Raw genomic sequence first — 57671 nt, 5'->3', positions numbered from 1 at the left:
ATTTGTATGTAATGGATCATAATTCCGCATAATACATTCAACGGAGGCATAAAATGACTTCAAATCAATGGCGATGTAACTTTTGCGTTTCATGTTTTCCTCCTTATCGAACATATGTTTGTTTTTACAAATTATAATATAGCATATTCTTTTTCGAAAAACATCTATAAATAATATTTATTTAAGCGATTTGAATTTATGATTCATAAAATCCTTATTTTTAATAATTTTTTATTCACATGAAATTTTAAAATTCGATATGCTAATCATCGTGTTTAAAAACGCATACTAGAGAAATGAGAGGAGATCATAATGGATCATCAAATTGAAATCCAACACCCGTGGCTCGCTTTGATGGGCCCAATTATCGGGGCGTTCGTTGGAATGCTTTCCGAAACTTCACTAAACATTGCACTTCCGCAATTGTCGCAGAGCCTTAACATCGGCAACGCGACCCTTCAGTGGATCGTTACCGGTTATATGCTTGTAATCGGAATTATCCTTCCACTTTCAAGCCTCTTAACTAAATGGTTTACGACCCGGCAAATCATCACTACCGGCATCGGCGCATTATCGATTTTAATGATCGGTTTCCGCTTACAACATCACCATCTCAAACGCACGCCTTAAATTCACTTGAAATTTATGAATCAGCCGATGAGAGCACGATCATCAACACTCTTCAACAGATCGTCGGCGCAATCGCAACCGCAACCAGCCTACTTCAAATAGGGATCTCCGCTTCTCATGGTGCAAGCAGTGCAGTGGCCTTTACACACGGGGTTCACAATAGAATCATCTTTACGGTCGTGCTCGCTGTAATTGGATTATTAATTGCGTTGTCGATTAATAATAAGAATGAATTGCGGCATTAAAATTTGATTGAATATTTAGCACCGGTGAAAAGATCATCGGTGCTAATTTTAGTAAATTATTTTGGTATTTTTTCTAAATAACTTGACGGATGTGACATTTCGAATATTATTGTTTTGAACTTTGTGATAATTCATGTAGAACCATGAAGGAGGGATTGTCATGCACATGAAATTAGTTATGATATGTGCCCTTTTTATTTCTATGATTATATCAATATATGTAGTTTTCCATCCTCAACTTAAAGAATCAAAACTCTTCATTGACCGCCTACCGGCTCAATCAATATTAAATTTTTTAACAAATGAGTTTGCTATTTTCACAGCCCCATTATTATTTTTCATTATTATTTTTTTCCTATTTGTTAGAATTTTGGAAATACTACCGATTAAACTTAATCTTGAAAACCAGGCAAATGCAACTTTACTTGCTACTATATTTGCCGGAAGCATCACTCTAATATCAATAATAGTCACTGCACTACTTAAGTATTATTCAAAAAAACAAGATCGAATTGTCAAAATTCGTTCTGAAATGAATTGGAGAAATAAATTAATTAAGATCGAAACTAAACCCTCTTTAACTATTAATGACATCCTTGAATTAAATTCTTTTATCAATCCGTACCATAAAGAAAAAAACATCGATTACTTCATAAACAAAGTATGTACGCATGTTGTAAAAGATCATTTATTAAAGCGTTATCCCAATAATTCAAAGATTAAACGTGACCTGAAAGAATTCCAGAAAATAAAAAAGAAACTGATAAATATACCGAAATGCTGCCACTGGAAACAATAAAAAAGCATGATGAAACTATCTTTGATTTAAGAATAGACGACATAATACACGAAAAACTTGATTCTAATGAAAGTCAGGTGATTCGTGAATGTGCTCATGCTCTATTAAAAAATGACTGGGAACTCAACGTGAAATAGGTTTGAATTTTATGAACTTTTCCTTCTAGAAACATGTCCACATCGTTGATTGATTGTTAGAAGAATAAAATTTAATGAAATCCATTAGTCCGTTTAAAGTGGTTGATGAATTTTTTGTACATTTTAAACTAGCGAAAGTATTAAATGATTTATTATAAATTTAGATTTATTTAAAAATTTAAATAACTTCAATTTGATTGTTACTTCTCGCAACGAAAGTCTGGGAGCAGCGAAAGTTAGGAGATATATTTTCAAAAATTCGTAATGCCTTTGTAGGTAAAGTTACTGATTATTATGTCGATCGTGGTTTTATTTATTTGGAATCTAATAATATAAAAAATGGCGGGATTAACCTAAATACAAAAAAGTATATAAACAATGAGTTTTATTATCAGCAAAAAGAAAAGTGGTTACATACAAATGATATTGTAATGGTCCAATCAGGTGATGTGGGTCAAACTGCTGTAATTCCTTCTAATCTCAACAATACAGCCGCACATGCTTTAATAATGTTTCAAGAAATAGATTCAAATATTAACCCTTATTTTTTAAATTACCAATTTCAATCATATAGATGTATTAAACAAATTCAGATTATTTCAAAAGGTAATACTGTAAAACATGTATTAGCTTCCGATATGAAAGAATTTACAGTATTCTTAGCTTCGCTTAAAGAACAAATTAATGTTGCTGATTTTTTGAATAAATTGAATAGAATTATCGATTTATATGAACGAAAAGTTAAACTGCTTTTACAAATAAAAAAATACCTTTTGAATAACTTGTTCTCAGAAAAGGAATATCCCGATTTAAGATTTAAATATTCTAAAAAGGACAACTGGAAAAAGATTAGTTTAAGTAGTGTCTTAACTTATAAGAACGGAAAAGCACACGAGAAAGAAATTAATAACAAGGGAAATCTAGATTTGGTTATGATGAATTCGATAACAACCGAAGGAAGACTCATAACAAAAAAGAAAATTTTTTCACCACAAGATACTCTTAGCAAAAATGACATTGTAATTGTTTTATCAGATATTGCCAAAGGTGAACTTATTGGAAAATCTAGTGTAATTCCATGTGATGATCAGTATGTTTTAAATCAAAGAATTGGATGTCTCCGACCAACTTCAAATATTGATTCTTTTTTTGTAAGTAAATATATTAATCAAAAAAGTCAATATTTTAAATCTCATGCGGCAGGAACATCACAAATTAATCTATCAAAGTCAGATGTTTTAAATTGTACTATATATATTCCCAACATCGATGAACAGCATTACGTTTCTAATTTTATTATCAATATAGAAAAAAATATTAACTTTTATAAAGATAAAAAACAATGTTTTATTGAAATTAAAAACACACTTTTAAACAACATGTTCATCTAACAACTTAACCTCCTCATAATAAAAATTGGCTTTTGCCAAAAATTTATTATGGGAGGTTTTTCTTATGTCAAGAAGAACAAAATCACAATACTTACATGAATACTTTAAGTCATGGGTAAAACTTTATAAGGTCGGTGCGATTCGCGATGTAACCCTTCAAAAATATTGGGTAACATATCGTAAAATCAAAGGACTTGCACCTACTTTGATGATGAAGGACTTGAATCGTCAAACATATCAAAAACTACTTAATGACTATGCTGTTAATCATGAACGCCAGACAGTAATGGATTTTCATCATCAGGTTAAAGCTGCAATTTTAGATGCTTATGATGATGGAATTATCAAGCATGATCCTACTCGGCGCGCAATCATTAAGGGGAAAGATCCGAAGAAAAAGAAAACTAAATTTTTAAGTGAATTTGAACTGAAATTGCTAATCAAAGAGCTTGAGTTAGGAGATAAACCATCAATTGATTGGTTAGTCCTACTGATTGCAAAAACAGGTCTTCGGTTTGCAGAAGCCCTTGGCGTGACTCCAGATGACTTTGACTTTGAAGAACAAACTTTGTCAGTAACTAAGACTTGGAATTATAAAGATAAAAACGGTGGTTTTCAACCAACAAAAAATAAATCTTCAGTCCGAAAAATTCAATTGGACTGGAAATTATGTATGCAATTTAGTGGTTTGATTAGAAATCTGCCTGCGAATAAACCAATTTTTGTAACTAAAAGAATATACAATTCAACGGTCAATTTCTTTCTTGAAAAGAAATGCAAGCATGCAGGAGTTCCTGTAATCTCGGTTCATGGATTGCGGCACACGCATGCTTCGCTTCTTTTATATGCCGGAGTTTCAACTGCAAGTGTTGCTAAACGGTTGGGACATGCAGATATGACAACTACTCAAAGCACATACATTCATATAATTGAAGAGCTTGAGAATCAAGATAACGACAAAATCATGCGTCATTTAGCTGCATTGTAAAAAATAACACCTCGCCATTTTGACGAGGTGTTTGTTAGATGAACATAGTGTTTAGGAGAGTCTTTTTAATTTCAGTGAGATGTTGTTGTTTATTTTCGTATAAAGTAAGAAGTTTATTAATAAAGTTTATTAAATGACCTACTTTACATTGTTCTAAATTTTGACCAGGTATCCGATATTTTAAGTCTAATAAATCTGAAACTTTGATTGTTCTACCATCTCTGATACCATATGTTACTTTTACCAAAGAATTTATAAATTTTTTACTTCTAAAAAATTCTTTCCAAAAACTTACTTCTTGCTTATTGTCTTTAAATCTTAAAACGGTATACGCTGGAGAGGCTATGCCTTTAAGGCTAGATGCAGCAAGACCTCCTTGGAAAGATCGTAAATGGACAACAAATTGATTAGGTTCAACTAATTTATAATTGTTCAAAGTGTTTTCATTGAATTTTATATCTATTCCGGAATTGTTTCGATAGATCATTCCTTTTGTTTGTGTAGCGGTGAGAACTGGTAAATTTGAAAAGCCTTTTTTAGATACTGTTTCAAAAACACTATTTAACTTACGCTGCTCCCATGCATCAGTGAATCCTTTAAATCTCAGGTTAGGATATTCTTTTTCTGCAAATAGATTGTCTAAAAAATACTTTTTTACTTGTGAAAGTAGTTTAAGTTTTCGTTCATATAAAGTAAGAAGTTTATTAATAGAACTTATTAAATGACCTACTTTACATTGTTCTAAATTTTGAGCAGGTATCCGATAATTTAAGTCTAATAAATCTGAAACTTTGATTGTTCTACCATCTCTGATACCATATGTTACTTTTACCAAAGAATTTATAAATTTTTTACTTCTAAAAAATTCTTTCCAAAAACTTACTTCTTGCTTATTGTCTTTAAAGCTCAAAACGGTATACGCTGGAGAAGCTATGCCTCTAAGGCTAGATGCAGCAAGACCTCCTTGGAAAGATCGTAAATGGACAACAAATTGATTAGGTTCAACTAATTTATAATTGTTCAAAGTGTTTTCATTGAATTTTATATCTATTCCGGAATTATTTCGATAGATCATTCCCTTTGTTTGTGTAGCGGTGAGAACTGGTAAATTTGAAAAGCCTTTTTTAGATACTGTTTCAAAAATACTATTTAACTTACGCTGCTCCCAAATTTTTGTTACGAGAAGCAACAATCAAATTGAAATCATTTAAGCTTTTAAATAAATCTAAATTTATAATAAAGTATTTAATACTTTTGCTAATCTAGAATGTACGCAAAAATCCATCAGCCACTTTAAACTGACTAATGGATTTCATTAAATTCTACTCTTCTAATAACCAATCAACGATATGAATAATTGGAATGCCGTTTTGTTCACCCACATCCATTCGATTAGCAGTAATCAATGTCTTTTTGTAATTATCTGAAATATTCATCAAATTTTGAATTTCACGATCGCTATTATCTGGAATTTGTTGGGTAACTTGATAGTATTCGATCTCATTTCCTTTTTTCGCAACAAAATCGATTTCTTGGTTTCCATCTTTACCAACATCAACTTTATATCCGCGGCGAAGAAGTTCGAGGTAAACGACATTTTCAATTTGATGACCGATATTGTCCTTATAGTTCTTATTAAGCGTGGTATTTCTCAATCCTAAATCAATCGCATAGTATTTAGAATTTGAACGCAAATAATTCTTTCCCCGAATATCAAATCGCTTTGCCTCATGGAATAGATATGCATCAGTTAAATAATGCAGGTACCTAGAAATCGAAACGTTATTTGCCGATTTAAAACCTTCATTTTTCAAAACACCAGCAATTTTATTTGCTGAAATTTGATTTCCAACTTCACTTAAAAGATATTGTGAAAGCCGAATCAAAGTTTGATCATCACGAATTTTAGCACGCTCAGTAACGTCCTTTAAAAGAATTGAGCTGTATATACCGTCAATTACAGTTCCTTTGACTTCTGGATCAGGACTTAGAACTGCTGCAGGAAATCCGCCTTCATTGATGTAACGATAAAATTCAATATCGGGGTTATCTGTTGATTGCTTGAATAACAGATATTCCTTAAATGATAGTGGGTAAACAGGAATTTCCACCATTCTGCCTGTGAGAAGGGTTGCTAATTCGCCAGATAAAAGGGAAGCGTTTGATCCCGAAATGTATATATCAGCATCTAAGTCAACCCGGAAGCTGTTAACGGCATCTTGCCATTGGCTTACCCGTTGAACTTCATCAAAGAAGAGGTACATTTTCTTTCTCGAAACAGCACGTTGCATTACATAGTTATAAAACGGTTCTTTTTCAGTTAATTTTGAATATTTCATTGTTTCAAAATTGATATCAATTATTTGTTCAGGTGCAATGCCACTTTTTAAAAGATCATTCTTCAGCATTTGCAGTAAAAATGTTTTACCTGAACGCCGAACACCAGTGATAACTTTAATAAACTCAGTGTCACGGTATTTGCGAAGGCGATTTAAGTAAAGAGGTCGTTCAAACATAGTTTTATCTCCTTAATTATAAATACAGTTATAATTATATCGCATTTTGCATAGATTATAAACGTAATTATAATTATTTGAAAAATAAGATGATTTATAAATGTAATTATAAAAACATGTTTTGGAGCAAAAATTCTTTTAGTCTTTTTAATAAGGTAATAGTATTGGAATTTTGTTCAATATTATTTTTTAACTGCTTAATTAAATTTCCAATCTTATTTTGCTCTTGAATAAATGGAACCAGTACTTTCTTTTTTTGAACAACAGATATATAGTGTCTAGAATGTCCTTCTTGAACAAATCTTTGGTTATTTAATAATTGGTAAATAAAAAATAAATTTGAATTTTTACTTGTTAGAATTTTAATGGCAGATGATTTAATCATAAAAGGAAAGTCAACATATTTTGATTCAAGGGTGAAATCATCAAAAATAATCGCAGGAATATTTTGATAAACATTATTTTCATTTGTATAACCTAAAATGAAGGATTTATTAGCTGTAAGTACAGGCGTTCCTTGAGATATATAATCTGTCTTTTTAACAATATATTTTGTTGGTTGCTCATAATTTAGTAATTTTTCAAAAGATTTACTTTCCCAATTATTATTAAATCCGATGAATCTTAATTGAGGTTTTTGTCCATTTTTAGTAATTAAAAAATTTACAATTCCTTGTTTTAACTGGGTTAAGAGCTGTTTTTTCTTCTCATATAAAGTGATTACATGATTTATAACATCCATTATATTTGAAATTTTTATTTGTTCTTGCTCGGATGGAGTAAATAATTTGATTGTATAAAATGATTTTTTATTAATATTTAAAAGTCCATCTTGTCTTGCACCAGAAGTAATAAGTTTGGATAATTCTTTATCCAGCTTATGACCAAGAGAAAGATTCTCTATAAATCTTGGGTCGCCATAACTCATAGAAAAACTGTGATAAACCTTTGGAACAAGCGCTTTTTCGTATTTTCGTTGAACATATATTATACCGAATTTGGCATATTTTGAATTTCCATGATTATACGATAATTCATTTTTATATAATTCAATATAGTTTTTTAATTCTTTACCCGCAATAACACGATTAAATCTGTCTTTTTGATCCATCCAACCATTTTTAGCTGAGATTGTTAAAATTGGATTCTCGGAATCGCTTGTTCTTTTTACTTGCTGTGTCATTTCAGATAACTTTCGTTGCTCCCATGCATCAGTAAATCCCTTAAAACGAAGGATTGGCGCCTTTCTTTGCCCTTCTTTATCGGCTTTTGTCATTATTTAAACGCCTCCTTAATCGCCTCAATGATGTCTTTTGATTCATCAGTTACTTGCAATTCATCAACCATTGATAAGAATTCACTTTCAGTTTCTTTAATCTTTTTGTTAATATCTTGAAGCTCTTGAGATACTTTCTTAATATCAACGGGAGGTTCTTCCTCAAATGTATCTACATAGCGTGGAATGTTGAGGTTAAAGTCATTCTCCTTAATTTCGTCTAAATCGGCAACGTGTGAAAATTTATCAATATCCTTTCGCTCTTTATACGTTTCAATAATCTTGTCAATGTCTTCATCGCGCAAAGTATTTTGATTTTTACCCTTTTCAAAGTTTTTGCTTGCATCAATAAATAAAATATCTTTTCGTTCTCGTTGCTTTTTTAAAATCAAAATAACTGTTGGAATCGAAGTATTATAGAATAAATTAGCTGGCATCCCGATAACTGCATCTAATTGGTTCTTTTCAATTAAAGCTTGCCGAATCTTGCCTTCTTTTGCTCCACGGAAAAGCACCCCATGAGGTAAAATAATTGCCATTGTTCCATCTGATTTTAAGTGATAAAGTCCATGAAGCAAGAACGAATAATCTGCCTTTGTCTTCGGTGCCAATGCGCCATATGGTTTAAAACGTGGATCTTTAAGTTTATTCTCATTATTATCCCAGTGAGCTGAATATGGTGGATTTTCGACAACAGCATCAAACATTCGCGGATGATCAATTCCTTGAGAATCTGGTCCATCTGGCCAATCTAGTTCTAAACTATCCGCATTTTTTAAGGTCATATTTTGATATTCCACATCATGCATCATTAAATTCATTCGTGCAAGATTATACGTTGTTGTATTTAATTCCTGTCCAAAAAAATGAACTGTCTTATCGCATTTTTTAGCGACTTCACCATCAACCGTTAAAAGAAGTGATCCGGATCCCATTGCCGGGTCATAAACAGAGAAATCTGAATCATCATTCATATCAAGCGTCACTAATTTTGCAAGAACTTTCGATACTTGGTGCGGAGTATAAAATTCTCCTGCTTTTTTCCCTGAATTTCCCGCAAATTGAGCAATCAAGTATTCATAGACATCGCCTAAAATGTCATGTCCGTCTTCATCTTCATAAGTAAAATGATCAACTAACTCGACAATTTTAGTTAATGATTTAGCACGTGATGTTGTATCGTTTCCTAACCGACTGTTTCCTAAATTAACATCATCAAAAATTCCCCGAAAATCTCTTTCTGAATTTGGATTTAACTTTGCATTTTCATTGAAATGGTCAAACATGTTTTGAAAGTCTGATGGAATAATTGTACTTTCTGCCACTTTTTTCGTAATTGTTGCCCATGTATCTTCAGGAGCGATGGCGTATCCCAAAGTACTTGAAATATCTTCAATATAGTCCTTGATTTCGTCTTCAGGAACATTTAAGTAAGCATCATTTATTGATTCACCGTCTTCAATATCTAAAAGTTCTTGATCAGAAATATATTTTTCCTGATGTTCTGATAAATAACGATAAAACATGAATCCCAAGATATAGTTACGATATTCACTTGCATCCATATTTCCTCGTAATTCGTTTGCCATTGCCCAAATCTTATTCGTTACATTCCGAACCTGTTCTTCTCTAGAATTTGTCATTTATCTTACTCTCCCAAATTAATATTTCTTCTTGATTTCATCTGCAAATTCTGTAATTGCTTGACGTAAACTATTCCGATATTTAATTTTTGATTTTGCTCGAACTTCTTCATCTTCGGCATCCGTATTATATACCGCTGAGGCTTCCTTAATAATATCTTTCAACTCTCCAGCTGTATTCATATCGTCTGCCCCCTCAACGTGTTTTTCAATAACTTCGTTTAACAAATGAGAGTCCTTAATATCGATTAATCCCCATTTTTTCTTAAACCTTAAAATCTGTTCACGCTGGTCTTTATCAGCGTTATTTGAAATTAAATCCTTAACGTCATCTGGCGAGATCGGATAAATATTGATTATTATATTTCCTTCTCGTAGCGCTTCGCTAAAATCATTAATTTGATTTGCATATTTCCGATTCGGAATTTGACTAACGATTCGATCAATTTCTTCCCGCGTTTCACTCGCAGCATCATGGTTACCTTCATGTAATTGATTAGCATATTGAGCAATTAACTCTTGAAGATAGTCGTAATTAACTTCAACGTCTTTGATATGCTCCATTTCAAGCGAAATTTCAATTGGATCAATCTTGCGCTTATTCGCAATTGACTCTTTTAGATCATTGGCCAAAACCGTCGTTAACCGTTCTTCATCATCAATATTCATTCCAATTACATTAAGCATCTCTTCAGGATGATCTTCATCATATTGATCATCCTGCTTTGCTTGTGACATCAAGTTATTGTAATTCCGCAATAATGAAAGCATTTCACTTTCACGTTCTAAACTATCTGGAATCCCCGTAAAATCTTCTGTCAAATGCTTTAACGATTTCACTACTGGTTTTAGCTTTTCAAGCACTTTATCATATGGCAAGGCCACAACTCCTGCGTTATTTCCTTCTGAATCAGTGCCTTCGACTAACCCTTCTTGAACATTGGCGGAGTTTCGGTTAGCATAAACCTCCAACGCGTCATTCATTAATTTCTCTGAATGACGTGGCCACCGGAAATTCACAATTCTTCCGTAAGGTTTAGTTTGCATTTTATGAATTCGATTAGTCCGTGAGTATGCTTGAATCAAGTTTGCGCCTTTCAGTGTTCGATCAACGTACAAGGTATTTAATTCTGGGGCATTAAATCCGGTTAGAAGTTGGTCAACCACAATTACAAGGTCTAAATACTTACCGTCATCAGCAGTCTTATTAAGCCTTGAGACAACATCTGCTGTATATTCTTTAGTAGATTTCATATCAAAGGTCGTCCCAAAATCATGATTATAATCATCAATAACCTCATGAAGGCTATTATTAGTTTCTAATTGATTTTTACCGTTAGATGTATCTTGACTAAACGTTACCGCAATTTTTAATGGATTATCCATTTTTTCATTTTGCTTTTTAAATTCGTGATAATACATCATTGCCATTGGGGTTGATGCCTTACCACCACCGACATGAGTTGTAAATAATGCATTATACCGCCGTTTTGAAGAACGTTTGTCCCAGTTATCCAAAATATTTTTTACAACCAGTTGAACATGTTGCTCATTCATATCGAAAACGCTTGAAGAAACTGTATCATCCATTTCTTCAACCGGTAGCCGATCAATATGTTGTTCAATTTCTTCTTTTGTCCAGTTTTGATGCTTATTGGCAAAGTATTCTGGTAAATATTGTTCACGTAAAACTTTTTCTGATAACGTGGTTTCAAAATCAACTTTAAAGCCTAAAACATTCTTATCTTTGATTGCATCCCGAATTGTATAACGATGTAATGGTTCACCAAACACCTTGTATGTCGTGACCTTATCACTTTCTTTTGAGTCAATATCATCATCGAAAATTGGCGTTCCTGTATAACCAATCCAGCCTGAATTTGGAAACGCCTTTTTAATTCGTTGAATCATATCTCCTGCAGTTGAACGGTGAGCCTCATCAACAATAAATACAACATTTTTATCATACTTAAAGTTTTCTTTTCCTGAAACTAATCGATCCATCTTTTGAGTTGAAGTGACAATAATGCCACTCTTTTTTTCACGTAGTCTCCGAGAAAGAACACCAATATTAGCCGTGTCCATAATGACGCCATCCTTGCCGTCACTATCAGGATCATATGCATTGTACTCATCAACAGTTTGGTTAGTTAAGGCCACCCGGTCAACTAAGAAAATTACTTTATCAACTTTCGGCAATCGTTGAGCCAACCATGCTGTCTTAAAAGACGTAATTGTCTTTCCCGAACCAGTCGTATGCCATACATATCCTAATTCTTGTGGTCCCATTTGGAAGTCATGCATTCGAATTTTATCAATTACTCTTCGAGTTGCATATACTTGATAAGGACGCATAACTTTAATCATTTGATGGTTTTTAGTACCATCCAAAATCATATAATTTGTTGCCATTTGATGAGCCATTGGAATTGACAAAAATTGATTTGCAAAAACTTTCCAATCCAAAACTGGCCTATTATCTTCTTCCTGTTGCCACCGAAATGCAAAATCCGTATTAAAGAGATCACTTGTTGTATTTGCCATATAACGTACATCATGGGGCGTGATGGCAACTAGAATCTGAACAGTTGAAAAGATATCAGTATACTGCTGTTCAGCAATGTACTGATGCATTTGATTTAACGCTTCACGCGCATCATGTCCATCTGCTTTTTCTTCAATTTGAATAATGGGTAAACCGTTAATTAATAAAGTTGTATCGAACTGTCGATCTTGTTTCCCAGTTATTTTTGCAGGTCGTTTAATCTGATTAACAATTTGATAAACGGTATTTCCGGCGCCGATTTGATCTTGGTCAAACACCGTTAAATAAACATGGCGTCCATCATCTAGATTAACTTCTACTTGTGACACACCATTAAGTCCATATAAAAATTTTCCTGCATCATATGGTGTATCTAACTTATTGATTTCATTCTTTACTTGGCTAAACTCTGAGTCTGATAATGGTTCGGTTAAAACATCAGCATTGTTTATCTCCAAAATCTTTTTAAAATTTTCCCACAAACCATCAGTTGTGTTTATTTCTTTTTCATATTTCCACTGTTTTTCTCCGCCTAGATTTTGTAAGTAATCAATTAATAAATCTTCAAAATCCAACTCTTTTTTCTGTATCATATAAATCCTCTCCAGCTTTGTAATACTATAATATTTTATCAAATATTTTCGCTCTACTCGAGAATGAATAATTAATTTGATTATAAAAAAATGAGATGCAAAAGTTTATGGAATTTCTGCATCTCATTCTAGAATATTATCTAATTTCTATTCTTCACTATCTTCCTTGCCCTCGTCTGCAACTTCGATGTGCAAGTCTTCAAGCTGTTGCGGTGCAACTTCGCTTGGAGCGTGAGTCAACGGTTCGGTTGCCTTGGAGTTCTTCGGGAAGGCAATGACTTCACGAATGTTGTCCTTCTTAGCAAGCAACATTGCGAACCGGTCTAATCCTAAGGCAAGGCCGCCATGTGGTGGGAAACCGTAGTCCAAAGCATCCATGAACCAGCCGAATTGTTCTTCGGCGCGTTCCTTGGTGAATCCAAGGGCTTTGAACATGTCCTCTTGAACTTCGCGTTGGTGGATCCGGATTGAACCGCCACCAAGTTCGTAACCATTCAAGACAATGTCGTAGCTTTGAGCGTGGCACTTGTGCGGATCCGTCTTTAATAATTCAAGGTCTTCTTCATTTGGCATTGTGAATGGGTGGTGGGCAGCGATGTATTGTTGGAATTCTTCGCTGTATTCGAACAATGGCCAGTCAACGACCCAGATAAATGCGAATTCATCTTCATTGATCATCCCTTGTTCCTTAGCAATTTCCTTCCGCAAGTAGCCTAATGAATCAGCAACGACTTTGCGGGTTGAAGCAACGAAGAGCAATAAGTCGCCCGGTTTAGCTTCAGCAGCTTCAAGAATTTGGTCACGGCGATCCTTGAAGAATTTTGCAATTGGTCCTTGCAAGCCATCGTCAGTAACCTTCATCCAAGCTAATCCTTTAGCACCAAACCGCTTGATGTATTCTTGTTTAGCATCGATTTGTTTCCGTGAGTAAGCATCAGCGCCGCCAGGAACGGCAATTGCCTTAACTTGACCGCCATCTTCAAGGGTTGAATCAAAGACCTTGAAGCCGGCACCTTTAACGGCAGCTGACATATCTTTCAATTCCATGCCGAAACGAATATCTGGCTTGTCAGAACCGTAACGATCCATGGCTTCGTCCCATGTAATGTGCTTGATTGGGGTTTGAATATCAATGCCAAGCGTGTCCTTCATTACAGCTTTCAATAAGCCTTCCGTCATTTCCATGATTTCGTCTTGATCCATGAATGACGTTTCAATATCGATTTGGGTAAATTCTGGTTGCCGGTCGCCCCGTAAATCTTCGTCCCGGAAGCACCGTGCAATTTGGTAGTAACGGTCAAAGCCGGCGCCCATCAACAATTGCTTAAACAATTGCGGTGATTGCGGCAATGCATAAAAGTGTCCTGGGTAGACCCGTGAAGGAACTAAGTAATCCCGCGCCCCTTCAGGAGTTGACCGGGTTAAGTATGGGGTTTCAATGTTGATGAAGTGGTTTTCATCAAGGTAACGGTGAACCGTTTGGGTGATGCGGTTCCGGATCATTAATGCCTTTTGCATTTCTGGCCGGCGCAAATCAAGGTAACGGTACTTCAACCGCATATCGTCGGTTGCGTTGGTATTGTCAGTGATTTCAAATGGCGTTAATTTCGCCTTGTTTAAAATGTGGACGTCACTGACTTCCACTTCAACTTTTCCAGTCTTCATGTTCGGGTTGATGGCATTTTCATCCCGGGCAACAACTTTCCCGACAACTTCGATAACGTATTCGCTTCTCAATGAGTCGGCGATCTTCAATGCATCCGGGCCGAATTCTTGACTGAAGACTAATTGAACAATGCCTTCCCGGTCCCGTAAATCAATAAAGATCAAATTTCCCAGGTTCCGCCGTTTTTGAACCCAGCCTTTTAATACAACTTCTTGGCCTAAATATTTTTCATCAACTAAGCCTGCATATGTTGTTCTTCTCAAAATAAACTTCCTCCGCTACTTAATTACTTTTGCAAAATCGTTGATCACATCGTCAAGGGAAACGCTGATTTCATTTCCGGTTTCCATGTTCTTCACGTTTGCCTTGTTTTTTTGTAATTCACGTTCACCAATCGTGATCGTGTACTTCGCGTTCAAGCGACTTGCGGTCTTGAATTGACCCTTTGGTTTACGGTCAAGGTAATCCCGGTCAGCCGTGTATCCTTGATGCCGCAATGCTTGAACGATTTCTAATGACTTAACGTTTGTTTCGCCACCAATGCCAACAACGTAAGCATCTAATTCATCATCCAATGGTAATTTTTCTTGTTCAGCATCCAAAACAAGTAATAACCGTTCAACCCCGAGACCGAAGCCGATTCCAGGGGTTGCGGGACCGCCGAGTTGTTCAACTAACCCGTTGTAGCGACCACCGGCACAAACCGTTGTCCACTTGCCGCCAAAGGCCTTTGAATCACTCATGATTTCAAAAATCGTGTGGTTGTAGTAATCCAATCCCCGCACCATGTTGGCATCAACTTCGTATTCAATGCCGAGGTCTTCAAGCAATTGTTTAACCGTATCAAAGTGCTTTTGGGAATCTTCCGTCAAGAAATCAAGGATCGATGGTGCATTTTCAACGATCTTTTGGTCATTTTCATCCTTACTGTCAAGGACCCGCAATGGATTCTTGTGCAACCGTTCCTTTGAGTCTTCTGATAATTGGTTTTCAAATGGTTCAAGGTAGTCGATCAATGCTTGGCGGTAATTCTTCCGCGTTTCCAAATCACCTAAAGTATTGATAACCAGCTTCAAGCTGTGAACCCCAACTGAATTTAACAAGTCCATCGCCATCGCAATGACTTCCACATCAAGGGTCGGATTATCAACGCCGAACGCTTCAACCCCGATTTGGTGGAATTCACGTAACCGTCCTGATTGTGGCCGTTCATAGCGGAACATTGGTCCCATGTAGTAAACCTTATATGGCTTTTGATATTCTGGTCCGTATAACTTGTTTTCAACAAATGACCGCACAACGCCCGCTGTTCCTTCCGGTCGTAACGTGATATGCCGATCACCCTTATCATGGAAATCATACATTTCCTTCGTTACGATATCCGATGTTTCCCCTGAAGTCCGTGAAAAGACTTCAAAGTTTTCAAATGTTGGCGTCCGCATTTCGTGATAACGGTACTTCTTGAATAATTCACGTGCTTTGGCTTCAACATATTGCCATTTTGCAGATTCATCTGCCAAAATATCAGCTGTTCCCTTTGGTTTTTGATACTTCAAAAGACTCATTCCTTCCATTCAAATTCCGATCAAAAAGAAAACGCCCCTGTCATTACTGACAAGGGCGCACACTGTGCACGGTACCACCTTAACTTCTTACTTTAGAATAACGCTCATCACGGTACATCAGTACACCTCAAAAGTGTCTTCGTTAAATCGCACCTGTAAATTCACACCAACCATCTACTCTCTGAAACTGCGAACTCAACTACTGGTCTTTCTCACCGGTCTTTTTCGTTACTTAAAGTTTACAAAGGAAAATTAACAAAGTCAAGCGTGATTGTTACAAAACTCTTAAATTCCGCGGTTAGTTGCACTAAGTCAAAATATTTTGCTAATATGGTATTTGATAATATCTTTGGAGATTTGATTTATGAAAGAAAACAATCAGTTAAAAGTTGAGGATACGTTCGGCTTTCTTTGGATCCTTTTGCTTTGTGTTGCTGCCTTTTTAGGTTATCGGACTTTTACCTACATGCAGCAAATGCCAATTGAAACCGAAGATGCCGCGCTTTACCAGCAACCGAGTGTGTTTGCGCATAAAGACCGCGACTTGGCAAAGGGCAGCCGGGTCAAGGTACTAAAACATAAATACAACTGGGTCTACGTGAAAACCAATGAAGATCAGTATGGTTGGATGGGAACATGGATGATCAATTCAAAGTATCAAAATCCAGTTAATAACCTTTCTGAAGCCACGATCGTGATCGATGCCGGCCACGGCGGTGCGGATTCCGGCGCCCTGTCAACGAATGGCAAGAAAGAAGAAAAGACCTTCACCTTGCGTTACGCTAAACAACTTCAATCAAAATTGAAAAAAGCCGGGGCGCGCGTTTACATGACACGTGACAGTGACAAAACCGTCAGCTTAAGTAAACGCCCGGAATTGGCTGAAAAAGTGCATGCGGATGCGTTCATCAGTTTCCACTTTGACTCATCACCGCAAGACAACAGCGCTAGCGGATACACGACGTATTACTACCATAAGGATAATGGTTCATTCCGGTTAGCCAAAGACATCAACAGCCAACTGACTTCTCTTGGCTTAGATAATCGCGGCGTTGATTTCGGGAACTTCTTAGTTTTACGGGATAACACCCAACCAGCCGTCTTGCTTGAAAGCGGCTATATCAATTCTGACCGTGATTTAAGCTTTATCGATGACAGCAGTTATGAAAATAAAGTCACAAACGATGTCGTTAAGGGCTTGCAATTATACTTTGAAGGTAAAGATGAAAACGCGTTGATTGCGAATGATCCAAATTAAACAAAAGAGGATGTGACTAATCACATCCTCTTTTGTTATATCTGCATAATCAGGTTCCAAAACAAACGAGCTGCGTGGTGACGCGGAGCTAATGCGCAAACCTCCGAATCTATGCTGACGCGATTCGTTCGCTTTTCTACTTCCACCACGCTCGCTTTTACTGTTTTGTCACACCTTCCCTATTTAATCCAATTCAAAATATCATGCATATCTTGAATACGGTGTTCCGGTGATGCCGGTTCAATGATCAGATCATCCGGATCAAATAAGATCCCGCTCATCTTAGCGTTATGAGCCGCTGCAATATCAAGTACCCGGTCACCGACCATGACACAATTTTGCGGATCAAGGGCGTACTTTTCAACTAACGAGTTCAGTGAAGCTGGATTTGGTTTCCGCGGAAACTTCTTTTCAGCTGTGACCGCATCCGTGAAGTACTTCTTCAAATCAAACTTAGCTAACATTTCCAATGAGCTCTTGTTCCGATGAGTCATCAGGTAGTTGTGACCACCATTCGCAACCACCTTGGCCAATACTTCTTGAACCCCGTCAAACGGCTTCATCTTGTCTTCAAGTTTAGCTTCGATTGGATTATATTCTTCACGCAATGCTTCTGGTTCTTCTTCAAGGTTGTTTTGAGTCCGGTAGTATGCAAACGTCTTTCCTAACGAAGTTTGCCGCATATGCCGGTAAACTTCATCCTGATCAAGCTTGAGGCCTTTTTGTTCAAAGACATCCATAAAGGCTTCAACCATGCCCGGATACGTGTTATATAACGTCCCGTCAAAATCCCAGAAAAATTCTTGATACATTATCGTCACTCTTTCCGCTTATTTTTGGTTCGAATCGTAAATGATCGTTATCGGCCCGTCATTGACCAATGCCACGTCCATGTCGGCTCCAAACTGGCCAGTTTGAACTTCAATGCCGTATGACCGGAGTTTTTCATTGAAGTAGTGGTAATTCTCCTTGGCCAATTCTGGCTTTTGTGCTGCCCCAAAGCCTGGCCGGTTGCCGTTCTTGGTTGAGGCATACAAAGTAAATTGCGATACCGATAAAATTGCGCCTTGAACCTGTTTGATTGACAGGTTAATTTTACCATTTTCATCGGCAAACAACCTAGCATTTGCAACTTTGCGCGCAATGTAGTCGATATCTTCGATCGAATCATCGTGGGTAAAGCCGACTAACAGCATGTAGCCTTTGCCGACCTTTCCAATTACCTGGTCACCAACCGTGACGCTTGCGGACTTGACCCGTTGTAAAACTACTCTCATTTTATGATCTCCTTTAGTGAATTGGACGTTCAACCAGGTAAACGTCCGGTACCCGTTTGATGTTATCGATCAGGCGTTGCAGGTGCTCTTTGTTGCGAACGCCAACCACGATACTGATCACCATCATTTGATTATGGTCAACATTTCCGTTAACGGACTTCAACGTCTTCGTTGAATTATTGACCATTTGCAAAATGTCGCTTAATAATCCAGTTCGATTATAGCCTTGAATCTTCAATTCTGCATCATATAACTTATGTTCACTTGGCAAGCCGTTCCATGAAACATCGATCAGCCGACTACCATTTTCATTTTCAACCTGAACATTTGGACAGTCAACGCGGTGAATTGATACCCCGCGGCCCTTCGTAATGTATCCCACAATTTGATCACCTGGAATCGGGTTGCAGCACCGACTAAGCCGAACCATCATATTATCGATCCCGGCAATCAAAATGTGATCATTATTCTTCCCGCTTCGGGGAGCTTCCTTCGCCGGATTTTCAATTTGCTTATGATCTTCAAGCAGTTCTTTTTCCTGTTGTTTGCGTTGTTCGTTTGCCCGCTGTTGCCGAATGTCCTTTGTCAGCAAGTTCACGATTCCCAACGGTTGCAGGTTGCCAAAGCCGATTCCAGCATACAACTCATCCACTGATGGGAGTTGCTTTTTATCAAGCACCCGCTGAATATTCTTGGTAGTTAAAACTTCACGCGGATCAAAGCCCTCTTCAACTAGCGCATTGTGCAAAATTTCTTGTCCCTTTTCCCGATTTTGAATGTAATCGCGTTTCTTAAAGAACTTCCGAATCTTGTTGCGTGCGCGGTTAGTATGCACTAACTTCAACCAGTCATTGCTTGGCCCGGCGGAATTGGCCGACGTTAAAATGTCAACAATATCGCCGTTTTTAATTTGATAATCCAGCGGAACAATTTTGCCATTGACCTTGGCGCCGGTGGCATGATTTCCAATTTCCGTATGGATCGCATAGGCCATATCAAGCGGACCTGCGCCCTTCGGCAACTCGGTGACATCGCCCTTGGGAGTGAAGGCGTAAACGCGGTCGCTGAATAAATCACCCTTGACGCTTTCCATAAAGTCCTTTGCGTTGGCCGCTTCATCTTGCAGTTCGATGATTTCCTTAAACAAGTTCAGCTTGTCGCCCGTTGCAGTTTCCTTGACCGGACTCTTCTTGCCTTCCTTGTATGCCCAGTGTGCAGCAATCCCGTATTCCGCTACTCGGTGCATTTCTTCAGTTCGAATCTGAACTTCAAATGGTTTGCCCTGCGGACCAATAACCGTTGTGTGCAGTGATTGATACATGTTAGCTTTCGGCATTGCGATGTAATCCTTAAACCGTCCCGGCATTGGTTTCCACCGCGTATGAATTGCCCCTAAAACGGCATAGCAATCCTTGATTGACTTGACCACGACCCGCACCGCTAACAAGTCATAGATTTGACTGAATTGCTTGTGCTGATCACGCATTTTCCGGTAAATCGAATAAATGTGTTTCGGACGGCCATAGATCTCACAGTCAAGGTTCAAGTCCTTAATGGCATCCTTGATTTCTTCAATTGCCTCGTTGATATACTTGATCCGTTCCGTCCGCTTAGCATCCATCAAATGAACGATCCGGTAGTACTGTTGCGGGTTCAAATAACGCAACGAAATATCTTCAAGTTCCCATTTAATTGTACTGATTCCAAGCCGATCAGCCAACGGAGCATAAATCTCAAGCGTTTCATTCGCAATTCGCCGTTGCTTGTCCGGCCGTAAATGATTCAACGTCCGCATATTGTGCAAGCGATCGGCCAATTTAACGATGATTACCCGCAAATCCTTGGCCATTGCCAGTAACAGTTTCCGGTGGTTTTCCGCCAGCTGTTCTTGGTGCGATTTGTAACGAATCTTACTTAACTTGGTAACCCCGTCAACAATCACTTCAACGTCGTGGTTGAAAAGTTCGCCGATGTCTCCCAGCGTGACGTTCGTATCCTCAACAACGTCATGCAAAAAGCCGGCCGCAACCGTTTCGGGATCCATCTTCAAATCAGCCAGAATGCCCGCAACCTGAATCGGATGAATAATGTATGGTTCTCCCGATTGCCGGGTTTGTTCACGGTGGACGTAGGTCGCAAACTTGCAAGCCTTCTTTACCAGTTCAACGTGTTCTTCATTCATATATTGACTGCACATTTGAATCACATCGTCAGCAGTCCAAATCACTTCTTTATCCATTCATCTTCACCCGTTTCAATTTAAATCATAGTAAAAATGAGACTGTCGCCAGCCTCACCTGTATTATTTCTTCGTTATTCCGTACGCTAAAAGACTTGCTGCAAGGTAGATTACCGCAACAACCCGTAAGATTCCTATAAAGAAGCTTCCCGCCGTGATCATAAATAAAATTGGGAAGAACAATAATGGAATCCATGAATCGTCGTTCTTGCCGGCGTATAACCCGACAAGGACGGAAAAAATCATATCAAAGCCAAACATAACAAAGCCAATCTTCGTTACATCATTGGCCTTGCAGACATTAAAAATAATGGGAATGATCAATGCAAAAATTGCAGCCGCTACCAAATACCACAGCATGCGAATAATAAAGGTCTTTTTTTCGTCAGTCATATAAATCCTCTTCAATTCAAATCTTTGTTATTATTCTACTCCAACTCCGTAACAAAGGAAAGCGCCGCGAGCAAATAAAGCGGCGCGGTTTCTGCCCGTAAGATTCGTGGTCCCAGTCCAGCACATTGGTACCCCGCTGCTGTAAGCTGGTTAATTTCTTCGGGAGCAATCCCGCCTTCCGGGCCAAAGAATGCCACTAATGATGTTGGATCTTTTGCCCGGGCCTGCGTTGCAATCTGCGCTAAAACTGTTTTTTCGTCTTGCTTGGCCGATTCTTCATACGCCACGACCTTAAAGTCCGCAGCCGCATTCATTGCAATCACATCATCCAGTGAATCCGCCCACTCAACTTCCGGAACATGGTTGCGGTGCGACTGTTCTGCTGCATTTAACACAATGGTCTGCAGCCGCTTGATTTTCTTAGCTTGTTTTTGGTTCTTCCACCGGGCAACTGAATACCGGCTGTTCAAAAAGATAAACCGGGCTGCTCCAAGTTGCGTGCCCTTCTTAACGATTTCTTCGGCCTTATCGCCCTTTGAAACACCGCAAACGATCGTGACCCTAACCGGCATTTCAACTTCCCGGTCAATTGCTTTGATGATCGTAAATTGGCCTTCATGCTTCTCAACTTTCGTTAGCTGGCACTGGTAAACCTTTTCGTCGGCCGTCACTAATTCAAATTGATCATCGACCTTCATCCGCAAAACATCAACGGCATGATGAAAAATTTCTTGTGGTAAAAGTAACTTTTCATTTTTGAATTCAGTTGATTTTTGAACTGTAAAAAAGCGTTGCATCCTATTCTCCTTCGTTCGGCAAATGGGCAATGATCGAATACCAATCCTTTTGGTTTAAAATTTCATCGATCACAAAGCCATGGTCTGTTAATTCGTTCACGATCAAATCTTTCTTATCGTTGATGATTCCTGAAGTAATGAACTTTCCGCCAGGATTTAAACATTCCTTGGCTTGCGGGATCAGCGGCACAATGATTTCGGCCAAAATGTTCGCCACGATCAAATCAACCTTCTTACTGATTCCATCAAGCAAACTGTTCGTTCCGATATTGATGTCCTGTGCAACGGGGTTCAACGCAACGTTCTCCTTGGTTGCTTTGATTGCTTCGTCATCGATATCATATGCATCGATTTCACCGGCCCCAAGGTACTTTGCCGCAATACTCAAAACTCCTGAACCAGTTCCAACATCAATCATTGATTCATTTCCGCGAATTTCCTTTTCAAGGGCCAACAGCGCCAGGCTGGTTGTCGGGTGCGTTCCCGTTCCAAATGCGCGGCCCGGATCAAGCCGAATCACTTTTTCATCAGCATTTTCCGGTTGGTAGTCTTCCCAACTTGGAACGATCGTTAAATACCGCGTGATGCGCACTGGGTGATAATATTTTTTCCAAACGTCACGCCATGAATCATCATTGACATCACTTAACTTCACGGTTGCCTTTCCCGGATCAATGCCGAATTGACTTAATCCCTTGATCTGCATTTCCAATTCAGGAACCTTTTCCGCCACGTTGACGTTTGCCGGGAAATACGTGATGATCCGCACGTCATTCAAATCCTGGTCATCAATTTGAACACCGCCCGCTTCATTTTCCATTAAAATGTTCGTCACCGCGTCAATCGCTTCATTCGTTGTTTCAACTACAAGTTCTGTCCAATCCATGTTCAGCCTCCTAGAATTTCGGATAGTTTAATTGTTGGGTTTCATCTTGGCGGGCTGCCAGTTGCTTTTGAAATTCAACTTCGTCCCATTTAAGATTAAATGTCTGAATTGAATCATCACTTACAAAATCAAGTAAATCTGATTCACCATTATCAAGGGTGTCTTGCAAAACGTCTAAAAAGGCATCGGCTTGGCCCTTCGTCCAGCCTTTTTTGCCATTGAATCCCAAGGTTACTAGATAATCTTCCTGATTGAAATCAAACGGCTTGGTTTGATCATACAGCAAAATCGCATCATCAAACGTAATGATTGGTTCAACGGATTCCGTGTCATCTGAATCAATGATCTTATGTCCGCTTTGATTTTCAACGTAAAATTCCATTTCAAGTTCAAAGGCCCGTTCATGCTTGAGCCAATTCCAAGCCAATGTTCCATCAAAATCTAAATTTTGAACCCCATCGTCAAGGTAATCAATTAATGATTGCTTCTTCATTTTCGAATCCTTTCACTTTATATATTAGTAATATTTTAGCGTGATTTAATCGATGATGCAAAAAGAGGTTGTGACTTTTATCACAACCTCTCTTGTTATATCTGCATAATCGGGTTCCAAAACAAACGAGCTATGTGGAAGTTCGAAAACCTCCGAATCTATGCTGCGCGATTCGTTCGCTTTTCTGCTTCCACCACGCTCGTTTTTGACGTTTTGTCACACCTTGCTATTTTATTGGTTCCATGCATTCTTAAATTGGCTTTCACCTTGTTTGATAAGTGAGTTAAGATTGCCGTTCTTAGCGTGACTCAAGATGTTTTGCATGATCGTGTTCATTTGTTGATATGCAGCATTTGAGTTCTTAGTTACCGGAACGGTGTAAAGGTTCTTCGTTGCAGCTTCAACTTGGGCTGGAACCTTTGAATCCTTGTTGTTCTTGTATTCACTACTGTTAATTACATCTTGTGATACTGGGATGTAACCCGTTTGTTGTGCCCAGTATAATTGTGACTTCTTGCTTGTCAAGAACTTCATGTACATAAAGGCTGCTGTCCGTTGCTCCTTACTTGCGTTCTTGAACATGTAGATGTCAGTTCCTTGTTGCATGTTCCACTTGCCAGGACGAGGAGCAACTTCGTAATCGAACTTGCCGTTAACACCCTTCTTAACGAAGCTTTCACCAGCACTTGTTCCAATGAACATTGCGACCTTTTGGTTAGCGAAGTCGCCTGAAAGGTAACCTTGTGAACCAGCAGTCTTGAAGTAACCCCCCTTGATTCCGTCAGCGTAGTAGTCGATGACTTTCTTTGACTTAGCTGATGTCAAGTTGATCTTTGAAGTGAAGTCAACGCCTTCGTTCTTCATTCCTAAAACATAGTAGTTTGATAATGAGTCAAAGCCGGCACCGACAACTTTATGATTTGATTTTTCATAAATTGTCTTGGCAGCTGACTTCAATTGCGCCATGGTTGTTGGAACCTTAACGCCGTACTTATCAAGCATTGTCTTGTTGTAAACTAAAACTTCAACTGATTTGTTGAACGGAATTCCGTATTGAGTACCGTTGATTTGGGCACCCTTCATCAATGATGGTTTGATGCCACTCTTTGCAGCGCTTCCCCAGCCAATCTTTGAGTTATTGATGTATGGCTTTAAATCAACTAATAAATCATTCTTTGATGCATTGTACAACCAGCCTGGATATGCCTGAGTAATGGTTGGCAAATTTTTTGGTGATTGCAATGTTGATGTGATTTTTGATTGCAAATCTTTGTATTGGCCTTGGTTTTCAAGCTTAACCGTGATATTCGGGTTTTCCTTTTCGAATTCTTGGGTCAAGGTTTGCAAAGCCTTTTGTTGATTACCTGACATCCCATTCCAAAATGTAATGGTTGTCTTTTTTGTAACCTTTGTTGGGATACTGTCAGCACTTACAGTTGATGATAAACCACCTGCAACGGTTGCAAAAAGCGTTGCTGCAGTTGTTGCGGCAACTGCAAGTTTTTTGATGAACTTCATAAAAGCTCTCCTCCTTAAAATTTTTTGTTTAATGCAAAACAAGCGTTTGCCCATTTTGCGGTAAAACACGACTTCCAAACGGGTTTTTCAAATTTTCTGGATGAAAACTATGAATTGGGGTCAACAATTGCGGCTTAATCCCCGCAATAATTTCATCCAGTTCGGCTGCCGTTGCATGCCCCGAACATGCTAACCGAACAAATTCAACGTGATGGGCCGCTAACATATCAAGGAATTTTTGATATGCCGGGTCAAAATCCCCCAGCGGTTCCGCATCACTGTGAATGTACAACGTATTTGACTGCAGATTTTCAAAATGATCTTCAACCTGCCACAAATACGTATCCTTATCAGCCAAAAGAGTTTGGTAATCAACTTCCAAACTTGGATCAAGTTCTGGAAGCGGCTTGGCGGACGGTGCGTAATAATAATTGACTTTCCGTCCCGTAATCTGTTGAAGCAGCCATGCCCGGTCAGCGGTCAAAACGACTGTCCGCGGTTGTGCATCACAAATTGCTTCTAACCGGCTGATATTGCCCGGATAAGTATTAAAGGTCGTCGGACGTCCCTTTGCATTTTGAACAAGCTCAACCAACCTTTCAATTAGAAGCTGTTCACTCCATGGCTTGCGCGGCTTATCCAAATCTTGCGGGAAGCTGACCCCGACGCCTTCGCTAATCAGCAAATCGCATCCTGCAGCCGCCGTCATCATCGCCCGCGTCCATTCCGGATGATAACCATGGAGCCGTAAATCACCGGTATAAACGATAAATGCATCCGGTGTATGAATCAGGAATGCAACTGCCCCATCGGCATCATGATCAACGGGATAAAATTCAACCTCGATCGCGCCGATTTTCACCTTATGATGAACCGGCAATTCAGTCAATGGCCGCAAGTAATCTTTTGGATGACCAGCTGCCGGAAGCAGAAAATCACCATCCCGGTTTAACCGTTTCAATAACTTGATCGTTGCTGGAGTGCTGTAAACCGGAATACGCTGATCAACAAAATTTACCATCTTAGTATGATCTAAATGTAAATGCGAGATAAACGCCGCGCTGTGTTGAAACTTTTCCTTCCACTGCGGGGCTCCCGTCAAATGTTCATCATAAAAATCATCCAGTTCCGGAATCAAATGATTTTGAATCAGCGTTTGGTAGGATTCATCCGGTAAATCAAGTTCCGGTCGATATTCGGTTCCCAAGTCGAAAAAGATATGCGCATCGCCATATGCAATTTCGATATTCGTTCCGCCAATCGTATCAACACCTTTGTGGTAAGTTATGCGTGTTTGCTTATCCTTTAAGGCCATCACGTGTAACCCCCTGAATAATTTGCTTTCTAAAGATGAAGTAGATGATCAAAATCGGGATAACCGTTAGTGTGGCTGCTGCCAATTGCAACTGCGTTTGGGCCCCGCCATCAGAAGCGAAGTTGGCCAACCCGTTATTCAACAGCCGCATATTATCGTTATTCGTTACCAATAATGGCCAGAGGAATGAATTCCAGCCGGCGATGAATGAGAGTAATCCCACCGTTGTTAATGCCGGTTTTGACATTGGAACTAAAATCTTCCATACATATTGCCAGTTGTTTGCGCCGCTGATTTTTGCAGCTTGGTAAATGCTGCGCGGAATTCCTTGGAAGTAACTGTTCAAGTAGTAAATATAGAAGACACTCGTTGTAAATGGTAAGAACAATCCAACGTAGGTGTTCAACAAGCCCCACTTCGCAATCGTATTGTAGTTCGTGAAAATGATTGCTTCTGAAGGAACCATCAACAATGAAATCATCAAAATCTTAATGGCTTTTTTGCCTTTGAAATCTAAACTTGTTAATGCAAATGCAGCAAACAATGAAGTGATCAATACACAGACCGTATCGATCGATGATGTTAACAGTGTATTCCAGAAATACTTCAAAAACGGTGCTTGATGAAAGACTTGCACGTAGTTTTCAAAGTGAAAATGATGCGGAATGATCGTTGGTGGAATACTTGTTGTTTCTGCATATGACATCAATCCGCCAAGCACCATGTAAATAAACGGGAAAACCGTAATAATGCTTAGAAGAATGATAAAAATCCATGTAATTATACCGGTAACCTTTTTCATCTGCGACCCACCTTATTCAATAACTTATTTTGAAGGAATGATACAACTAAAATTACCAAGAACAATAAGACCGTTGCGGCCATCGCAACTCCTGGGGTTCCAACAACTTGGAACTTATTGAAGATGTAGTAAACGGCCGTCATTGCACTGCCTGCGATTCCCGGTTGCCCGTTAAACAGTGCGTAGATCGATGTATAAACCTTGAACGCATTGATTAAGTTTACGGTCAGTAAGAATGCTAAAGTTGGAACTAATTGCGGCAACGTGATCCGGAAAAACATTTCAGAATCACTTGCCCCGTACATCTTCGCAATCGTGTAGTGTTGCGGATCGATTCCCCGTAAAGCTGACATCAAAATAACAATGTTAAATGCTAAGCTGAGCCAAACCCCAAAGATAATCACGGTGATCATGTTCATGCTAGGGTTATCTAACCAGTTCGGGGTTCCTAAATGGAAGAACCGTAAAATGTAGTTCAATAAGCCGTACTGCCCGTTGAAAATGTAACGGAAGACGATCCCAATCGCAATCGTACTTGTGACGTATGGCATGAAGAATAATGCTTCAAAGAATTTTGAATGCTTGATCCGGTTAAATAAGTTCCATGCAATCGCAATTGAAATTACCATTCCAATCGGAACAACCGTAAAGGCATACAAAGCGGTATTTTGAAGTGCCTTCGCAAAATATGGATCTTGAATTACATATTTATAGTTGCTCAACCCTGTCCAGTGCATTGAAATTAATGAACCGGATTGAAAACTCATCACCAATGCCCGCAAAATCGGAAAAACACTAAAAAGGATAATTCCTAAAAGAGCTGGTCCAAGGAACCACCATGCGCTCCATTGATTTTTTCGCCGTTTATTTTTCATTTTTAATATACCCGCTCTCCGTCCTTGTTAAAGATAAATGCTTTCTTCATATCAAACCGTAAGTTAACTTCATCGCCCGCTCCGATTTGATCTTCGATATCAACTAATGACCGGTACTGCTTATCGCCAAAGTAGAACTTCAAGATCCGTTCACGACCGATCAATTCAATATCATCAACTTTAATTGTGAAATCTGCCATTTCAGCCGTTGACGGTTGCAAGTTTTCCGGCCGGATTCCAATTACATAATCCCCGGCGGTCAGCTTTTGTTTCAACTTACTGTCGGCTAAGCGTTCAGCTAACAGGTTGAAATGTTCATTATTAAATTGGTTGCCATCAAATTGAACATCAAATAGGTCAATTACCGGATTACCGATAAAGTTGGCAACGAATCGATTTGCTGGATCAAGGTAAAGGTTTTGTCCCTTATCTGCTTGTTGAACGACTCCATTGTTAAGTAAGATGATCCGATCACCGATTGAAAGAGCTTCTTCTTGGTCGTGAGTAACGAAAATCGTTGTGATTCCAACTTCCTTCACCAATGCCCGAATTTCTTCCCGAATTTGAAGCCGCAACCGCGCATCCAAGTTACTTAACGGTTCATCCATTAAGAGAACTTTCGGTTGTTGAACAAGAGCACGTGCAATTGCAACCCGTTGTTGCTGTCCACCGGATAACTGTCCCGGTTTCTTCTTCGCAATATCGGTAATATGGGTCAATTCCATATATTTCTGTGCAATTTCACGTGCTTCAGCTTTCGTTTTTTTATTTTTACCAACAGTTAATGGAAACATTACGTTTTCTTCAGCTGTCATATGCGGGAATAATGCATAATTTTGAAATACAAAACCAATGTCCCGGTTTTCAGGGGCAACATCAAGAACTGATTTTCCTTCAAACTTCACATCACCTGAAGTTGCATCAAGCAAACCAGAGATGATATTAAGCAACGTTGACTTACCACAACCACTCGGGCCTAATAAGCAAACTAATTCACCCTTTTCCACTGAAAAATTAACATTTTTCAATGCTTCATATCCGTTCTCGTATGTTTTATTGAGGTTTGAAACTTCAATCATTCTTTTATTTTCTCCTTTACGCGGATCCGCTAATATCCACAAAATATAATGATTATCAATCATTTAACTACAACAAATTGTATCAATTATTCCAGAATAATCAATATAAAATTCGCAAAAAATTCATCGTTTTAAGTGAATTTTAGAAGATATCGTTTCCAGAGGAATTATTCGTCTTTTCCTGAACAATTCGATTTCCATTTTAATAATTGGTCCGTCCCAAAAAAAGCAGAAAAAAGTTTCTCCAATCGCAGTTCACTTCTGCTAAAATAAAATCAAACATCAAAACTAAAGGAGAACTTTTCATGGCTAAGTACAAAATGATTTTAGACCTCGACACCGGCGTTGATGACGCCTTGGCACTCGCATATGCCCTCGCCACTCCCGAATGTGATTTAATTGGCGTCGTTGCTTCTTTTGGAAATATCGTTCCCGAAGAAGCGGCCCAAAACACCCTTAACTTATTAGAAATGCTTGGACATCCCGAAGTCCCAGTTTTCATTGGTGCAACCCATTCTTCACACACTGATCACTTTGAAGTAATGCCGATCAGTCAAACGATCCATGGCAAAAACGGAATTGGTGAAGTTGAAGTTCCAACTGCTAAGCGGAAAATTGAAAGTCAAAACGGAATTGATTTTTACATTGAAGCGGCGCACAAATATCAAGGTCAACTGTTGATCGTTCCAACTGGTCCGTTAACAAACCTTGCTGCTGCAATTGAAAAGGATCCTGAAATCATTGACTTGATCGGTCATGTAACGTTAATGGGCGGTGCATTGACCGTTCCTGGAAACGTCAATCCGGTAACCGAAGCCAACATCAATCAAGATCCACCAGCTGCTGATAAAGTTCTCCGCAGCAAGCTTCCATTGACAATGGTTGGTCTTGACGTGACCCTACGGACATTGCTTACAAAGAAAGAAACCCAAGAATGGCGTGAAATTGGGACAACATCAGCTACCAAATACGCTGACATCGTTGACTACTATATCAACGCCTATAAAATCACCAGTCCTCACCTTCACGGTTGCGGATTGCATGATCCGTTAGCAGTTGCGGCGGCGGTTGATCCAAGTCTTTTACAAACCATTTACTTAAACATGAAAGTTGATACCGAAGGCGCATATGCCGGGCGAACGATTGGTGATGAAACCCGGTTAAATGAACCGGCAACAACCACTCAAGTTGCCGTGAACGTCGATGTTCCACGGTTCTTGGAAATGTTTATGACCAAACTTTCCGCCTTCTTTAAAGAACATTAATCAAAAAATTACCGGCTTGACGAACTTGCAAGCCGGTTTTTATATGGTATTCTTAAATAGATGTTATTGAATAAGTGAAATAACAATTCATTTTAATCATGAGGAGAGAGCCATCATGAAATACGTTGGTGTAGCTTTATACGTTTTTTGGCTACTTTTGACAATGTTTAAATTTGAGTCGATGCCTAAGGATCGGAATTTATCGTATCGCGATGTTTTTTTCGGTAACATTGTGTGGTATCACAATTTAAGAACGCTATTATTTGCGGCGGCCGTAATCATTACCGTTGTCTACGCCCCGCTTAAAATTATTTACTTATTAATTCTTATTTCATGTGTCATTTTAGGAATCGTCTGTCTGCGTAACTTCTTCAATTTAGTTGGAAATCCATGGATCGATTTAGGATTTTTGATGGGAGCAATTATTTGCGGAGTTTTAAGCGGACTGTTTGTTTTTAAAATGTAGTGACTGAAAAAAGGTTATGGCAAGTTGCCATAACCTTTTTAATTTTGATGAGCATTAATGAAATCTGAAATCTTTTCGTCAAAGTCATACCGAATAATTCGTCCATGATCAATACATAATAATGCCGGCGGATTTTTAACCTGCAAATCTTCAAGCAAGTGCCGCAAAATCGGATTCGTTGCTTCCTTCGTTGTATCTAAATAATACACATTTGTACCGGCTTGTTGCGCAGCATAACTCAACCGCGGTGCAAAACTTAAACATTGCGGATTATTCCGGGTTCCAATGTAAACAAAAAAGTGATCGCGATTCCGTAACAATTCATTCCAATTGTGGGCTTTTAGCCGAATAAAGAATTTGATTTTCTGATCATACACTTTCCGTTGCCAAAAGATGATATTCTTTTCAGCAAATGATAAATGATTGTCTAAGTTATGATGATTTCGATAATGTTCCCAACCAATGGCGGCAACCGTTGTTAATCCTGAGATACCAAGCAAGAGTTTCAAACTGTTCTTCTTATCCATTAGATTCGCCTCCATATCATTCTATTAATTATTATATCTTATTAAATCAGATGGTTCTTATACCTTAATGTTACAAATGTTACAAAAAAATATCAAAAAGTAACATTATTGCTACCTGATTGTTATGTTGGTTCGTTATACTTTTAGACGATGGTTCAATAGATTTGAACTAAAGGATAGATATAGATAGATTACAAAATCTTTTAGGAGTGAATTTTCTACATGAAGTTAAACAAAGTTTTAGTATCAGCTGCTGCCCTCTCAGGAATCGCTGCAGCAGGAACAGCCGCTAATGCTGATACAGTATCAGTTAAAGCAGGGGAGACTGTTTCAGAACTTGCTCAAAAGTTCAACACAACAGTTGAAGCAATTCAAAAAGCAAACAATTTAAAGAACGTAAACTTTATCACTGTTGGTGAACAATTAAACATTCCAACAAACGATAATACTCAACAACAAGTTCAACAACCACAAGCTAATGCAGCTCAAGTTCAACAAGAACAAGCCGCACAACAAGCTGTAATTGCTCAACAACAAGCAGCTCAACGTCAAGCTCAATTAGCTGCTCAACAAAAGGCTGCACAAGCTCAAGCTGCATTGCAAGCCCAACAAGCTGCCCAAGCCGCTGCCGCTCAAAAGCAAGCTGAAGAACAAGCCGCACAACAAGCTGCTGCTCAAAAGGCACAACAAGAAGCTGCCGCTGCTCAAGCTGCTAAGGAACAACAAGAAAAGGCAGAACAAGCTGCACAAGCTCAAGCCGCTGCCCAAAAGCAAGCTGAAGAACAAGCTGCTGCTAAGAAAGCTCAAGAAGAAGCTCAACAACAAGCCGCTGCTGCTCAAGCTGCTAAGGAACAACAAGAAAAAGCTGCTCAACAAGCACAACAAGCTGCTGCTCAAAAGCAAGCTGAAGAACAAGCTGCTGCCAAGAAAGCTCAAGAAGCTAAGGAAGCTGCCGCTGCTCAAGCCGCTGCAAATGCTAAGGCTGCTCAACAACGGGCCGCACAACAAGCACAAGCTCAACAGCAACAACAAAAGCAACAAGTTGCTCAACAAAATACACAACAACAAGCTGCTAATAACAACCAACAATCAAACAACAATAATAATAACAACAACAGCAACTCTTCAGAAGCTGCTGCTAAAGCATGGATCGTTGCTCGTGAATCAGGCGGTAACTACAATGCTCGTAACGGTCAATACGTCGGTGCTTACCAATTAAGCGCAAGTTACTTACACGGTGACTACTCACAAGCTAACCAAGATCGGGTTGCAAACCAATACGTTGCAAGTCGTTACGGTAACTGGGTAAACGCTCAAAAGCACTGGGAACAATTCGGTTGGTACTAAAATAAATTTAGTCAACGTAAATAATTTGAGGATGAACAAATTTTGTTCATCCTCTTTTTTGTAAATCAACAACGCCCCTCTTTCAACTAAAACTTCATAAAAAAATAAGGTTGTGATCAAATCACAACCTTTTTGCTATATCCGCATAATCGGGTTCCAAAACAAACGAGCTGTGTGGTGACGCGAAGCTAATTCGAAAAACTCCGAATCTATGCTTCGCGATTCGTTCGCTTTTCTGCTTCCACCACGCTCGTTTTTAACGTTTTGTCACACCTTCCTTATTGCACATCAATAATTGTAACCGTCATTTCACCACCAGGAGTTGTAACGGTTACCTTTTCACCCTTCTTGTGGCCAACTAAGCCCTTCGCAATTGGTGATTCGTTTGAAATCTTACCGTTTAATGGATCAGCTTCTGCAGCCCCAACGATTTGGTATGTTTCGGGATCATCGTCTTCTTCTTGGAATGTAACTGATTTTCCAACTGAAACTTCATCAGCATCAACATTTTCGTTGTCGATAATTTCAGCATGGTTCAACATGTTGTCAATTTCCTTGATTCGACCTTCAACAAATGATTGTTCATCCTTCGCTGATTCATATTCTGAGTTTTCAGATAAGTCACCGAATGAACGGGCAATCTTGATCCGCTTGATAACTTCTGCCCGTTTATTGGTCTTTAAATCTTCAAGTTCTTCTTCAAGTTTTTTCTTACCTTCCAATGTCATTGGAAATGTTTTTTCTTCAGCCATTTAAAATCCTCCTCTTATTCAGCACTTAAATTGTTCTTTTGAATAATATCACGAATCTTTGTTACCAACAAATCAATTGCGACCTGGTTTTGGCCACCTTCAGGAACGATAATGTCAGCATACCGTTTCGTTGGTTCGATAAATTGGTGATACATTGGTTTAACTGTTGCTAAATACTGGTCAATTACAGATTGTAGTGAACGTCCCCGTTCTTCAATATCCCGTTGGATCCGCCGAATGATTCGAATATCATCATCGGTATCAACGAAGATCTTAATATCCATTAAATCACGAAGCCGGGGATCGTTTAATACCAAGATTCCTTCAACCAAAATAACTTCTTTTGGTTCTTGGTGGATAACTTCCTTGCTTCGGTTGTGACTTGCATAATCATAAACCGGAATATCAATTGCTTTCCATTCAAGCAGGTCATGCAGTTGTTCAACCAAAAGGTCCGTATCCAATGAATTCGGGTGGTCGTAGTTGACCTTCGTCCGTTCGTCAAATGGAACGTCGTCCTGACTCTTGTAGTATGCATCTTCTTGGATCATTGCAAGTGAGTGGCCATGAAGTTGTTCAAGGATCGCATTTGAAACGGTTGTCTTGCCGCTTCCTGAACCCCCTGTAACGCCAATAATTACCGGACGATGTTTCTTTTCGTTGTTTGTCATTCCCAATTCCTCGACTTCCTATTTTTCGTATCCGTTTGCTTTTTGAACTTTACTTACATTTTCTTGATGTTGTTGATATGACTTCGTGTAATAGATCTTACCCGTCTTCATATTGGCAACAAAGTACAAGTATCCCTTATCCCGGTCTTTTGGATAAAGAACCGCCTTGACCGCATTGATTGGCGGATTATTGACTGGTCCTGGTCCTAAGCCGTTATTTTGATACAGGTTATATGGTGAATTAACCTTCAAATCATTATATGAAATGTTTTGTTGATGCTTGCCTAATGCATATGACACGGACACATCAGTTTGCAATTTCATATTCTTTTGCAGCCGGTTTTCAAATACCCCAGCAATCATTTCCAAGCTTTCCTGATTTGTTCCTTCACCTTCAACAAGGGAAGCCAATGTCAAAGCTTGTTGAACTGACATGTGATCATCCTCAATCTTTTGGTAATATGGTTGCATTTCTTGGTTTTCCTTGGCAACCATTTGTTCAACCAACTGCTTCAAAGTTTCATTCTTTGAAACCGAGTACGTTGCCGGATATAAGTAACCTTCAAGTTGGTACTTGACATCCTTGGCACCAACCGCTGATGAAAGCAGGTCAGGATACTTCTTCTTTAATTCATTTAAGAATTGCTGATCATTAAGTAAATTCAAAAAGTCTTGTTTTTTGAACTTCGTATTCTTTTGAATCACGTCACCGATTTGATCAGCCGTAACCCCTTCGCGCACCAGGACTTTACCTGAACCGATTGGGGTACTTGAACCGCCCTTTTGCAATTCAGTTGCGATCTGGGCCAAAGTCATTGACGGCTTAAAATCATAGTAACCGGCTTTAAATGCTGCCAGTTGCTTTGATTTAACATAGTAATTAAAGACAAACCCGCTGCGAATAACACCCCGTTTTTGCAAAATGTCACCAATCTGCTTGTCCGTACTTCCAATCGGAACCTTAACTTTAATTGATTCGTTTGAAGTTGGGTCAAGCGGTTTAAGCGAACGTTGAACATACCGGTAACCTAAGAAACAGAAAAAGAGAATTACAACGACCAGCACGCCGACCGTCCAGTGAATGATTCGTTTCGCTGAACTTGGAGCTTCCTTGGCAACGTGAGAAGTTGACTTCGTCTTTGCCGTTTCAACGCGTGATGGCGTCGTTGATGGTTGCTTCTTTTCCGCCTTCGAATTTGATTCTGGTTGATGTTGTTGATTATTTTGAGTCAAAATATTCCTCCTCAAGATTTTGCTTGAATCAAGCTAAAGTCTTATGCTTAATCAATTACCGAACGGTGACTTCAAGTTCTTCTTGAAGTTTCTTAACAACCTTATCAAATGCTTGGTTAATTTCATCATCGCTCAATGTTCCTTCACTGTTGCGGTATACAAGGGTATAAGCAAGCGACTTGAATCCGTCATCGATCTTTTCACCTTGATAAAGGTCAAAGAGCTTAATATCAGCTAAGAAGCGGCCGCCATTTTGCTTGATCGATTCAACGATTTGATCATTCGTAATTTCGTTTGGAACAAGCAATGCAATATCGCGGGTGACTTCCGGATACTTCGAAACTGGGACGTATGTTTCAGCATTCTTTGGTAAGTCGATCAGTTTTTGCAAGTCTAATTCAAAGACATAAGTTGGCTTGATCTTCAATTCTTTAGCAAGACTTGGGTGAACTTCCCCAATCAAACCGACCAATTCATCATTGACATAGATCTTCGCTGTCCGGCCTGGATGCATTTCTTCATATTCAGCAGTTGCTTCATACCGAATTCCATCTGTAATCCCAAGAGAATTCATCAAATATTCAACGATTCCCTTTGTTAAGTAGAAATCAACCGGCTTCTTGGCATCGTGCCACGTTGCTTCATGGAATAATCCAGTTAATGCACCGGCAATGTGTTCGATATCATTTGGCCGTTCAGCATCTTTTTCGCGTAAGAAGACGCGCCCTTGTTCATACAAAGCAACGTCATTGACTTTCCGGGCTTGGTTATATGCCACGTCATCTAACAACCCGCTGATCAAGTTCATCCGTAAAGTTGTGTGGTCTGAACTCATCGGGAAGTCAAGTTGAGTCATTTCAGCTTCATCGAGCATAAAGCGTTTGGCCTTTAATTCCGTTGTTAATCCGTATGAAATTGCTTGACTTAATCCTGCACTTTCAAGAATTGCGCGCGCGTCCCGGATAATCTTTTGGGCCTTTGTATAGTGGCCTTCCGTTAACGGCATGGTTGGTAACGTTGTTGGAATATTGTCATAACCGTAGATCCGAGCAACTTCTTCAATTAAGTCTGCTTGGATCGCAATATCCCAGCGGCGTGGTGGAACGCTCACCGTTAATGTACCGGTTTCATCCTTCGCAACGCCAAATCCAAGTTGTTCAAAGATGCCCACAATGGCTTCATCCGTTAAGGCCGTTCCTAAAACTTTGTTGATTCGTTCAGGCATGATTTCAACGTCCACGTTTTCAGGATCAACGTGATTGATTTCCAATGTTCCGCTGACAACTTGGCCATCGCCAAATTCAGCGATCATTTGGGCAGCAGCATCTAATGCTTCCTGAACCGTTGCAACGTTGATTCCCCGTTCAAACCGTTGAGATGCTTCTGAGTGCAAGTTTTCGCGCCGGGCTGTCTTCCGAATCTTTGATGAATTGAAGATTGCGGCTTCCAAAACAACGGTCTGGGTACCATCAGAAACTTCGGTATCTTCGCCGCCCATTACCCCCGCAAGGGCAATTGCGCGGTCGCCGTCAGCAATTACTAAGTCCGTTGCCTTTAATTCGCGGTCTTCACCATCAAGGGTCGTTAATTTTTCACCTTCGTTGGCTAAGCGCACCGTCAATTTCTTTGAATCGAACTTGTCATAATCAAAGGCATGCAATGGTTGGCCATAATCCATCAAAATGTAGTTTGTAACGTCAACAACGTTATTGATTGGCCGAATGCCGGCATTCCATAACCGTTTTTGCATCCACATCGGACTTGGTTTGATCGTCACATTCTTAACCATCCGTAATTTATACGGGGCAACTAATTCTTGATCAGCATCTTCAAGGCCTAATAGGTCTTCGATCTTTGAAGAAGCGTCTTCCTTAACCGTTGGGTGCGGAAGAGAAACTTGACGATCATAGATTGCTGCTACTTCATGAGCAACTCCGCGCATGCTCAACATGTCACCGCGGTTCGGCGTGATGTCAACATCAATGATGCTTTCATCCATTCCAAGGTAATCCCAAACTGGTTCACCCGGAACAGCATCTTCCGGCAAAACGTAAATGCCATCAGCAAATTCCTTGGGAACAACTGCATCCGGGAAACCAATTTCTTGCAAACCGCAGATCATTCCCATTGAAAGTTCGCCGCGCATCTTGCTTTTCTTGATCTTGATGTGGCCGGCGATCCATGAGTTTGGTAATGCAACGATTACATTTTGACCAGCAGCAACATTTGGTGCCCCGCAGACAATTTGATATGGTTCTTCATCGCCAACATCAACCTGGCAGATGTGCAGGTGGTCTGAATTCGGATGCGGAACACATTCTAAGATATGACCGACAACGATCTTCTTTTGACCGTCTGCCCGCCGGGAAACGCCATCAACTTCAACGGCTGTGCGTTCAATCTTTTCGCCGAGTTCTTCTGGTTTTAAATCATCAACTTTAACGTATTCATTAAGCCATTTGGTTGAAACTTTCATTGATTAACACCCTCCTAACCTTTCTGTGAGAATTGATTTAAGAAGCGCATGTCATTCAAGTAGAATTCCCGAATGTCATCAACGCCGTACTTCAACATTGCAAACCGATCTGGACCTAAGCCAAAGGCAAATCCGCCATAAACTTCCGGATCCACGCCAGCCATCTTCAAGACGTTCGGGTGAACCATGCCGGCACCTAAAACTTCGATCCAGCCACTGTTCTTGCATACGGCACATCCCTTACCGCCGCACTTAAAGCATGAAACATCCACTTCAGCAGATGGTTCGGTAAATGGGAAGTAACTTGGACGCAACCGAATCTCACGGTCTTCACCGAAGATCGTTTTCGCAACTAATTCCAAGGTTCCCTTTAAGTCGGCCATCGTGATGTTCTTATCAACCACTAATCCTTCAACTTGGTGGAATTGGTGCGAGTGCGTTGCATCATCTGTATCCCGCCGATAAACTTTCCCAGGGGAGATCATCTTTAATGGTCCTTTTGAAAAGTCATGCTTTTCCAATGTCCGGGCTTGAACCGGGGATGTCTGAGTCCGCATTAATGTTTTCTTTGTAATGTAGAACGTATCTTGCATGTCACGTGCTGGGTGATCAGGCGGCAAGTTCAACATTTCAAAGTTATAGTGGTCTTCTTCAACTTCGGGTCCTTCAATGATTTGGAATCCAAGGCCTAAGAATAACTTTTCAATTTCATCGATAATTTGGGCAAGCACGTGCGGCTGACCAGCCTTTACCGGAACTCCTGGTAAAGTAACATCGATTTTTTCAGCTTCAAGCTTCTTAGCTGTCTTTTCAATTTCAAGTTCATTTAACCGGGCTGCGATCGCATTCGCTAATGCATCCCGTACCTTGTTTGCAAGCGCCCCGACTTTTGGTCGTTCTTCCTTGTCTAAATCACGCATTCCGCGCAAAACTTCCGTAATTGGGCCCTTTTTTCCAAGATACTTTACCCGAATATCGTTAACCGCTTTGGTATCATTGGCAGCTTTGATGGCTGCTAACCCTTCAGTTTGTAATTCTTCAAGGCGATCTTGTAAATTCATATGTTTCATTCCTTTCTCAACCACAATTTGCGTAAAAAGAAAAGCCTCATCCCTCAAAAAGGGACGAGGCTTCGCGGTACCACCCTTGTTTTGCCGCTTATCTCCTTTTCTAAAATAAGCAAGCAACACTCACTAAGTCAGATAACGGCCTAACACCGGGTTACCTTCGTCATTTCCCAGTAACCACTCAGGAAGTGAATTCGGTCACGGACGAATTAAACCATTCACACTCTCTGGTTCTCACTGAAATTCACCCATTGACTTACTATTTTCCGTCTACGCTTTTCTAACTAGACAGTCTACCGTGAAACCGGCATTTCGTCAAGGTTAATCTTGATGACAATCCGCAAGTGAATACCATTTATCGGCCCACGTGTGAATTGCATCCATCACGTCTTTCAAGTCGCTTCCGCGGTCCGTTAATTCGTACACACTGTGCGCTGAATCAGTCGCCGTGTGCTTGATCAATCCTTCATTCTCAAGTTCGCGCAACCGTTCAACTAAAACGCGGTCGCTGCATTTTTTAACTTTGCTTGCAATGTCCTTAAACCGTTGCGGACCTTCACATAGCAATACTTCGATAATTAAGCCGTTCCATTTCCGGCCAAGAATGCTGAAGGTCTTGCTAAATTTCGGACATAGATTAAATTCACCATTACAGTCTGCCATTTACTTTCCGCCCTTCAAAAAGAGATTGTGACATAAGTCGCAATCCCTTTGCTATATCTGCATAATCGGGTTCCAAAACAAACGAGCTACGTAGAAGTTCGAAAATCTCCGAATCTATGCTGCGCGATTCGTTCGTTTTTCTGCTTCTACCACGCTCGTTTTTTACGTTTTGTCACACCTTCTTGAATGTTTTTGGATTCCAACCACAATTAAGTGCTTTGGCGCACTTTTTACTGTGATTATTGTACACTATAACCTTACTTTTGCAAAGTAAATTAATATGCCGACCGCACCATCCGTTCAACCTTGTCAACAAGGTGATGGCTGTATTCGTCAACGGCCGAGATCTTATCAACGGCCGTCACAATAAACCCTTCCGGATACTTCGGGGGAATCAGCGTTGCACCCCACATGTGCTTGATAATAATATCTTTTTCTTTGGCAGTTAAAGTCGTAATCTTTTCGGCATTGCGCACGGCTACTCGTGGGTGAATCCAGGCGTGCGTTCCAAGATTAAACTTGGTATCGCGCCAGTCATAGTAGAATAAGTCATGCAATAATCCAGCCCGCGCAACTGCCCGGGCATCGAGATTCATCTTTTTGGCGATCTTGTATGATTCATATGACACCGTGATCACATGATCAAGTCGCGTGCAAAAATGATGCTGTTCATATTCAGATAATTTTTGAACTTCCGGCTTGACTAATAAATTCCCAACGTAACTCATGTATTCCGCATCATTACGCCATTCGTTTTCTTTCATAGAGCCTCACGATCTTTTCATTAAGTTCTTACAATCCATATGCTAACGGGCTTGGTTTCAAAAAGCAAACGTTATAACCGAATTGTATTAATAACTTAACAATCTTAAATAAGATTAATTTGCTTTAAGCTGGAACATCAAAACACCGGCCGCAACCGCGACATTCAATGATTCGGCTTTCCCGATAATTGGAATGTAAAGGTTCAATGATGTTTGTTTCAAAAGATCCTTGTTCATCCCGTTCCCTTCATTCCCCATGATCAATGCAAAATCGGCATGCTTGCCGACTTGATCATACGGCCGCGCATCTGGATTTAATTCGGTTCCGAAAACCGGTTTGTTTTGTGCTTTAAAAGCCTTGATCCATGGTTCAAGCGGCGCCGTCACCATCTTCAAATGAAACTGACTGCCCTGCATTGAACGCACGATCTTCGGATTATAAACGTCAGCGGTCCCGTCACCAAAGACGATTCCGCTAAAGCCAGCCGCATCCGCCGTCCGCACCATCGTGCCAATGTTGCCGGGATCTTGGACGTTATCCATGAAAAGCCATGCGCCCGTAACGTCTTCCGGTTCGATTTCTTGTTGTTCCGGAATCCTGATCACGGCCATAACTCCTTGCGGATGCTTCGTGTCGCTTAAATGCTTGACCACGTTATCCGTAATTTGAATCAAGTCCGCACCTTCCGGAACTTCGATTTCTTGCAAATGCTTGAAATCCGGTTGAACCATGATCGTTTCGATCGGTTCATGCGTCCGAATCGCTTCCTTAACAAGGTGCCAGCCGTCAAGCAAATACTTACCCTGCTTCAAACGGCCCTTCTTCGTATTCAACTTTGACCATGCTTTAACTTGTGAATTGTTAACTGATGTAATAATCTTCAATTTTGTTTTGATCTCCTCGATGTAAAAATTCCGTTTTCATTATACTATATCAAGTTAGCGAATTTCATCTTTAAAAACAAATGAAGGTGTGCCCAAACTCCAAAATGAATGCTTTGGCACACCTTCTTCATTTAATCTTTCTTTCGATATCTAACCATTCCCGCCAGCATCAAAATCACACCGACGACGACTAATCCGTGTTGGGCAAATGAAACACCGGGAACTTTGCCGATAAATGGGAAAAGACATGAAAATAAACCTAATCCGATACAAAAAATCCCGACAACCCAGCAAAAATCTTTTTGTAATAATTCACGCATGTTTTTCACCCTCTTCATTCAATAAGCATTATATCATTTTATCTGAATTCATTCAGTGATAAGTGCTTGTTATAAATAAGTTGAAAGATAACGTAAATTTTACTTATCAATCTTTTTCGATAAGTTCAGCTAATACCAATCAAACATTGATTTCTTTGGGCGTTATCAGTACAATTTTAGTGATTGAGAGGCTTCAGCGAACCCCTTTTGAAGTCTCCACGTTATAATTAAGGAGTATGCAAATGATTCAAGACGGTTTAATTCCATTTTCACCAAATCAGCAAAACGCAATTTGGATGTTGATCAATGCTGAATATTATCGGGACGCGATCAATTTAAAGATCAAGGATTTAACGATGAATACCCACGGGATTTTTATTCACGACAACCAGCTCTTTTCAAGCGAAGAACTGGTTTACCTGATCAAATTGATCCAGCAGCCCGCAGCCGATCATTCACACCTGAACCTTGATTTTGATGAAGATGGCAATCTCATTCACTACATCAATAATTACAGCGTTGAAGTTTTGTTTAACGCCTTGCAGGTTAAATTCATCAAACTTCTCTGCCTGTATTTTAATAATTAATAATTTCGAGGCACAGTCATGGCAGCAATCCACAGCGACATTTTAACATTGACGATCAATGAAATTCCGGTCGACTTGACCGCATTTATTGATTTAAACAAAACAACTTTTCTTTCAGATCATCACGGGCGGTGTATCGTTTTTAACGTCCGGCCACCGCAGGAAATCAAAGAACAGCTTAAAGATGTCCCTGACCTGGATGCCATCGACTTCAATGTCCGGTTGAATTACTTTACCGAAATTCCCGGGATCTATAAATCAAATTATGAACTGATCGTTTTCCGGGTCTTCACCGGCGCACAAGCCGCCATCAACGTGGTGTATTATGACCGGGCGCGCACTTTCAGCGGCGACCTTGCTTACTGGGAACAGCGGCTGGCAATCAGGCCGGTCGTTTACCAAAGCTATTCAACGGCCAAAGTTTGCACCTTTTATCCGCCAACATTGACTTTCAAGTATCAAAATCAAGTTTACGTTGGCAAGTGCATTGAAAATCCCGGAAAAGGCAAGTACCGGTTCTTCGCCGATGATGGTAAAAAGATCGTTACCCCATATTCGCGCAGTGTGGAGGCCTACGAATTTCGGAAACATTTAAATTTATTAGGATATCAACACTAAAATAACCCTTCGCTATGGTGGCGAGGGGTCATTTTTATCGCTTACAAATTAAATAGTGAAAGGATTACCCTATTCTTTTTCATCAATCACCAGATTCATTAATTGACCAAATACAAATATTAAATCACTACATAAAAAATCTGCATTTTCCAATGCGTATAACCACATCTCTGTATTATTAGATATCTTTTCATAATCTTTAAGTGTTTTTTGACTATCTTGCGCAACACCATATGAAAACCATATTAAAATCAAAACATCTACAATAATACGTAAAAAGCGATATCTTACATTAGCCATATTCATAATTAATATTAGTACTAGGCAAATTCCGCCAAATGCCGTCATGAGTTTAGAATTATTTAAATCACGCGTTGATAGTATTCCATATATAAAATTTAAAATAAATACTATTCCTGTAACCAGTACTATTTGATGAATAAATAAATTATATATTCCAAAATATTTTAAAACACCACCAATTACTGCAGTCATTCCTGATAGTCCCCATATATCAATTAATGCTAGTATAATTATTAAAGGAATTTCCCAAAAATGCTTTTTCTTAATGAAAGACATTAAACATGTTGCAATAAGCGAAGTTATTCCATACTTGATAGCTAAATATTTTGCTTCCCCCTCAAATAACACTGCTAATTTAATAGCATTAAATGCTGTCGAATAGCAATTAATAGCAATTAACAAATATATAAAGCATATAAAATACGTTAAAGTAAAATAAATTACTCTTTTCATCTTTCTATTCCTTATCAATAAATTTATTTGTTCTTATTTTTTAACGCAATTCCCATTAAAATTTCTGGAACAATAAAAATTACACATACTGTTCCCATAGTAAAAATCAATATCCAAGGACCCGCACCGGTCAAAACATCGCGGGCACACCATGTTGAACCAACCAATCCGGTCAAAATAGATCCAACTGCTAGCCAAACAAATAAATTCTTAAACAGCGGTGAGCGGCCTTTAAAAACTCCGCGTTCATGCTTTTCCTTAGTCATCCTTAGTCATTGTCACCAATCCGCGTCAACGCTGCATCCTGAAGATCAACATACAAGTGGTCGCCGTCTTTGAGTTGGACCCGATGTTGCCGGTGTTCATCACTTTGGAGCTTCTTCAAGCCTGAAAGGTTCACGGCGCCCCGACCAATGAATGAGCTGTTGACCGCATATTCGCCAGCACACTTTCCAGGTTTGATAACATACATTCCCGGCTGAATATCAGCCCCGGCATCATTGCCGACCCGGTATTCGCCGTAGGTAACTTTTCCCTGTTGGGTAATTTTCGGTGAATTGTCTGGTTGGAAGTTGGCATCAAAGTCATTCACGACGATCTGTTGTCCTGCCTGAACATTTAAGTGTTCTGACTTATGAATGCCATTGACCTTGCGTTTCCCGTTTGTAAGAACAAAGTCGAAGTCGTAAGTTGAATTGTAAAGATCACCTGTGCCGTTCTTGGAAGTGACGGTATACTTTCCGGGATTTAAATCTTTTCCGACCTGATATGTACGGTATTGATCAGCGCTGGCTTGACCAGAAATCAAGCCAACTCCCAAAAGAAGTGTTAAACAACTTAATCCAATTCTTTGAATCCTTTTCACGATGTGATCCCCCTATCTGAATGTTACAAAGTCTTTGTCCGGTGTGGCGTAAAAGACTTGGTCCTTTTGCGTATCAAGGTAAACGTTGAACCGGTCATGATCGTAACTTAATTCTTCAACGTGAGCGCCTTGACCTTTATCATTGCCAAAGTCTTCACCCATTGAACAGTCAGCAATTTGGTCACCAAAGGCCCATCCTTCGTTCGTGGTGATCTTCCCGTCATGCGCAAGGATTTCATTTAAGGCAAATTCGTGGTTAAGCAATGAATTATAAACAATTTGTCCGTTCTTTTCGTCGCGTTCCGGCTGGCCATACATCCGGATAACATCGGCCCGGTTATACTTCGACCAGTCTGGAACCGTGGCGTCAACGTCCCCCGGCTTCGTTTTTTTGCGTTCGACCTTATCCTTCAAGTCCGTCATTTTATGCTGCGGACCAGCCGCCATGACCGAACTTCCTGACAAGAAAAGCATTAAAAATGCTATTAATCCTAAAAACTTCCTTTTCATTTACACTAACTCCTTTAAATTAAATAAGTAAATTTTATCAATTTTAAAGTATTTTGTAAATTAATTTTTGGATTTTAAAGGAAGGTGTGACAAAACATTAAAAACGAGCGTGGTGGAAGCAGAAAAACGAACGAATCGCGCCAGCATAGATTCGGAGATTTTCGAACTTCCACTCAGCTCGTTTGTTTTGGAACCCGATTATGCGAATTTATCAAAAAAGACCGCTGGAAAATCTAGCAGTCTTAAATAAGTTATTCATTTTTCATCGGAACGCCGATCCGCTTGAAGAACTTCACAACCGTTCCTTGGTATTTATCCCAATCAACCAGTAAGCTGATATCATGCGGTCCTTTCGGAATCGTCAATAACATTTTAATTGGTGATTTGCATGCCACGTAGTTTTGATGCGCCATTGAACATGGGACATAGCGGTCATCTTCACCATGAATGATCAAAATCGGTAACTTGGTTTTCTGAACCGCCTGAATTGGCGATGATGCCTCCAAGTTAAAATGCCCGAAAAGTTTGGCACTCAACTTCACGAACGGATACATGATCGTCGGTGAAAGGTTCATTCGCTGAATAACCTTTTTAATGATGGCTTTCGGTGAAGTATATGCACTGTCAGCGACCACCCCGACAACGCTGACCGGTAATTTCAATTCCGAAGCCATTAAAACGGTCGCTGCGCCAAGTGATCCGCCAACCAGAATAATTTTCATCTGTGGGTAACGGTGCGCAATATACTCTGCCCACGCAACAACGTCGTACCGTTCGTTGACTCCGAATGAAATCACGTTGCCATCGCTGTCCCCAGTTGCTCGTTGATCAACGACCAGCATGTTATGCCCTAACCGCCGAGAAATCTGAAATACCCCGCCGCAATCATGGATTCCATCAGTCCGATAACCGTTAAATGCCAGTTCGATCGGCGCATTTTCATCATAAATATATAACCGGCCGCGCAACGTCAACCCATCAAACGACTTAATCGAAACCGCCTCATACGGTTCGTTATTCAACGCATCAACCAAATGAACCATTTCATTGTAGTACGGCTGATACTGCTCGTTTTGCGGTAAATTATACGGATCTTCATGATGCCCCGGTTTAACATAAAATGCCGTCCGGTAACAATACATCAAAATCATCATGATGATCATTAATAATAAAAGCATCTTACTCACCCTCATGTAAACTGTTTTCAATTCCACTATACATCAAATTATATGAATGTTGTCAGAAAAAAGAAAGCTATGACAAATGTCATAGCTTTCCCTCTTAATATTTGATTTAATTTTAAGCGTTAAATGCTGCTTCCAACGGAGGAACAATTTGCTTCTTCCGTGAAACAACGCCTGGCAAGTCCATCTTGTTATCTTCAAGCTTCTTGCCGAATGCTTGTTCAACAACTGATTGCGGTTCACCAACAACCAATAACCGTGTATCTGAGTTAAGGATGTTTGTAACCATCAATAAGAACAAGTCATAGCCGTTTTCCTTGTTTTGCTTTTCAATGGCAGCACGTAAACCGTCTTCACGATCAAAGACTTCGTCCAAATCAACGGTGTTGATTTGATCAACGCGAACTTGAGTACCGTTCATATCGAATGACTTTGCATCTTGTGAAATCAATGTTTCATCTGACTTGCTTGCAAGATTTGTCCCGGCCTTTAACATATCCAAACCGTACTTTTCATAATCAACGCCAGCAATCTTTGCTAATTCCTTCACGGCAGCAACATCTTCGTCAGTTGTTGTTGGTGATTTCAATAATAATGTATCTGAAATAATTGCTGATAACATCATGCCGGCAATGTTAGCAGGAACTTCAACGCCGTGTTGCTTGAATTCCTTCAAGATAATCGTACTGCTGCATCCAAGCGGTTCAGCATGGTAGTATAATGGAGCTGAAGTTTCAAAGTTCGCGATCCGGTGGTGGTCCACAACATGCGTTACTTGAACGTCTTTAATGTCGGCAACACTTTGTTGAGCTTCGTTGTGGTCGATCAACATTACAGCGTCAACTTCGTTTGAAGCAGTCTTGATTACCCGTGGTGCTGGTTCATTGAAATAATCCAAAACGAATTGGGTTTCTTCGTTTGGTTCGCCTAAAGCAACGGCTTCAGTATCGGCGCCTAATTTATTTTGTAAGTATGAGTATGCCTTTGCGGCAACGATTGCATCTGTATCTGGATTCTTGTGTCCAAAAACTAATTCTTTCATCGAAATGCTCCTTTAACTCAATAATAAAATCACTTTAAGGTTATTCCATTTTATTAAGCTCTGTCAAGCGAGAAATATAGTCTTTTTGGACTAAATATTCATCAAATTCTTCAAGCAAGTTTGAGATCCGCGGAATCCGTTCTTTCCCCTTCCGGAAGACAAATGAAAGTTCAAATTCGATCTTCGGATTAAAGAACGCACTTGCCATCCGATCAATGCCATAGTTATATGCATTCGCACATGACGCCGGCAAAACGGTGCTGACCTTTGCTTCCTTGGCAAAGTAATACAATGCCCGTGATTGGGTAAAGTGCGCAACGCTCTTCGGGGTATTCAACATTGCTTTACGGAATTGTTCATTAATAATATTGCTTAAATAGTAGTTTTGCGGATAATCAACCCATGGCTGATCAACCACGTCTTTCAAATCGATTCGGGTCTTATGAGCAATCTGTTCGTCATGCCCTAAGTAGATCAATTCATCCCGAATAATCGTCTTTTTAACGTAAGGTTTCCAATTTTTAATACTTGAATCTGGAAGGTACATAATTCCAATATCGATCCGGTTATCTTCAAGCTGCTTCCACAACTCGTGTCGGGTCAGTGTGTGGAATGAAACTTCAACATCAGGATGAGACTTGTAATATGAAATTGCAAAGTCAGTAAAGACATCATTTTCATCGGGTGCTTTGCGCCACTTTTTCAACGTTTCTAATTGATCTTTCGCAATGTAATTTTCTTCAGTCGCCGCTTCAAGTAATTCAGAGTAATTAGTCAACGTTGTAAATGAAAGCCCAGTCTGTTCAAAGTTGGCTGAAACTGCAGGTAATTGATAGCTGAAAATTGCGCCAACCCCAATCACATCGGCGCCTTCATTTTGAGCAGCTTTGACTGCCTTGAGCACACTGCCGCCCGTTGAAAGCAGATCATCGATCAGGACCGTTTTCGCATGCGCTGGTAAAACGCCTTCAATTTGTTTTCCGCGTCCGTGATCCTTCGGTTTTGAACGGACATAGATCAGCGGCAATCCTAATTCATCCGCAACCCATGCGGCATGCGGAATACCAGCCGTTGCCACCCCGCCGATCACTTCAACGTCCGGAAACTCAGCTTTAATTTGAGTTGCTAATCCTTGAGCAATCTGCTTCCGGATTTCAGGATAACTGATCGTTAACCGGTTATCACAGTAAATGGGGCTTTTGATTCCGCTCGCCCACGTAAACGGCTTATCCGGTGATAACTTAACTGCCTTGATTTTTAATAAGTCCTTTGCAATTTCTTTCATCTTAATTCTCCTTCAACCATTCATTTTTAACCCGTTGATATGCAGCTTGGACGTCGGCTGCTTGGGTGATCGACCGCCCAACAACCAGTCCATTTGAGTGTTGCTGGGCTGCTTTCCCGGGAGTCATGACCCGCTTTTGGTCGTCAGCACTTTCCCCGGCTAACCGAATTCCAGGGGTGATCTTCAAAAAGTCTTCACCGCATGTCTGATACAGCATTTGCGCTTCATTTGCGGAACAAACAACGCCATCTGCGCCATTTTGCTGGGCAACCTGCGCATAGTGTTTAACACTGTCTTCAAGCGGCACCGTGATCAACTGTTCATCCGCAAGCATCTGCGGGGTGATCGACGTTAACTGGGTAATCGCCAAAATCTTAGCTGGAGCGTGCTGGTTACTGCCGGCAAGCATTCCTTCCCTTGCAGCTTGGATCATTGCGGATCCGCCCGCAGCGTGGATTGTTGTTAAATCAACGTGTAACTTTCCAATGACCTTCATTGCCCGTTCAACCGTATGCGGAATATCATGGCACTTCAGGTCAAGAAAAATCGAGTAGCCGCGATCCTTCAGTTCTTTGATCAAATCCTGGCCTTCACTGTAATACAGTTCCATTCCGACCTTCACAAACAAGTGTTGGTCTCGCGGAAATTGGTCAAGGAAATTGATCGTTGTTTGCTTATCCGGAAAATCTAACGCAATAATCGGTTCACTAATCTTCATTTCAAAATTCATTCCTTACTTCTTTTCGTAATTCTTCAAGTGATTCAACGTTCAGTTCATTCATTCGCTGTTCAAGCTGGGCTGCAAGGTGCGGGATCACTTCAACATCATCAAAATGGGCTGCACCGACTCCAACGGCTGAAGCGCCTGCCAAAAACATCTCAAGCACATCATCAACCGTTTTGACCCCACCGATTCCAATAATCGGGAGATCAGTTACGTGCGCAACTTGATAGATCATCCGCACGGCAAGTGGCTTGAGAATAGCACCGGACAAACCGCCCATCCCATTCCCAATCACTGATTGCCGGGTTTCGACATCAATATGCAGTCCGAGCAAAGTATTGATCATCGTTAAGCCGTCTGCCCCGCCGCGCTCAGCTGCCTTGGCAATCGTTGTAATGTCCGTTACGTTCGGTGAAAGTTTAACGTAAACCGGAACCGAACCGGTCACTTCCTTCACTTTCCGGGTAACTTCTTCCACGGTTTGTGGATTCGTTCCAAATGCCATTCCGCCTTCCTGAACATTCGGGCATGAAATGTTGAGTTCCAATGCATTCAGCATCTTGGAATCCGCCAATTTTTGCGCAACGGATTGATAATCAGCAACACTTGAACCGCCAATACTGCCAACGATCGGGAGGGCTGGATACTTTTGCCGTAAATGCGGCAATTTTTCATTCACCACCGCGTCAACTCCGGGGTTCGTTAATCCCACCGAGTTGATCACGCCGTTTTTTAACATTGCGATTTGCGGTTGCGGATTTCCTTTCCGGGCTTGCGGAGTTGTTGTTTTAATCACCAATGCTCCTAACCCATTAAGGTCCATTTTTTCAGCAGCTGGAGTATCCCCAAAGCCAAACGTTCCGCTTCCAGGCATTAACGGATTTTTCATCGTTAATCCCGGAAGATTGACTGTTAATCGTGTATCCATCTCATTTTCCCCCTTACAGTGCATTTGTCATAAATGTCCGGTTCTCCATGGCTTTCAACAAAGCATCCGCTGTCCGTAACGCAGTCAGCAACGGAATGTTGTGTTGAATTGCGGCCTGCCGGATGATAAAGCCGTCCGAATTGTGGGCTTGATCATGGCCCATCGTATTGATTACCAAATCAAGTTTCCGGTCCTTAATTTCATTTAATAAGTTAGGTTGCAAATCGTGGATCTTCCCAACGACTTTAGCGTGTAAGCCATTGTCCTGTAAGAACTTCGCCGTTCCTTTAGTCGCCGCAATCCGGTAACCCATCTTTTCAAAGCGCCGGGCAATTTGAAGCGCTTCTTGTTTATTGCGGTCATCGATTGTCAACAAGACCGTTCCGGTTTCTGGTAACTGCATTCCAGCCCCTTCAAAGGCCTTGTACAATGCCTTTTCAAATTCACGGTCGGTTCCCATGACTTCCCCGGTCGACTTCATTTCCGGTCCTAAGTAGCTGTCAACATCCGCTAATTTGTTAAATGAGAAGACTGGTGCTTTAACCGAAACATTTTGGCTTTCAGGGGCCAATCCAGGCTTGTATCCTTGTTGAACAAGGGATTCACCCATGATCGCCCGGGTTGCAACTTGTGCCATTGGAATTCCGGTGATCTTACTTAAGAACGGCACTGTCCGACTTGCCCGCGGGTTAACTTCGAGAACGTAAACTTCGCCTTGGTGAACGATAAATTGAATGTTCATGATTCCGACGCATTTCAGTTCGACCGCCAGTTTAGCCGTAATTTCAACAATTTGTTCCTTGATCTTTTGACTAAATGATTGTGGCGGGTAAACGGCCATTGAATCCCCAGAGTGAATTCCGGCCTGTTCGATGTGTTCCATGATTCCTGGAATCAAAACATTTTCACCGTCACAAATGGCGTCAACTTCACATTCTTTGCCTTCAAGATAGGCATCGACCAAAATTGGGTGATCCCCGTTTGCAGGTGCGTGCTGACTCAAGTATTCATCAAGTTCATCATCTGAGTAAATGATTTCCATTGCCCGGCCACCGAGAACGTAACTTGGCCGCACAAGAACGGGATAACCTAACCGGTGGGCAATTCCCTTAACCTGTTCCGGAGTGGTTGCCGTATCGCCTTGCGGTTGCTTCAATCCAAGCTTCTTGATTGCTTGATCGAATAATTCACGGTCTTCGGCCCGGTCAAGATCCTTCACGGTCGTTCCTAATACCCGAACCCCGTGCGCATCTAATCCGGCAGCCAGGTTGATCGCCGTTTGACCACCAAATTGGAGAATAACGCCTTCTGGCTGTTCAAGGTCGATCACGTTCAGAACATCTTCAAGGGTCAATGGTTCAAAGTACAGCTTATCGGATACCGAAAAGTCCGTTGAAACTGTTTCAGGATTTGAATTCATAACGATTGCTTCATAACCAAGTTTTTGCAATGCCTTAACACAGTGAACCGTTGCGTAGTCAAATTCGACCCCCTGACCGATTCGGATCGGACCGGAACCAATAACCAGCACTGATTTTTGATCTGACTTGCGGCTTTCGTTTTCTTCATCATATGTACTGTAAAAATATGGCGTTTCGGAAGCAAATTCTGCAGCACAGGTATCGACCATCTTATAGACCGGAATCACGTGATTATTCACCCGGAATTGCCGTACATCATCCGGCGTTGTCTTCCATAACTTTGCAATCGTTAAATCGCTAAAGCCGTAACGTTTAGCCTTTTTCAACGTTGCAAGATCATTGACATTTTCCGCAAGTTCCTTTTCAATTTCCACAATGTGCATCAAAACATCAAGGAAGTAACGGTCAATTTTAGTTAATTCATGCACTTCTTCTAAGGTATAACCGCGCCGGAAAGCTTCTGCCAGATAAAAGATCCGGTCATCCTGAGCGTTGACTAGCCGATTTTCAACTTCTTCATCCGATGCTTGACGGCATGTTTCAGAAATCAAATCGTCTTCATCGATTTCCAATGAACGAACCGCCTTTTGAAGTGATTCTTCAAGATTGCGTCCCAAAGCCATGACTTCTCCAGTAGCTTTCATTTGACTGCCTAACCGGCGATCCGCATCCCGGAACTTATCAAATGGCCAGCGCGGAATCTTCGTAACCACGTAGTCCAATGCCGGTTCGAATTCCGCAAAAGTCGTTTCGGTAACGGGGTTCTTGATTTCATCAAGGGTCAAACCGACCGCAATCTTAGCTGCCAACTTGGCAATCGGATAGCCAGTAGCCTTTGAGGCCAACGCTGATGACCGTGAAACCCGCGGGTTAACTTCAATAATGTAATATTGATAACTCTTCGGATCCAACGCAAGCTGAACGTTGCAGCCGCCTTCGATCTTCAAGGCGCGAATCAATTTCAATGAGCAATCCCGCAACATTTGATAGTCACGGTCCGATAACGTTTGGGTTGGCGCAACCACGATCGAATCCCCGGTGTGCGTTCCAACGGGATCAACGTTTTCCATTGAGCAAACGACCATTGCGTTATCCGCAGCATCGCGCATTACTTCAAATTCAATTTCCTTAAACCCGGCAATTGACTTTTCAATCAAGCACTGGGTTGCGGGTGAAAGATCAAGCCCGTTTGCAGCGATCCGTTCAAGTTCTTCGCGGTTCTTGCACATTCCACCGCCAGTTCCGCCCATGGTGAAGGCTGGCCGCACGATTACCGGATAGCCGATTTCTTCAGCATAATCCGTTGCTTCCTTGACCGTATTGACACTGCGTGAAGGCGGAACGGGTTCATTCAGTTGTTTCATCAACGCCTTGAATTTTTCCCGGTCTTCGGCTTCATCAATGGCTTGAAGGTTCGTTCCAAGCAATTCAATGTTGAATTCATCTAAAATGCCGGTTTTATCCAATTCAATGGCCAAGTTCAATCCGATTTGACCGCCAAGGGTCGGTAAAATCGCATCCGGATATTCTTGCCGAATGATCCGTTCAACCGATTCAACCGTCAATGGTTCAAGGTAAACATGATCAGCAATTTCGTTATCGGTCATGATCGTTGCCGGGTTAGAGTTGACTAACACAACTTCATATCCTTCTTCTTTCAACGCCAAACATGCTTGGGTTCCGGAATAGTCAAATTCAGCCGCCTGGCCAATGATGATTGGCCCAGATCCAAGTACCATAATCTTATGAATATCAGTTCTCTTAGTCATCTTGTTCGCCCTTTCTCTTGTCGATCATTTGCATAAAGTCATCGTACAAACTAACCGCATCATGCGGTCCCGGAGCTGCATCCGGGTGGAATTGAATTGAAAATGCCGGGTATTTGCGGTGCCGGACACCTTCGATCGTCCCGTCATTGATTTCAACGTGGGTCGGCATCAAGTCGGTTTCCTTTAATGATTCCGGATCAACGGCATACCCGTGGTTTTGATAAGTAAATGCAATTTCGCCAGTTGCAATTTCCCGTACCGGGTGATTGAATCCGCGGTGACCGAACTTCATCTTGAACGTGTCCGCTCCGTTTGCAAGGCACATTAACTGGTGCCCCAAGCAAACGCCCATGATCGGCACTTTTCCCATAATGCCTTGAATCATCTTAATGGCTTGCGGCAAGCTCTTCGGATCACCAGGGCCGTTTGACAGTAACACACCATCCGGATGAAGTTGTAAAATTTCTTCTGCCGTTACGGTATATGGCATCACGATTGTATTGCAGTTGCGCTTGGCTAATTCACGCAAGATACTATGCTTCGCACCAAAGTCAACGACAATCACATTCCGTTCCGTCCCTGGATTTGGATACGGTTGTTTGGTTGAAACCATGTCAACCAGCTGGTCGGTCAAAACCGTTGCCCGTAATTGTTCGATCGTGTGCTCCTTATCTTCGATCGAATTTACAAGGCATCCCTTCATCGTCCCGTGTTCGCGAATGATTTTTGTTAACCGCCGGGTATCGATTCCGCTGATTCCCGGAATGTGATTCTGTTTCAAAAAGTGATCAAGGGTGTCCTGCTTGCGCCAGTTGCTTGCATACCGGGCCAATTCGCGGCAAACGACCCCGCGGCATTTAGGTTGCAACGATTCATAATCATCAAGGTTGACCCCGTAATTTCCAATCAACGGGTTTGTAAATACTAAAATCTGGTCAGCATATGATTGGTCGGTGATTGCTTCTTGGTAACCCGTCATTCCGGTTGAAAAAACAACTTCACCGGTCGTAATATGACTTGAACCAAATGCTTCGCCTTCAAACACATTTCCGTCTTCCAAAACCAAGTATCGTTTCATCTTAAAGCTCCTTCTCTCGTTGATATTTAATTTCACCATCAACAATTGTCATTACCGTTTGACCATATAATTCATGCCCCGTAAACGGCGTATTTCTTCCTTTTGATAAATAGTCCGCTTCGCTGAATTTGAATGGATAAGCTAAATCAAACACCGCAATGTCAGCGGCATCGCCGATCCGCAGCATTCCAGCCCGCGTTAAGTTGAATAATTTTGCGGGTTGCACGGTCAGCCAATCAATCAACTGTTCAAGCGTACACTTGCCCGCCTTTACCAAGTGCGTGTACAGACTTGAAAAGGCCGTTTCACTGCCAGTGATCCCGAATGCTGCACCAACCATTCCGTGCAACTTCTCATCATCTGCATGCGGGGCGTGATCAGTCGCAATCATGTCGATCGTCCCGTCAAGCAGCCCTTCGATCAGGGCTTCCTGATCTTCAGCCGTCCGCAACGGCGGATTCATTTTGTAATATGCATCATCCGTCGTGATCATGCCGTCATTTAATAACAAATGATGCGGTGCTGCTTCACAGGTTACGTTAATTCCCATTGACTTAGCGATGCGAATCATTGCCACGCTTTCCTTCGTTGAAACGTGGCAGACATGATAATGCACATCCGTTTTAGCTGCTAAAACCAAATCCCGTGCTAATTGTGAAGATTCACATTCCCCTGGGATTCCGGTTAATCCTAATTTCTCCGCGTTTGCGCCTTCATTCATCACTCCGTTAAATTTCAGTGAATCATCTTCAACATGTTCCGCCAATGGCAAGTTGACTGCTTGAATCCCCTGCATTGCCTTGTACATTGTGCCGCCATGCTGAACGCCGTGCCCATCATTACTGAAGCCGCAAACTCCGAGTTGTTGCATTGCTTGATAGTCGATCAGTTGATCTGAAGTTAAATCCGCAGTAATTGGAGCGTACTGGTAAACATGCACAACCCCGGTTTGCCGGTTATGCTCCATCATTTGGCGAATCAATTCCGGGGTATTCGGAACCGGATCAACGTTGGCCATCGCACATGTCGTGGTAAAGCCGCCATGTGCTGCCGCCATTGTTCCTGTATGAACATCTTCTTTGTACGTCAATCCAGGATCGCGGTAATGAACATGAACGTCAACCAATCCCGGAACAACGATCTTGCCGGTAACATCGATTTCCTGATCAGCTTTCAAAGCCAACTTCCCGATCGCCTTGATTTTTTGATCTTCAATCAAAACATCTGCGTTAATAAAACTATTATTTTGATAAACTTGACCGTTTTTTAACAATAATCGCATTATTTAAGTCCTCCAAGATGGTTCCCGCGCAAAACGGCTTCGATCATTGCCATCCGCATGAAGACCCCATTTTGCATTTGCCGGAAGAACCGTGATTTTTCAGCTTCAACCAAGTTTGATGAAAATTCAACGTCGCGGTTGATTGGGCCTGGGTGCATGATGATGGCTTCCTTCTTCATTTGTTGATAACGCTTGTTGGTTAATCCGTATTTTTCATGGTAGCTGGCTGCAGAGAATTGATCTTCGTTTTCATCACCGGCGTGCCGTTCGTGTTGAACCCGCAAAAGCATTGCAACGTTGATTTGATCGATCACATCATCAAGGTCAACGTGTTTGCCGTATTTATCAAATTGGGAATCATACCAGTAATCCGGACCAGCAAAGTACAATTCAGCGCCTAAATGGTGAAGGGCTTGCATGTTACTGCGAGCGACCCGAGAACTTGTAATATCCCCGACAATCGCAATCTTTAACCCGTCAAAATGACCGAATTCTTCATAAATCGTCATTAAATCAAGCATGCTTTGGGATGGATGCTGGCCGCTGCCGTCGCCCCCGTTCATAATCGCCATGTGAAGGTGCTGATCATCATTTAAATTGATCAGCGGTTCATAGTAGTTATTCGTTGAGTGCCGGATCACACTTAATTGAACCCCTAAAGCCTCCAGCGTTAGTAACGTGTCATATAATGTTTCCCCTTTATTGACCGACGAGTGGCTCGGGTCAAACGGAATAACTTGAATTCCTAATTTCCGTTCCGCCATATCAAAACTGGTGTGCGTCCGGGTTGAATTTTCAAAAAAAAGGTTGGCCGCATATACCGGTTCTGTTAATTCAACTTTCCGGGTTTGATTCTTAAATCCTTCGGCATTGTGGATCAATGTTAAAATTTGATCATTTGTTAAATTCTCAACTGAAACAAAGTGGTTAAGTGCAATTTCATTTTCCATGATGATTTCTCTCCTTTATTTTGCTTATCAAAAAAACGCCTACCTGAATTTGACTTCAGATAGGCGTTACCCTTTTATGGTTCTGATTTTGGAATACAGTTATCAATTACAATTATATTTCAGAACAGAATACCAACCGTTTTGCCCTCTCTGGAGTCAATTAAATGGTTAATATAAATGTTTAGTTTTTAATTAAATCAATTCCATCTTTACCGTCAATTTCTTTTACGTAAACGGCAACCTGTTCGTCCATGGCGGTTGGAATGTTCTTTCCAATAAAGTCTGGCCGAATTGGAAGTTCACGGTGCCCCCGGTCAACCAATACGGCAAGGTTGATTCGATCTGGCCGGCCTTGGTCCATCAAGGCATCCAGTGCGGCCCGAATCGTCCGGCCGGTAAAAAGCACATCATCAACTAAGATCACGTGTTTGCCGGTAATGTCAAACTGCAATTGAGAATCCTTTACGACCGGATCATCAGTATGCTTCCGGTCATCCCGGTACATTGAAATGTCAAGTTCGCCAACGGGAACACTTGTACCTTCAAGTTGTTCCAAGCGCTTAGCGATCCGTTGAGCAAGGTATGCTCCGCGGGTCTTAATTCCAACGATCACCAGGTTGTCAATTCCTTTGTTGCGTTCGATGATTTCGTAAGTCATCCGGGTAAGGGCCCGTTTGACCGCCATTTCATCATAAATTTCCTTTGCCATATTGATTCCTCCTCAAAAACAAAAGGGCTCAGCCTCTACAAAACTAATTTCGTATCGACTAAGCCAGCTTGCTAACGAACGTTTGCGAACCTTTTTAGCCTCACGGGACTAGTTTCAAGGTCTTTTATCAGTTTAAATTTAACCTTTGTGCTGTTGCTTGTCAAGCTTATCCAGCATTTTTTGAAAATTTTCTGGAAGCGGGGCTTCGAAGACCATTTCCTTGCCCGTCCGCGGGTGCTTAAACCCTAATAATGCAGCATGTAAAAACTGCCCATTCTTCCCGATCACCTTGCGCGGACCGTATAACGGATCGCCGACAAGCGGATGCCCAATGTACTTCATATGAACCCGAATTTGATGCGTTCGGCCAGTTTCAAGAATACATTTTACAAGCGTAAAGTTGTCATACCGTTTGATTACCTTAAAGTGGGTCACGGCGTGGCGGCCGCCCTTGACGACCGCTTGCTTTTTGCGATCTTGCGGATTCCGGCCGAGCGGCGCATCGATTGTCCCCTCATCTTCTTTGATCTGACCGTACACCAATGCGAGATATTCCCGCTTATTGGTCTTGTTGCGTAACTGCTCAGCTAAACTTTGATGC

At 40.7% G+C, this 57671-nt stretch carries 54 protein-coding genes, 3 pseudogenes and 1 other annotated feature (2 of these 58 cut by a window edge); of the genes and pseudogenes, 11 read left to right on the top strand and 46 right to left on the bottom strand.

Annotated elements, in window-relative coordinates:
- Positions 1 to 93, bottom strand: partial view of a Y-family DNA polymerase gene (locus tag A3O17_RS03555; protein WP_155728907.1) — the 5' end (the start) only. 1413 nt of this gene lie to the left of the window's left edge; only the first 93 of its 1506 coding nucleotides appear in the window; it begins with the start codon at positions 91 to 93; its stop codon lies off the left edge, out of view.
- A gap of 219 nt (positions 94 to 312) precedes the next feature.
- Here A3O17_RS03555 and A3O17_RS03550 point away from each other — a divergent pair.
- The 5 genes and pseudogenes from A3O17_RS03550 to A3O17_RS03535 all read left to right on the top strand — a co-directional run.
- A pseudogene (locus tag A3O17_RS03550) lies at positions 313 to 552 on the top strand (MFS transporter); the annotation flags it as partial.
- The gene (locus A3O17_RS07920; RefSeq protein ID WP_191979118.1) at positions 528 to 875 is read left to right on the top strand and encodes an MFS transporter; all 348 of its coding nucleotides are present in this window, start codon (positions 528 to 530) and stop codon (positions 873 to 875) included. The pseudogene A3O17_RS03550 and the gene A3O17_RS07920, both read left to right, overlap by 25 nt.
- A 160-nt stretch (positions 876 to 1035) precedes the next feature.
- Positions 1036 to 1674, top strand: coding sequence for a hypothetical protein (locus A3O17_RS03545; RefSeq protein ID WP_064212952.1), 639 nt, complete (start codon positions 1036 to 1038; stop codon positions 1672 to 1674).
- Between the two features lie 334 nt (positions 1675 to 2008).
- Positions 2009 to 3202 (top strand): restriction endonuclease subunit S, encoded by a 1194-nt coding sequence (locus A3O17_RS03540; RefSeq protein WP_064212951.1) that lies wholly within the window; start codon positions 2009 to 2011, stop codon positions 3200 to 3202.
- Between the two features lie 64 nt (positions 3203 to 3266).
- Positions 3267 to 4190 (top strand): site-specific integrase, encoded by a 924-nt coding sequence (locus A3O17_RS03535; RefSeq protein ID WP_064212950.1) that lies wholly within the window; start codon positions 3267 to 3269, stop codon positions 4188 to 4190.
- A gap of 34 nt (positions 4191 to 4224) precedes the next feature.
- Here the strand turns inward: A3O17_RS03535 and A3O17_RS07915 are convergent, their stop codons facing one another.
- From A3O17_RS07915 to hisS, 7 genes are all read right to left on the bottom strand, one after another.
- On the bottom strand, positions 4225 to 5382 hold the full coding sequence (locus A3O17_RS07915) for a restriction endonuclease subunit S domain-containing protein (protein ID WP_064212949.1): 1158 nt from the start codon (positions 5380 to 5382) through the stop codon (positions 4225 to 4227).
- Between the two features lie 130 nt (positions 5383 to 5512).
- Positions 5513 to 6706 carry an ATP-binding protein gene (locus tag A3O17_RS03525; RefSeq protein ID WP_064212948.1) on the bottom strand — a complete coding sequence of 398 codons (1194 nt, stop codon included), beginning with the start codon at positions 6704 to 6706 and terminating at the stop codon, positions 5513 to 5515.
- A 106-nt stretch (positions 6707 to 6812) separates the two neighbouring features.
- Positions 6813 to 7982, bottom strand: a complete 1170-nt coding sequence (locus A3O17_RS03520) for a restriction endonuclease subunit S domain-containing protein (protein ID WP_064212947.1) — start codon at positions 7980 to 7982, stop codon at positions 6813 to 6815.
- A complete protein-coding gene (locus tag A3O17_RS03515; protein ID WP_064212946.1) occupies positions 7982 to 9625 on the bottom strand; it encodes a type I restriction-modification system subunit M in 1644 nt (547 codons plus the stop codon). The genes A3O17_RS03520 and A3O17_RS03515 overlap by 1 nt, the downstream gene beginning before the upstream one ends.
- Before the next feature lie 18 nt (positions 9626 to 9643).
- Positions 9644 to 12763 carry a type I restriction endonuclease subunit R gene (locus A3O17_RS03510; RefSeq protein WP_064212945.1) on the bottom strand — a complete coding sequence of 1040 codons (3120 nt, stop codon included), beginning with the start codon at positions 12761 to 12763 and terminating at the stop codon, positions 9644 to 9646.
- A 147-nt stretch (positions 12764 to 12910) separates the two neighbouring features.
- On the bottom strand, positions 12911 to 14692 hold the full coding sequence (aspS, locus tag A3O17_RS03505) for an aspartate--tRNA ligase (RefSeq protein ID WP_064212944.1): 1782 nt from the start codon (positions 14690 to 14692) through the stop codon (positions 12911 to 12913).
- Positions 14693 to 14707: 15 nt separating this feature from the next.
- Positions 14708 to 15985, bottom strand: a complete 1278-nt coding sequence (gene hisS / locus A3O17_RS03500; protein ID WP_064212943.1) for a histidine--tRNA ligase — start codon at positions 15983 to 15985, stop codon at positions 14708 to 14710.
- A 373-nt stretch (positions 15986 to 16358) separates the two neighbouring features.
- Here hisS and A3O17_RS03495 point away from each other — a divergent pair, with 373 nt between their 5' ends.
- Complete coding sequence (locus A3O17_RS03495; protein ID WP_057827377.1) at positions 16359 to 17252, top strand: N-acetylmuramoyl-L-alanine amidase; 894 nt, start codon at positions 16359 to 16361, stop codon at positions 17250 to 17252.
- Positions 17253 to 17431: 179 nt separating this feature from the next.
- Here A3O17_RS03495 and A3O17_RS03490 read toward each other — a convergent pair whose 3' ends face one another.
- From A3O17_RS03490 to A3O17_RS03435, 12 genes are all read right to left on the bottom strand, one after another.
- Complete coding sequence (locus A3O17_RS03490; protein ID WP_064208666.1) at positions 17432 to 18064, bottom strand: HAD-IA family hydrolase; 633 nt, start codon at positions 18062 to 18064, stop codon at positions 17432 to 17434.
- 18 nt (positions 18065 to 18082) lie between these two features.
- On the bottom strand, positions 18083 to 18529 hold the full coding sequence (gene dtd / locus A3O17_RS03485) for a D-aminoacyl-tRNA deacylase (RefSeq protein WP_064208665.1): 447 nt from the start codon (positions 18527 to 18529) through the stop codon (positions 18083 to 18085).
- Positions 18530 to 18542: 13 nt separating this feature from the next.
- Positions 18543 to 20768: a RelA/SpoT family protein gene (locus A3O17_RS03480; protein WP_064212942.1), complete on the bottom strand. Its 2226-nt coding sequence runs from the start codon at positions 20766 to 20768 to the stop codon at positions 18543 to 18545.
- Between the two features lie 63 nt (positions 20769 to 20831).
- The gene (locus A3O17_RS03475; protein ID WP_064212941.1) at positions 20832 to 21161 is read right to left on the bottom strand and encodes a hypothetical protein; all 330 of its coding nucleotides are present in this window, start codon (positions 21159 to 21161) and stop codon (positions 20832 to 20834) included.
- 35 nt (positions 21162 to 21196) lie between these two features.
- Positions 21197 to 21958: a 16S rRNA (uracil(1498)-N(3))-methyltransferase gene (locus A3O17_RS03470; RefSeq protein ID WP_064212940.1), complete on the bottom strand. Its 762-nt coding sequence runs from the start codon at positions 21956 to 21958 to the stop codon at positions 21197 to 21199.
- A gap of 1 nt (position 21959) precedes the next feature.
- Positions 21960 to 22844, bottom strand: coding sequence for a 50S ribosomal protein L11 methyltransferase (prmA, locus tag A3O17_RS03465; protein WP_064212939.1), 885 nt, complete (start codon positions 22842 to 22844; stop codon positions 21960 to 21962).
- 10 nt (positions 22845 to 22854) lie between these two features.
- Entirely contained in the window at positions 22855 to 23337 is a 483-nt protein-coding gene (locus tag A3O17_RS03460) for a DUF3013 family protein (protein ID WP_064212938.1), read from the bottom strand.
- A gap of 231 nt (positions 23338 to 23568) precedes the next feature.
- Positions 23569 to 24855, bottom strand: coding sequence for an ABC transporter substrate-binding protein (locus tag A3O17_RS03455; protein WP_064212937.1), 1287 nt, complete (start codon positions 24853 to 24855; stop codon positions 23569 to 23571).
- A 28-nt stretch (positions 24856 to 24883) separates the two neighbouring features.
- Complete coding sequence (locus tag A3O17_RS03450) at positions 24884 to 26170, bottom strand: MBL fold metallo-hydrolase (RefSeq protein ID WP_064212936.1); 1287 nt, start codon at positions 26168 to 26170, stop codon at positions 24884 to 24886.
- Positions 26154 to 26972 (bottom strand): carbohydrate ABC transporter permease, encoded by an 819-nt coding sequence (locus A3O17_RS03445; protein ID WP_064212935.1) that lies wholly within the window; start codon positions 26970 to 26972, stop codon positions 26154 to 26156. The genes A3O17_RS03450 and A3O17_RS03445 overlap by 17 nt, the downstream gene beginning before the upstream one ends.
- Positions 26969 to 27847 carry a carbohydrate ABC transporter permease gene (locus tag A3O17_RS03440; RefSeq protein WP_064212934.1) on the bottom strand — a complete coding sequence of 293 codons (879 nt, stop codon included), beginning with the start codon at positions 27845 to 27847 and terminating at the stop codon, positions 26969 to 26971. Before A3O17_RS03440 ends, A3O17_RS03445 begins: the two co-directional genes overlap by 4 nt.
- 2 nt (positions 27848 to 27849) lie before the next feature.
- Positions 27850 to 28926 carry an ABC transporter ATP-binding protein gene (locus A3O17_RS03435; RefSeq protein ID WP_225354711.1) on the bottom strand — a complete coding sequence of 359 codons (1077 nt, stop codon included), beginning with the start codon at positions 28924 to 28926 and terminating at the stop codon, positions 27850 to 27852.
- A 305-nt stretch (positions 28927 to 29231) separates the two neighbouring features.
- Between A3O17_RS03435 and A3O17_RS03430 the strand changes: the two genes are divergently transcribed.
- Positions 29232 to 30191, top strand: coding sequence for a nucleoside hydrolase (locus A3O17_RS03430; protein ID WP_064212932.1), 960 nt, complete (start codon positions 29232 to 29234; stop codon positions 30189 to 30191).
- Positions 30192 to 30306: 115 nt separating this feature from the next.
- The gene (locus tag A3O17_RS03425) at positions 30307 to 30657 is read left to right on the top strand and encodes a hypothetical protein (RefSeq protein ID WP_064212931.1); all 351 of its coding nucleotides are present in this window, start codon (positions 30307 to 30309) and stop codon (positions 30655 to 30657) included.
- 38 nt (positions 30658 to 30695) lie between these two features.
- On the opposite strand, the gene A3O17_RS03420 is transcribed toward A3O17_RS03425, so the two are convergent.
- The gene (locus A3O17_RS03420; protein ID WP_064207797.1) at positions 30696 to 31184 is read right to left on the bottom strand and encodes a thioredoxin domain-containing protein; all 489 of its coding nucleotides are present in this window, start codon (positions 31182 to 31184) and stop codon (positions 30696 to 30698) included.
- 222 nt (positions 31185 to 31406) lie between these two features.
- On the opposite strand from A3O17_RS03420, the gene apf reads away from it, so the two are divergent.
- Positions 31407 to 32531: an aggregation-promoting factor gene (gene apf / locus A3O17_RS03415; RefSeq protein WP_064212930.1), complete on the top strand. Its 1125-nt coding sequence runs from the start codon at positions 31407 to 31409 to the stop codon at positions 32529 to 32531.
- A gap of 278 nt (positions 32532 to 32809) precedes the next feature.
- Here the strand turns inward: apf and greA are convergent, their stop codons facing one another.
- The 9 genes from greA to A3O17_RS03370 all read right to left on the bottom strand — a co-directional run bounded on the left by greA (position 32810) and on the right by A3O17_RS03370 (position 41362).
- Entirely contained in the window at positions 32810 to 33283 is a 474-nt protein-coding gene (greA, locus tag A3O17_RS03410; RefSeq protein WP_064207799.1) for a transcription elongation factor GreA, read from the bottom strand.
- 14 nt (positions 33284 to 33297) lie between these two features.
- Entirely contained in the window at positions 33298 to 33954 is a 657-nt protein-coding gene (udk, locus tag A3O17_RS03405; RefSeq protein WP_064207800.1) for a uridine kinase, read from the bottom strand.
- 18 nt (positions 33955 to 33972) lie between these two features.
- Positions 33973 to 35040 carry an endolytic transglycosylase MltG gene (gene mltG / locus A3O17_RS03400; protein ID WP_064213000.1) on the bottom strand — a complete coding sequence of 356 codons (1068 nt, stop codon included), beginning with the start codon at positions 35038 to 35040 and terminating at the stop codon, positions 33973 to 33975.
- A gap of 202 nt (positions 35041 to 35242) precedes the next feature.
- The gene (gene pheT / locus A3O17_RS03395; protein WP_064212929.1) at positions 35243 to 37663 is read right to left on the bottom strand and encodes a phenylalanine--tRNA ligase subunit beta; all 2421 of its coding nucleotides are present in this window, start codon (positions 37661 to 37663) and stop codon (positions 35243 to 35245) included.
- Between the two features lie 14 nt (positions 37664 to 37677).
- Positions 37678 to 38724: a phenylalanine--tRNA ligase subunit alpha gene (gene pheS / locus A3O17_RS03390; protein ID WP_064207802.1), complete on the bottom strand. Its 1047-nt coding sequence runs from the start codon at positions 38722 to 38724 to the stop codon at positions 37678 to 37680.
- A gap of 56 nt (positions 38725 to 38780) precedes the next feature.
- Positions 38781 to 39012 (bottom strand) — a binding site (T-box leader).
- Between the two features lie 39 nt (positions 39013 to 39051).
- A complete protein-coding gene (locus A3O17_RS03385) occupies positions 39052 to 39393 on the bottom strand; it encodes a winged helix-turn-helix transcriptional regulator (protein WP_057827357.1) in 342 nt (113 codons plus the stop codon).
- Between the two features lie 275 nt (positions 39394 to 39668).
- Positions 39669 to 40157 carry an HD domain-containing protein gene (locus A3O17_RS03380; RefSeq protein ID WP_057827356.1) on the bottom strand — a complete coding sequence of 163 codons (489 nt, stop codon included), beginning with the start codon at positions 40155 to 40157 and terminating at the stop codon, positions 39669 to 39671.
- Positions 40158 to 40271: 114 nt separating this feature from the next.
- Positions 40272 to 41042 (bottom strand): TrmH family RNA methyltransferase, encoded by a 771-nt coding sequence (locus A3O17_RS03375; protein WP_064207803.1) that lies wholly within the window; start codon positions 41040 to 41042, stop codon positions 40272 to 40274.
- Between the two features lie 131 nt (positions 41043 to 41173).
- Positions 41174 to 41362, bottom strand: a complete 189-nt coding sequence (locus tag A3O17_RS03370) for a hypothetical protein (protein WP_064207804.1) — start codon at positions 41360 to 41362, stop codon at positions 41174 to 41176.
- Positions 41363 to 41604: 242 nt separating this feature from the next.
- On the opposite strand from A3O17_RS03370, the gene A3O17_RS03365 reads away from it, so the two are divergent.
- Both A3O17_RS03365 and A3O17_RS03360 read left to right on the top strand, forming a co-directional pair.
- Positions 41605 to 41949: a hypothetical protein gene (locus A3O17_RS03365; protein WP_064207805.1), complete on the top strand. Its 345-nt coding sequence runs from the start codon at positions 41605 to 41607 to the stop codon at positions 41947 to 41949.
- An 18-nt stretch (positions 41950 to 41967) separates the two neighbouring features.
- Positions 41968 to 42567: a hypothetical protein gene (locus tag A3O17_RS03360; protein ID WP_064207806.1), complete on the top strand. Its 600-nt coding sequence runs from the start codon at positions 41968 to 41970 to the stop codon at positions 42565 to 42567.
- 69 nt (positions 42568 to 42636) lie between these two features.
- Here A3O17_RS03360 and A3O17_RS03355 read toward each other — a convergent pair whose 3' ends face one another.
- The 16 genes and pseudogenes from A3O17_RS03355 to A3O17_RS03285 form a co-directional block, all read right to left on the bottom strand.
- Complete coding sequence (locus tag A3O17_RS03355; RefSeq protein WP_064207807.1) at positions 42637 to 43323, bottom strand: hypothetical protein; 687 nt, start codon at positions 43321 to 43323, stop codon at positions 42637 to 42639.
- Positions 43324 to 43346: 23 nt separating this feature from the next.
- Positions 43347 to 43589 carry a hypothetical protein gene (locus A3O17_RS03350; RefSeq protein ID WP_064207808.1) on the bottom strand — a complete coding sequence of 81 codons (243 nt, stop codon included), beginning with the start codon at positions 43587 to 43589 and terminating at the stop codon, positions 43347 to 43349.
- A gap of 2 nt (positions 43590 to 43591) precedes the next feature.
- Positions 43592 to 44188, bottom strand: coding sequence for a hypothetical protein (locus tag A3O17_RS03345; RefSeq protein WP_064212928.1), 597 nt, complete (start codon positions 44186 to 44188; stop codon positions 43592 to 43594).
- Between the two features lie 12 nt (positions 44189 to 44200).
- Positions 44201 to 44698, bottom strand: a complete 498-nt coding sequence (locus A3O17_RS03340) for a DUF4947 domain-containing protein (protein ID WP_064207810.1) — start codon at positions 44696 to 44698, stop codon at positions 44201 to 44203.
- A gap of 251 nt (positions 44699 to 44949) precedes the next feature.
- Positions 44950 to 45876, bottom strand: coding sequence for an alpha/beta hydrolase (locus A3O17_RS03335; RefSeq protein WP_081255635.1), 927 nt, complete (start codon positions 45874 to 45876; stop codon positions 44950 to 44952).
- A gap of 121 nt (positions 45877 to 45997) precedes the next feature.
- Positions 45998 to 46924, bottom strand: a complete 927-nt coding sequence (locus A3O17_RS03330) for a manganese-dependent inorganic pyrophosphatase (protein ID WP_064212927.1) — start codon at positions 46922 to 46924, stop codon at positions 45998 to 46000.
- 40 nt (positions 46925 to 46964) lie between these two features.
- A pseudogene (locus A3O17_RS07960) lies at positions 46965 to 47558 on the bottom strand (LysR family transcriptional regulator substrate-binding protein); the annotation flags it as partial.
- A gap of 45 nt (positions 47559 to 47603) precedes the next feature.
- Positions 47604 to 48209: pseudogene (gene pyrE / locus A3O17_RS07955) on the bottom strand (orotate phosphoribosyltransferase); the annotation flags it as partial.
- Between the two features lies 1 nt (position 48210).
- Positions 48211 to 48927, bottom strand: a complete 717-nt coding sequence (gene pyrF / locus A3O17_RS03320) for an orotidine-5'-phosphate decarboxylase (protein ID WP_064212999.1) — start codon at positions 48925 to 48927, stop codon at positions 48211 to 48213.
- 1 nt (position 48928) lies between these two features.
- Positions 48929 to 49861, bottom strand: coding sequence for a dihydroorotate dehydrogenase (locus A3O17_RS03315; protein ID WP_064212926.1), 933 nt, complete (start codon positions 49859 to 49861; stop codon positions 48929 to 48931).
- 13 nt (positions 49862 to 49874) lie between these two features.
- The gene (gene carB / locus A3O17_RS03310; protein ID WP_064212925.1) at positions 49875 to 53051 is read right to left on the bottom strand and encodes a carbamoyl-phosphate synthase large subunit; all 3177 of its coding nucleotides are present in this window, start codon (positions 53049 to 53051) and stop codon (positions 49875 to 49877) included.
- Complete coding sequence (locus A3O17_RS03305) at positions 53044 to 54129, bottom strand: carbamoyl phosphate synthase small subunit (protein ID WP_064212924.1); 1086 nt, start codon at positions 54127 to 54129, stop codon at positions 53044 to 53046. The genes carB and A3O17_RS03305 overlap by 8 nt, the downstream gene beginning before the upstream one ends.
- A 1-nt stretch (position 54130) precedes the next feature.
- Entirely contained in the window at positions 54131 to 55411 is a 1281-nt protein-coding gene (locus A3O17_RS03300) for a dihydroorotase (RefSeq protein WP_064212923.1), read from the bottom strand.
- Positions 55411 to 56361, bottom strand: a complete 951-nt coding sequence (locus A3O17_RS03295) for an aspartate carbamoyltransferase catalytic subunit (protein WP_064212922.1) — start codon at positions 56359 to 56361, stop codon at positions 55411 to 55413. The genes A3O17_RS03300 and A3O17_RS03295 overlap by 1 nt, the downstream gene beginning before the upstream one ends.
- A 181-nt stretch (positions 56362 to 56542) precedes the next feature.
- Complete coding sequence (gene pyrR / locus A3O17_RS03290; RefSeq protein WP_064212921.1) at positions 56543 to 57070, bottom strand: bifunctional pyr operon transcriptional regulator/uracil phosphoribosyltransferase PyrR; 528 nt, start codon at positions 57068 to 57070, stop codon at positions 56543 to 56545.
- A 138-nt stretch (positions 57071 to 57208) separates the two neighbouring features.
- Positions 57209 to 57671 carry the 3' portion of an RluA family pseudouridine synthase gene (locus A3O17_RS03285; RefSeq protein ID WP_064212920.1) on the bottom strand. The gene runs 443 nt beyond the window's last position, so 463 of the gene's 906 nt are visible here — the last part of the coding sequence; its start codon lies beyond the right edge, outside the window; it ends in the stop codon at positions 57209 to 57211.

It is taken from the genome of Ligilactobacillus aviarius (assembly GCF_001654615.1).
GTDB classification, from domain to species: Bacteria; Bacillota; Bacilli; order Lactobacillales; family Lactobacillaceae; genus Ligilactobacillus; species Ligilactobacillus aviarius_B.
This window is presented reverse-complemented; position numbering and strand designations above follow the sequence as displayed.

Excerpts from the sequence above, each read along its gene's own strand:
- A3O17_RS07920 (WP_191979118.1), top strand. The coding sequence starts at position 528 with ATGGTTTACGACCCGGCAAATCATCACTACCGGCATCGGCGCATTATC.
- A3O17_RS03545 (WP_064212952.1), top strand. The coding sequence starts at position 1,036 with ATGCACATGAAATTAGTTATGATATGTGCCCTTTTTATTTCTATGATT.
- A3O17_RS03535 (WP_064212950.1), top strand. The coding sequence starts at position 3,267 with ATGTCAAGAAGAACAAAATCACAATACTTACATGAATACTTTAAGTCA.
- A3O17_RS03525 (WP_064212948.1), bottom strand. The coding sequence starts at position 6,706 with ATGTTTGAACGACCTCTTTACTTAAATCGCCTTCGCAAATACCGTGAC.
- A3O17_RS03520 (WP_064212947.1), bottom strand. The coding sequence starts at position 7,982 with ATGACAAAAGCCGATAAAGAAGGGCAAAGAAAGGCGCCAATCCTTCGT.
- A3O17_RS03515 (WP_064212946.1), bottom strand. The coding sequence starts at position 9,625 with ATGACAAATTCTAGAGAAGAACAGGTTCGGAATGTAACGAATAAGATT.
- A3O17_RS03510 (WP_064212945.1), bottom strand. The coding sequence starts at position 12,763 with ATGATACAGAAAAAAGAGTTGGATTTTGAAGATTTATTAATTGATTAC.
- A3O17_RS03495 (WP_057827377.1), top strand. The coding sequence starts at position 16,359 with ATGAAAGAAAACAATCAGTTAAAAGTTGAGGATACGTTCGGCTTTCTT.
- A3O17_RS03490 (WP_064208666.1), bottom strand. The coding sequence starts at position 18,064 with ATGTATCAAGAATTTTTCTGGGATTTTGACGGGACGTTATATAACACG.
- dtd (WP_064208665.1), bottom strand. The coding sequence starts at position 18,529 with ATGAGAGTAGTTTTACAACGGGTCAAGTCCGCAAGCGTCACGGTTGGT.
- A3O17_RS03480 (WP_064212942.1), bottom strand. The coding sequence starts at position 20,768 with ATGGATAAAGAAGTGATTTGGACTGCTGACGATGTGATTCAAATGTGC.
- A3O17_RS03475 (WP_064212941.1), bottom strand. The coding sequence starts at position 21,161 with ATGACTGACGAAAAAAAGACCTTTATTATTCGCATGCTGTGGTATTTG.
- A3O17_RS03470 (WP_064212940.1), bottom strand. The coding sequence starts at position 21,958 with ATGCAACGCTTTTTTACAGTTCAAAAATCAACTGAATTCAAAAATGAA.
- prmA (WP_064212939.1), bottom strand. The coding sequence starts at position 22,844 with ATGGATTGGACAGAACTTGTAGTTGAAACAACGAATGAAGCGATTGAC.
- A3O17_RS03460 (WP_064212938.1), bottom strand. The coding sequence starts at position 23,337 with ATGAAGAAGCAATCATTAATTGATTACCTTGACGATGGGGTTCAAAAT.
- A3O17_RS03455 (WP_064212937.1), bottom strand. The coding sequence starts at position 24,855 with ATGAAGTTCATCAAAAAACTTGCAGTTGCCGCAACAACTGCAGCAACG.
- A3O17_RS03450 (WP_064212936.1), bottom strand. The coding sequence starts at position 26,170 with ATGGCCTTAAAGGATAAGCAAACACGCATAACTTACCACAAAGGTGTT.
- A3O17_RS03445 (WP_064212935.1), bottom strand. The coding sequence starts at position 26,972 with ATGAAAAAGGTTACCGGTATAATTACATGGATTTTTATCATTCTTCTA.
- A3O17_RS03440 (WP_064212934.1), bottom strand. The coding sequence starts at position 27,847 with ATGAAAAATAAACGGCGAAAAAATCAATGGAGCGCATGGTGGTTCCTT.
- A3O17_RS03435 (WP_225354711.1), bottom strand. The coding sequence starts at position 28,926 with ATGATTGAAGTTTCAAACCTCAATAAAACATACGAGAACGGATATGAA.
- A3O17_RS03430 (WP_064212932.1), top strand. The coding sequence starts at position 29,232 with ATGGCTAAGTACAAAATGATTTTAGACCTCGACACCGGCGTTGATGAC.
- A3O17_RS03425 (WP_064212931.1), top strand. The coding sequence starts at position 30,307 with ATGAAATACGTTGGTGTAGCTTTATACGTTTTTTGGCTACTTTTGACA.
- A3O17_RS03420 (WP_064207797.1), bottom strand. The coding sequence starts at position 31,184 with ATGGATAAGAAGAACAGTTTGAAACTCTTGCTTGGTATCTCAGGATTA.
- apf (WP_064212930.1), top strand. The coding sequence starts at position 31,407 with ATGAAGTTAAACAAAGTTTTAGTATCAGCTGCTGCCCTCTCAGGAATC.
- greA (WP_064207799.1), bottom strand. The coding sequence starts at position 33,283 with ATGGCTGAAGAAAAAACATTTCCAATGACATTGGAAGGTAAGAAAAAA.
- udk (WP_064207800.1), bottom strand. The coding sequence starts at position 33,954 with ATGACAAACAACGAAAAGAAACATCGTCCGGTAATTATTGGCGTTACA.
- pheT (WP_064212929.1), bottom strand. The coding sequence starts at position 37,663 with ATGAAAGTTTCAACCAAATGGCTTAATGAATACGTTAAAGTTGATGAT.
- pheS (WP_064207802.1), bottom strand. The coding sequence starts at position 38,724 with ATGAATTTACAAGATCGCCTTGAAGAATTACAAACTGAAGGGTTAGCA.
- A3O17_RS03385 (WP_057827357.1), bottom strand. The coding sequence starts at position 39,393 with ATGGCAGACTGTAATGGTGAATTTAATCTATGTCCGAAATTTAGCAAG.
- A3O17_RS03380 (WP_057827356.1), bottom strand. The coding sequence starts at position 40,157 with ATGAAAGAAAACGAATGGCGTAATGATGCGGAATACATGAGTTACGTT.
- A3O17_RS03370 (WP_064207804.1), bottom strand. The coding sequence starts at position 41,362 with ATGCGTGAATTATTACAAAAAGATTTTTGCTGGGTTGTCGGGATTTTT.
- A3O17_RS03365 (WP_064207805.1), top strand. The coding sequence starts at position 41,605 with ATGATTCAAGACGGTTTAATTCCATTTTCACCAAATCAGCAAAACGCA.
- A3O17_RS03360 (WP_064207806.1), top strand. The coding sequence starts at position 41,968 with ATGGCAGCAATCCACAGCGACATTTTAACATTGACGATCAATGAAATT.
- A3O17_RS03355 (WP_064207807.1), bottom strand. The coding sequence starts at position 43,323 with ATGAAAAGAGTAATTTATTTTACTTTAACGTATTTTATATGCTTTATA.
- A3O17_RS03350 (WP_064207808.1), bottom strand. The coding sequence starts at position 43,589 with ATGACTAAGGAAAAGCATGAACGCGGAGTTTTTAAAGGCCGCTCACCG.
- A3O17_RS03340 (WP_064207810.1), bottom strand. The coding sequence starts at position 44,698 with ATGAAAAGGAAGTTTTTAGGATTAATAGCATTTTTAATGCTTTTCTTG.
- A3O17_RS03335 (WP_081255635.1), bottom strand. The coding sequence starts at position 45,876 with ATGCTTTTATTATTAATGATCATCATGATGATTTTGATGTATTGTTAC.
- A3O17_RS03330 (WP_064212927.1), bottom strand. The coding sequence starts at position 46,924 with ATGAAAGAATTAGTTTTTGGACACAAGAATCCAGATACAGATGCAATC.
- pyrF (WP_064212999.1), bottom strand. The coding sequence starts at position 48,927 with ATGAAGATTAGTGAACCGATTATTGCGTTAGATTTTCCGGATAAGCAA.
- A3O17_RS03315 (WP_064212926.1), bottom strand. The coding sequence starts at position 49,861 with ATGGATACACGATTAACAGTCAATCTTCCGGGATTAACGATGAAAAAT.
- carB (WP_064212925.1), bottom strand. The coding sequence starts at position 53,051 with ATGACTAAGAGAACTGATATTCATAAGATTATGGTACTTGGATCTGGG.
- A3O17_RS03305 (WP_064212924.1), bottom strand. The coding sequence starts at position 54,129 with ATGAAACGATACTTGGTTTTGGAAGACGGAAATGTGTTTGAAGGCGAA.
- A3O17_RS03300 (WP_064212923.1), bottom strand. The coding sequence starts at position 55,411 with ATGCGATTATTGTTAAAAAACGGTCAAGTTTATCAAAATAATAGTTTT.
- A3O17_RS03295 (WP_064212922.1), bottom strand. The coding sequence starts at position 56,361 with ATGGAAAATGAAATTGCACTTAACCACTTTGTTTCAGTTGAGAATTTA.
- pyrR (WP_064212921.1), bottom strand. The coding sequence starts at position 57,070 with ATGGCAAAGGAAATTTATGATGAAATGGCGGTCAAACGGGCCCTTACC.